This window comes from Streptomyces sp. NPDC058701 (assembly GCF_042715295.1).
Taxonomy (GTDB): Bacteria; Actinomycetota; Actinomycetes; order Streptomycetales; family Streptomycetaceae; genus Streptomyces.
On sequence record NZ_JBHXSY010000026.1, the window covers coordinates 46138 to 100626 of the forward strand.

The following is a 54489-nucleotide window of genomic DNA, read 5'->3' on the forward strand; positions in this document are numbered from 1 at the left end:
CCTCCTCCGCGGCGGCGGGCGCCGCCGTCCCGCCCCACCCCGTCCCCCCCCCGGCCCCCGACCCCCGGCCCCGCGCCACCCCGGGGGGCCGGGGATCGGAGGCCGGGGGCGGGAGGGGCCGTCGCCGCCTAGTCCGGCGGTTCCTGGGCCTTGGCCCGTCCGGAACCTTCTCCCGCGCCCGTGTCCGCCTTCTGCTCCCCGTCGGCGCCGTCGGCCTCGTCTGTACCGTCGCCGTCGTCCTTACCTTCGCCGTCGGCGTCGGCATCGGACCGGGGGGCGTCACCACCGGCGCCCGGCAGGTCGGGGGCACCCGGTCCGACCGGGGGCAGGTCCGGGGTGACCGGGTTGCGCTTCTCCGGGACGGGCGCCGGAAGTTCCGGCTCCGAAGCGTCGGACATGGCATTTCTCCTCGCTCGATTCGTACGGTTGTTCTGGCCTGCGTCTGCCCCGCTCCGCGCGGCGGAACCCTGCGACTCACCGATGAGCCGGACGGGGTCCGGAGTCCTCCCTCACCGCCCGGGCCATCTCCCGCAGCACACCGCACTCCCGGAAGCCGCACCAGGTCAGCCATACGACACGCCCACCAGAACCGTGACGGTACCGAACAGCACGACCGTGCGCCCCAGGGCGATCCAACGGTGCCGGGTCGCATGCAGCCGCTCTCCTCGGTGAACGAACGGGCGGCGCGCCGTTCCCTCCGGCGCCGGGTGAGGAGCACGCCCAGGCCGCCGAGCGACGCCGCTGCGGCGCGCACGAGACCTCCACGACGGACCGTCCGGGGCTGATGACCAGGACCACCGGAGTGGCGAGCCCGATCGACAGCAGGACGTGCGCCCACAGATGCCCGGCAAGCCACTTGTTCAGCGCTCTCACACCCGTCAACTCCGCTACACCTCAAGGACTTTGACGGTCGTGCACCCCTCCCCCACCCCACATGCCACCACCGCCGCCCCGAGCCGGGACGCGGACCGGACCCCCGTGCCGGCTCTTCGCCGGTTTCAGCCTGCGAGCCGGTGTGGACGTCCCGACGCGTCGAGGGTTTCGGTGAGGACGCGCACCGCCTTCGGGCCGACGCCGTGCATCGCCCGCAGCTCGGCCCCCGTCAATCCGGCGACCTGCGCGAGCGTGGTGATGCCGACGCCGGCGAGCGCCCTGGTGGCGGGTCCCCCGATGGCCCTGGGCAGGTCGCCGACCTCGCCCGCGGCCACGGCGTCCCCGGCCTCGGCCCGGGTGGCAAGCCGCATCGGTGCGCGCGCGAGCCATGCACGGCGCACGCAGTGAGCCTCCGCCAACTTGAAGCCGCCGGTCACAGGGCTGGTGCGAACGGCTGTGAGGGTGCTCGTGCTGGGCATGGGCGGGAGTCCGCAGAGTAGATCATCCGCCGGCGGTCGATTTCGAGGTTCGTAAGGATGAGTAAAGCGCCCAGGAGTTGGGTGGCCGGGGCTGGATCGGTGCGGAGCTTGATGAGGGTCCACGAGTTCGACGTGGGCGAAGCAGTGCTCAACCGGTGTAGCTGGTCGCGCCGCGGCGGTTTGCTCCCACATCTCGTCTTCCACGGCTCGGTCAGGGCCCCCACGGCCGATCCTCCAGTCGGATCCGTGACGGTCGAGCGTGCCTTGGGTACGACGGGTGTGGTCATAGTGCGGACACTGGACACTAAGTGACGCTATGTTGCGCGAGTGCAGGTCCAGCCGCCACGAAAGGTCCGCCCTCATGCCCCGTCTCAACGCCGAACACCTGGCCGCTGCTGCCGCCGCTATCCATACCGCCGACCAAGTTCGTCGTGACCCGGTCGTTATCAAGGCGTTCAAACAAGCTACGAAAGACGGTGCCCAGGCCCTCAACTCCGGTGGCGAGTTCATACGCGAGGTTGGCTCCTCGTGGCGTCGCCACAGCAAGCTGAACAGGGAGACCGGAGCCGGTGAGTGATTTCAGCGCGGAGGCGATGGGCCTCGTGATCCGTGAGCACCGCCACGCCCAGGACCCTGTGATCACCCAGGAAGAGCTGGCCGAGCGGGCCGACTACGGAAAAGGCGGCGCGGTCTCGATCTCCCGGATCGAGCGAGGGCTCATCAGCCCCGGGGAGCATCGCCTGGCCGCGATCGCCCTGGCCCTCGCGCTCACGCCCGAGCAGCTCAAGCAGGAGGCGGAGGACCGAACCAAAGCTCTCGCCGGCCAGCGGGGCCAGCGGCCGGGGAAACTCCGCGACCAAGTCGCGGAGACGAAAAGACGTCACGCCCAGATCACCGAGAAGGCTGCCGAGCGGTCGAAGATCACCCGAGGGGACGCGGAAGCCTTCAACCGTGTCCACGACGTCGTCCGCGACGAGTTCTTCCTGAGATTCGTTGAGCTCGCCGAGAGCATCGTCGGGGCGCCCGAGCCGGAGAGGCCGAGTGAGGACGAGATCGAGAGCGTGGACGAGACCCCTACCGCTATGCGTATTCAGGCCATGTCCGCCGGGATCGCCAACGCGATCCGCGGTGCCGCCACGGGAAGCGCGGCCGGTGCAGCAGTGGGCGGCGCCGCTGCCTACGGAGCCTTCACCGCCGCCGCGTTCTTCGGGACGGCCTCCACCGGAGTAGCCATCTCAACGCTGTCCGGCGTCGCCGCGACCAACGCGGCGCTGGCTCTCCTGGGAGGAGGCACACTCGCCGCGGGCGGCGCGGGCATGGCGGGGGGAGTCCTCCTACTCACCGGCATGGTCGCAGCCCCGGCAGCAGCGCTTGCGGGCGCCGGCTTCTACGTCGTGAAGCAGCGCCGTAACAAGAGGGAAGAGGAGCGCCTCCGGAGCGAACTCGAGGCTGCGGAAGCGGCTCTGAACCAGTCCCAGCCAGGCTTCGACGCGATGATCGACGTTATGCATCGTGCCACGGCAACCATGGAGTACGTCCATCTCCATGGCACCCACGCCCTGGAGAAGTGGAGGGTGAGTCTGCCGCCAGAGCCTCGGGACTGGGAGTCGCTCGGGAGTGAGGCGCAAGGACGTTACAGAGAGTTCCTCACCGCAGCGGGATGCTTCCTCGCCGTGGGCAGCATCAACATCAGTGCGCTCCTTACAGCCGAACCCGACACTTTGAGCAAGATGAACAAGGTCAACGACGAGACGCTGCGATACGTGGAGAAGACCATCAAGTCGATCGTCTGAGCGCCGGCGTCCCTGCGGCGCCGGACCGGAGATCTTCGAAGAGGCGGGGAGGCTGGCGGCGAAGCATGAGGGCCTCTTCGGATTCTGTGTAGAGAGGAGGCCGGATAGCGGCGGAGTTCCGCCGGTCCTTGCGGGCCGGACGGCGGCCGCAAGGTCGGATTTCCAGGTGGTCGGGGACCCTGAGCTCAGGGAGCGTGATCTTGCCGGGTGGGTCGGGAGCCCCGCGACAGCACACTCGATACCGGCGGCGGGCACGGCGCAGGCGCCCTGCAGTCTAGGCCAGGCAGCGTGTCGGCTCTGGCGTCAGCGTCCGTCTTCCTGCCAGGGCGGCGGCTGCATCATTCGCTTCGTACGATTGTCAGGGCCGCTCGGATGAGGCGCAGGGCGAGTTCGAGGGCCGCCTCGTCGGCAAGTGGGCAGTTGATCTTGTAGGGGTCGGCGGGTGCGACATTGCGGTACTGGATGTGGACGTTGTTCTTCTCGCCAAGCTTCTCGAGGTCGTCGAGACCGAGCCGCACGCTCATGCCGCCGTTGCTGGGGCGCAGGTAAGCGACGGCACCGTAGCGCTGGGGGCCGTTGTCCCGAATCATCAGGTAGTCGGCCAGGCCGTCAAAGGTCTTCGAGGAGCGGCCGAAGGCCACGACGACGTCTTCCTCGTCCAGCAGCCGCATGATAAATCGCTCGGTCAGATAGGCGCGCAGGTCGTTCTTGCCTGCGCGTCCGTAGATGAACTTCATCAGAGCCACGTGGTCCTCGGGCTCCAGAGAGACTGACCCCTCGGGTTTGGTGGTCTCGCGCGCGGGTTCGGCTTCGTCGTCCGGTAGAGCGGCGCTGTTCTCCCCGGGCACCGCTTCCGCCACGGCACCAGTCAGTCGCTCGTAACTCACTATCTCCTGTGGTGTTCCCTCGATGACACGCATTTTGCGCCCCCTGCAGACAGTTCCAGGCCCCTCGCCTGGTGACGTCACGTTAGCCAAAGTCACGCGCTCATAGTGCTGCTTTAGGTAAAGCGGACGTGCCCGACTCGGGTAGCGCCCCTACGCCATAACAGGAGAGGCGATTGATGCTCTTGGTCCTCGGAAGCGAGGCGATGCGAGATCCGGCGCAGCCCGGCGCGTTGGCCGATCTCGGCTTCCGTGGCCTGAACAACGACATCCGCAATCCCGTACGAACGTCGAAGTCAGCCGCTGACGGACGATCTCCTCCGCGGACTCCCGCCCACGACCAGAGCGCGTACACAATGCATCGGGCACACCAGCCATTTGGCCTGCGACTTCAGGTTGGCGGAGGCTCACTGGTTGAGCTGCCGCCCGTCGATGTCGGCCAGTGGTACGCGTACGCCGATCACTGCCGCGCCCCGCGTCAGACGCTCCGCGGTCGGATTCGCCCCGAGGACCTCGTCCCCCTCCGCCTCGGGGAGGCGGAGCCGTACGCGGCCGGCGTCGTCCGTCGCCGCGAACCAGGTGTCCCGCACCCTGAAGGCGACGAGGCCGGAGGAGGTGACGTGCTCGCCGGTCTCGGGGAGGGAGAGCGCGGTCCTGCGGAGCTGGGCGAAGGTGGTCATGCGCCACTCTGACATGCCGGCCGGGGTCCGCGTTCGAGCGTTCCGCGCCCGGTGCCGCCGCCCGCGTCCGGGGACGACGCCCGCCCCGCCCCGGCCCCGGTCCCGGTCCCGGTCCCGTCAGACCGTGATCACCGTCTTGCCCAGGAGCGTCCGGGACTCGATCGCCTCGTGGGCCGCCGCCGCCCGGGCCAGTGGGAACGTACCGCCGATCACCGGGCGGAGGTCGCCCGCCGCCGCCGACCGGAGGACCTCGGCCGCGAAGGCGGCGTGCTGGGGGACCGTCATCTGGACGTCTCCGATGCCGAGCAGGCGGACGCCCCTGGTTGCCGCGTCCGCCGGGTCGACCGGGGCGAAGCCGCCCGTCGGGGCGCCGTGCGCCGAGAAGCGGCCGCCGTCCGCGACGAGGGCGTACGCGGCGAGGCCGATCTCGCCGCCCACCCCGTCCAGCACGACGTCCGCTCCCCTGCCGCCGAGCGCCGCGCGGGCCTGCCCCGCCCAGTCGGGAGAGGCGCCGTCGATGACGGCGTCCGCACCCAGCTCCCGTACCAGTGCGGTCTTGCGCTCACCCCGTGCCACGCCCACGACCCGCGCGCCCGCGGCCTTGGCCAGCTGGACCAGTACGGTGCCCATGCCGCCCGACGCACCTACGACGAGCACCTGCTCCCCGGGCTTGAGGGCCGTGGTGTCCAGCAGCTTCGTCGCCGTCACGCCGTCGTGCACCAGGGCCGCCGCGTCCGTGAGGGAGACCTCGTCCGGCACCGCGGCCAAGGCCTCGACCGGGGCCACGGCCAGCTCCGCGTAACCGCCGGTGGAGCCGATCGAGGCGACGACCCGGCGGCCGGTCCACCCCGGGTCCACGCCCTCGCCGGTGGCGCGGACGGTACCGGCGATGCCGCCGCCCGGGACGTACGGCGGGGTGATCGGGAAGAACTCCTGGCCCCACCCGCTGCGCACCTGGGTCTCCACGAAAATCGTGTCGACCGCCGCCACGGCGACCAGTACCTGGCCCGGGCCCGCCACGGGGTCCGGAACCTCCACCGGAACCAGTACTTCCGGACCGCCGAACTCGATCGCCTGTGTCGCACGCATAGCGCTTGTCCCTCCGCCCGGGCTTCCGGTCTCTCCGATGCCCGTGCCACGAGTCTCCAACGTCAAGCGCGGTTGAGGTCAAGCGGGCGCGCGACGCACCCGCCACACGGGCAGGGCGGGGGCAGGAGTCGCAGCCGGGGACTTCCTTAACGGGACGTTAGATCTCCGTGCCCGGCCTTGTCCGGGTCCGGAGGCGACCCGATGCTCTGGTAGCCGCACCGCCGCTGACGAGCCGCCGGTGCCCCCACCCACCCGCCCACCGTCCGTCCGTCCGTCCGTCCGTCTGCCTGTCTGTCTGTCTCTCTGACTGTCTGACTGTCTGTCTGGAGCCGCCATGCCCCCGTCCACCGTCACGCCCGCCCTGTCGTCCGCGGAGGAGCGCAAGAAGCGCCGCCTGGCCCTGATCGGCGGGTCCCTCGGCAATCTCGTCGAGTGGTACGACTGGTTCGTCTACGCCAGCTTCGCGATCTACTTCGCCGATTCCTTCTTCCCCGGCGACAATCCGACCACGCAGCTGATGAACACCGCCGGCATCTTCGCCGTCGGCTTCCTCATGCGGCCCGTGGGCGGGTGGATCCTCGGCCGCGCCGCCGACCGGCACGGCCGCAAGAGCGCCCTGACGCTCACCGTCACCATGATGTCGGTGGCCGCCCTGCTGATCGCCGTGGCCCCCACCTACGGCCAGGCCGGGTACTTCGGCGCTCTCGTCCTGCTCCTCGCGCGCCTGCTCCAGGGGTTGAGCATCGGCGGCGAGTACGCGGCCAGCGCCACCTACCTCACCGAGGCGTCGGCCCGCAACCGGCGCGGTCTCGGCTCGTCGTTCCAGTACGTGTCGATGACCTGCGGCCAGCTGCTCGGTCTCGGCATCCTGATCACGATGCAGCACACGCTCACCACGGACCAGCTGGAGAGCTGGGGCTGGCGGATCCCCTTCCTCCTGGGGGCACTGTTCGCGGTGGTCGTCTTCTGGCTGCGGCGCAGGCTCCAGGAGACGGACGCCTTCCGGGAAGAGGCGTCCGCCGAGGCCCACGACACCACCGCGCGCGGCTCGCTGAAGGCGCTGTGGCAGTACCGGCGCCAAGCCGGCCTGGTCATGGCGCTGACCCTCGGCGGCACCGTGGCGTACTACACCTACACCACGTACCTCACCAAGTACCTCGTCGGCAGTGCGGGGATGGAGAAGACGACAGCCACCCTGGTCAGCTTCACCGCACTGGCGCTTTTCGCCGTCCTCCAGCCGTTCGCCGGGATGCTGTCGGACCGCGTCGGTCGGCGCCCGCTGCTCATCACCTTCGCGGTGGGCTGCACCGTCGGCACGTACCCGATCATGACCGCCCTCGGATCGGCGTCCTCGTACTGGTCGGCGCTGGGACTGTCCCTCCTGGCCCTGGTGATCGTCACCGGATACACGTCGATCAACGCGGCGGTCAAGGCGGAGCTGTTCCCGACCCGGGTGCGCGCCCTCGGGGTGGCGCTGCCGTACGCGATCGCCAACGCGCTGTTCGGCGGCACGGCGGAGTACGTGGCGCTCTGGTTCAAGAACAGCGGCCGCGAGTCGATGTTCTTCTGGTACGTCTCCGGCTGCGCTCTGGTGTCCCTCGTGACGTACGTCCTGATGCCGGACACCCGCAACGCCGCGCTCAGCCGCGCCGAAGCCGAGGACCGCGCCGCGGACCAGGCCACCGACCGGCCCGCGGACCGGGCCGCCGCGGAGCCCGCCCGCTGACCGGCCCCGATGACCCGGGGCGGCGGCTCCCCTAAGCTGCTGCCCCGGGATCCAGGGGCACAGGTCCGCACGTCACGAGCCGGGCGTCACGCCGGGCGCCGCGAGGAATTGTCTATGCACGCGCTTCTCGTCGAGGACGACGACCGCATGGCCCAGGCCCTCGGCACGGCGCTCGCCCAGCGCGGGCACACCGTCCGCCGGGTCGGCCGCGCCCTGGACGCCCTGCGCCACGCCCACGAGGCCGAATTCGTCCTGCTCGACCTGGGCCTGCCCGACCTGGACGGCCTTCAGCTGCTCCGCCTCCTGCGCACGGTCTGCGACGCGCCCCTCATCGTGGTGACCGCCCGCTGCGAGGAGCGGGACATCGTGCAGGGTCTGCGGGCGGGAGCCGACGACTACGTCGTCAAGCCGTTCCGCATGGCCGAGCTGATCGCCCGCATCGACACCGTGCGCCGCCGGACGGACGCGCGCACCCCGCGCTCCGGGAAGGGGTCCTCGGGCGGGGAGGGCAGGACGGTGCGCGCCGGCGACGTCGAGGTGGACCTGGCGGGGCGGACGGTCACGGTGGCCGGAGCCGACGTCCGGTTGACCCGCCGGGAGTTCGACGTACTGGCGCATCTGGCCGCCCGGCCGGACGAGGTCCACTCCCGTGCGGAGATCCTGGACCGGATCTGGGGCGACGCGTTCCTCGCCGCCTCCCGCTCGCTGGACGTCCACGTGGCGGGCATCCGGGCCAAGACCGGCCGCTCCGGGCTGGTGCGCACGGTCCGCGGGTTCGGCTACCAGCTCGGCTGCCCGTCCGCCCCCGGCGAGTGGGACGAGCGCGGCGAACGGGACGAGCACCGCGGGCGGGACGAGCGCGGCGGGCGGAGCGGGCGGTGAGGCGCAGGCTCCTCGCCGTGCTGACGGTCCTCATGGGGGTGGCGGCGCTGCTGCTCTGCGTCCCCCTGGCCGACGCCTACGCGCGGGGGCGCACCGAGCACCTGCTCCTGCACCGGCGTTCGGAAGCCGTGCGCTTCGCGGACCTGGCCGACCGGGTGCGCACCGAGGCCGACCGTGCGGAGCTGTCCGCCGAGATCAGCCGGTACGCGCAGCTGTACGGAGCCGGCGTGGTCGTGGTCGACACGCAGGGGGCGACGGTGGCCCGGGCCGGGAGCGGGGACGCACCGGTCGCCTCCTCGGCGGTGTCGGACGCCCGGCGCCGGGCCCTCACCGGCCGCTCCACCGACCTGCTGCCCGTCATCCGGCCCTGGGGGCCGGAGACCGCCGTCCTCGCCGAGCCGGTGGGCCGGGACGAGCGGGTCAGCGGGGCGGTCCTGATGACCGTTCGCACCGACGCAGCGCGCCGGGACGTGACGGTGCGCTGGGCGCTCATCGCGGTGGCGGCGGTGGCTGCCTTCGCGGCGGCGGCCTTGGTGGCGGCCGGGATCTCGCGGTGGCTGATGCGGCCGGTCCTCGACCTGGACCGGGCGGTGGAGGGACTCACCGCCGGCAGCCTGGGGGCGCGGGCCGCCTCGGATACGGGACCACCGGAACTGCGGCGTCTGCGCCGGCACTTCAACACCATGGCGGAGGCCGTGACCGCCTCCATCGGGCGCCAGCGCGACTTCGTCGCGGACGCTTCCCACCAGCTGCGCAATCCGCTGGCCACGCTCGTGCTCCAGCTGGAGAACGTCGAGCCGCACCTCGCGCCCGGCCCCGGCCGGACCGAGCACTCCCGCGCGCTGGACGAGGCGGAGCGGCTGGAGGAGCTGCTCGACGGACTGCTGGCCCTCGCCCGGGTGGAGTCGGGCACGGCGGAGCCGGATGAGCAGGACGTGGCCCGGGCCGTCCGGGAACGGGTGGACGCCTGGGCCCCGGTCTTCCGCGACGCCGGGCTGGAACTGACGATCGCGTGCCCTCCGGCGGGCCTCGCGGCCCGGGCCCTGCCCGACGCGGCCGGCCGGATCCTGGACGCGCTCCTCGACAACGCCGTCAAGTTCGTGCCGCGCGGCGGCCGCGTGTCGGTGTGCGCGGCACGCGGCACGGACGGGGACGCGGTGGTCCGGGTGTCGGACGACGGCCCGGGCGTTCCGGAAGACCAACTGGACTTGCTGGTACGGCGTTTCGCCCGCGCGCCGGAGCACCAGAACATTCGCGGCAGCGGGCTGGGGCTGGCCATCGCCGACGAGATCGCCCGCGCGGGCGGCGGCCGGCTCCACGTCGCCGGCAACGCGCCGCACGGCCTGACCGTGGAGTTCCGGCTCCGGCCCCCGTGATCCGCCCGCTCCCCCCGGCCCCCCGACCCGGCTCCCCCGGCCCCACTCGCGCCGGAGCCGCTCAGCCGTACACGGACCGGTAGTGGGCGACGGCGCCCGGGTGGAGCGGGACCGCCCCGGTGGAGATGGCGAAGCGGGGCTCCAGCCTGGCTCCCGCGGTCACCTCCCGCAGCAGGTCGCGCCACCGGCCGAACAGCACCCGCAGCAGATCGCGTACGACGCCGTCCGGCACGTCCGCGCGGGCCAGGAGGTAGTTGCCGACCCCGATGGTCCCCACCGGTTCGGTCAGCCCGTACGCCCCGGCCGGAAGGGTGACCGCCGAGTACACGGGGCCGTACCGCTCCCGCAGCGCGCCCACGTAGCCGTCGAGCGGCAGCATCCGCACGGGAAGCCCGTGCGCCAGCTCCGACAGCGCCGGCGTGGGTACGCCGCCGGACCAGAACAACGCGTCGGCCGAACCCTCGCGCAGTGCGTCCACCGAGGCGTCGAGGCCCAGGTGCCGTTCGCGGACCGGCGCGCGGCCGGTGCCCGGGCCGGCCGCGCGCAGCACCCGGTCCGCCACCACCTGCACCCCCGATCCCTCGGCCCCCGAGGCGACCGTGCGGCCCGCGAGGTCCGCCACCGCCCGTACGGGTCCCCGCGCCGGAACGACGAGGTGCGTGTGGTTCACGTAGACCCGGGCCAGCGCCGTCAGCGCCACGGGCCGGGAGAACGGCTCGCGTCCCGTCACCGCGCCCTCGGCCACGTCCGCCATGGCCAGGGCAAGGTCCACGGAGCCGTCGTCCAGTTTCCGCAGGTTGTCGACGCTTGCCGCCGTGCCGACCGCGGTGATCTCCAGCGGGCCGCCGTCCGCCGCCACGGCCTCGGCGAGGGCCCTGCCGAACGCGTTGTACGGGCCGCCCTCCGGCCCGGTCGCAAGGCGCAGCCGGCGAGGGGGGCCGGGACGGCCCGCACAGCCGGACAGCGCCGCGGCGGCGCCGAGTCCGGCCCCCACCACCCGTCGGCGGTTCCACTCCGGGCTGGTCACGGCGGAAGCCTAACCACTGTTCCGGACCCTCGGGGACACACGGCCCCCGGACGTACCGACGCCCGCCGCTCGGTCATGCGGACGCCACGCGCCCCGCCGCACACACGCCCCGCGCCCCGCCCCACTGCGACCCGGCACCGGGGCGGGCGCTTGCGCGGGCGCGCAAGACTTCCGGGACTGTTCACCCCCGCGTGGCCCGCACCCTCCCGGGCCGGTCGGGTGCTGCGGTTCGAATGACGTCGGGGCAGAGGTCTGGACCATTCCGGATTCGCCAATTCCGTGTCTCATTCGGCCCGTTGCCCCACTCTCCGACTAGTGGTCTATACCTTTGGCATTAGGGTGGGCCACCTGAAACGGGCACATAGACAGCCGTGGGGGCCTTTATGACCGTGCATCACCTTCCGCAACCACCATCCGACGAGGAGCTCTACTGGTACTTCGGCCCGCAGCGCCGCTGGGTCCTGGTCAGTACCTCGCTCGCCTTCGTGTTCACCGCGGCGACCATGTTCACCTTCGCCCTGCGGACCCCGGCCCTGTGGGCCTTCCTCGCCGTCCTCGGGCTGAACGTCGTCGCCCTCGCGCTCTCCTCCGTCAACAGCCTGCGCCAGCGCCGGCTGACCCGGCAGTCCCACGAGGTGCTCGTCCGTGCCTGGCGGCCCGCCGACCTCCCGTCCGTCGACCTGTACCTCCCCACCTGCGGCGAACCCCTCCCCGTACTGGCCAACGCCTACCGCGCGGTCTCGGCCGTCGACTGGCCCGGCGCGCTCACCGTCTGGGTCCTCGACGACGCCGACCGCCCCGAAGTCGCCGCGCTGGCCGCCTCGTACGGCTACGCGTACGTCGTCCGTCCCGACCGGGGACACCTGAAGAAGGCCGGCAACCTCAACCACGCGCTCGCCCTCAGCAACGCCGAGTTCATCGCCATCCTGGACGCGGACTTCGCGCCGCGGCCGGACTTCCTGCGCCACCTCGTGCCCTACCTGGCCGATCCCGCCGTCGGCATCGTGCAGAGCCCGCAGTGCTTCGACACCGACGAGACGATGGACTGGATCCAGCGGGCGGCCGGGTCCGCCCAGGAGTGGTTCTTCCGCTGGATCCAGCCGTCCCGGGACGCGAGCGACGCCGCCATCTGCTGCGGCAGCAACGCCGTCTACCGGCGCAGCGCGATCGACCTGGCCGGCGGCTTCGCCCGGCTCGACCACAGCGAGGACCTGTACACCGGACTCGCCCTCCACGAGCAGGGGTTCCGTACCCTGTACGTACCGGTGCTGGTGGCCAAGGGCACCTCCCCCGACGAGCTCACCTCCTTCGTCAACCAGCAGTACCGGTGGGCGATGGGCAACCTCCACCTCCTCGGCACGCCCGTCCTGAAGCGGATGCGCGCGCCCTGGCGGATGCGGCTGTGCTTCTACGAGGGCATCATCGGATACCTGACCACGGCGGTGAACACCTTCGCCGCGCCGCTGCCGCCGCTGGTGATGATGTTCTGGTACCCCGACCACATCCGCCCCTGGCACGTGCTGCCCCTGCTGGCCCCGCTGTGGCTCTGGCACGTACTGCTGCCCCGGATCAGCCGTACCCGCTGGCGCGTGGAGGTGATCCGGGCGAACGTCCTGACGAGCGTGGCCGCCGCGACCGCGTTCCTGCACACCCTGCGGGGCCGCAGCGCCGCCTGGGTGCCCACCGGTGCGCGCGGGGCGACGGCTTCCGGCGGGATGGCCCGCCGGGTGGTGGCCGTCTCCCTGGTCTGGCTCGTCGTGTCCAACGGCGCGGCCGCCGCCGGCCTCGCCCTGGCCGTGGCCCGCAACGGCTGGGAGCCCAACTGGGGCCTGCTCCTCTACCTCCTGGTGCAGTGCCAGATCAACGTCCCGCTGATCCGGGACCTGACGGCCGAACTGCGCCCCGCGGCCCGCTCCCGCCGCGCGACGGCCCGCGCGGCCCGGCACCCGGCCGCCGGAACCCTGCGTACCCGCGTACGGGGCACCCTGCGCTCCCGGACCGGCATGCTCCCCCGCCGCTGGCCCGAGACCCTCGCCGCCTCGGCGGTCCTCCTGCTCACCGGCCTGCTGGCATCCGGGTGGGTCAACCCGATGCTTCCCTGGCTGAGTTGAAAGGCGTCACCACCATGTCGTTCCCCGTGGCACCCGGCCTGCGTCACCGCCGGAGGCGCGGCGCGCAGCCGCCCGGACCTCCGGCGTCCGGATCGCGCTCCGGCGGCGAGTCCGGACCCAGCCCGCACCGTTCCGCCTTCCGCCCCGACATCGAGGGGCTGCGCGCCGTCGCGGTCCTGGCGGTGCTCGCCTTCCACGCCGGAGTTCCCGGCACGGCGGGCGGCTTCGTCGGCGTGGACGTGTTCTTCGTCATCTCCGGCTACCTCATCACCGGGCTACTGGTCCGGGAGGCGGTCACCACCGGCCGGATCCGCCTCGGGGACTTCTTCTCCCGGCGCGCCCGCCGGCTGCTGCCCTCCGCCGCCGTGGTGCTCGGCGTCGTGGCGGTGGCCGGAGCCTGGCTGACCGTACCGCTGCGCCGCGCCGACCTGGAATACGACGTCGTCGCGTCCGCGCTGTCCGTGGCGAACTGGCGGTTCGTCGCCCAGCAGACCGACTACCTCGCCGCCGGGCACGGCCAGAGCCCGCTGCTGCACTTCTGGTCCCTCGCCGTCGAGGAGCAGTTCTACCTGTTCTGGGCCCCGCTGCTGGCGGTGATCGTGCTCTGCGCGGCCCGGGCGGTCCGTCGCGGGCGGGCCGTGCGCTCCGCCGTGGCGCTCGTCGCGGCGCCCCTGGTCCTCGGTTCGTTCGCCCTGTCCCTGTACTGGACCGGCTCCTCCGTGTCGCTCGCGTACCTCGGAACACTCTCGCGCGTCTGGCAGTTCGGGGTCGGCGCGCTGCTCGCGCTACTGCCCTGGCACCTGATGCGCGGCCCGCGGCCGCTGCGGCTGCTCTGCGGCTGGGCGGGCGCCGCCGCGATCGGCTGGTGCGTCGTGTCGTACGACGCCTCCACCCCGTACCCCGGCCTCGCGGCGCTCGTGCCGACCCTCGCCACCGCCGCCGTCATCCTCGCCGCGATACCCGGCCGGGGCGAGCGCGACGTCCAGGGCGCGTACGGCGTCGGGCGGCTCCTCGCGGGCCGTGCGCCCCGCGCGGTCGGACGGCTCTCGTACAACCTCTACCTGTGGCACTGGCCGGTGCTGGTCCTGGCCGAGGCCCGGTTCGGGTCCTTCGGCTGGCCCGCCAGGACCGCCCTCACCCTCGCGGCGGTCCTGCCCGCCCTCGCCACCATGCGCTGGGTCGAACAGCCGCTGCGGCGCAGCCGCACGGTCTCCGAACTCCCCCGGCGCGGCCTGTCCGTGGGCGTCTCGGCCATCGTGCTGCCGGTCGTACTGGCGCTGGTCGTGGGCAGCACGACGCTGCACCTGCTGGGCCCGGCCACCCCGGGCGACACGAAGGGCCTGCCCCCGGGCGCGGCCTCCGGCCCCTCGCTGCTGACCCGGACCGCCGGGGCGCCGCCGGCCGGCGGCCCCGTGGTCCCGAGCCCCCTGCAGGCGCGCAAGGACTTCCCGCCGGACGCGCCGTGCGAGGTCGCGCCGGCCGTGACCAGCAGCCCGGAGTGCCTGTTCGGCGCGGTGGACAGCCCCGACCGGATCGTGCTGCTCGGCGACTCGCACGCCGGCCAGTGGTTCTCCCCGATGCTGGCGCTGGCCGCCGAGCGGGGCTGGGCGCTGCAGGAACTGGTGAAGCAGGGCTGCCCGCTGGCCCGGCTGGAGGTGCACAGCCCCCAGCTCGGACGGGCGTACCGGGAGTGCGACCTCTGGCGGGCGGACGCCCTGGAGCGGCTGCGGCAGCAACCGAAGCCGCGGCTCATCGTGATCGCCTCGCTCAACCGGTACACCGCCGACGCGAAGGTCCTGGCCGAGGGCTGGGAGAAGACCCTGGAGCCGCTGCGGGCCCTCGGGGCACCGATCGTCTACATCGAGGACACCCCGGTACCGGGTACGGACGTCCCGGCGTGCGTGTCCGGCAGCCCGGACTCCCCCGGCGCCTGCGCGTTCAGCCGCGCGGACTCCCGGCAGCCCGATCCGCTGGCCCTGCGCATCGCGTCCGGTGCGCTGCCCGGCGTACGGAGCATCAGCGTGAACCCGGTGCTGTGCCCGGGTGACGGCCCGACCTGCCCGGCCGTGGTGGACCGGATCCTGCTCTACCGGGACGACGCCCACCTGACCAACGTGGCCGCCGTCGTGCTGACGCCCCGGCTGGAGCGGCTGCTCACCGAGTCCGGCGCCCTCCCGGCGCGGACCCCGGCGGGGACGCCCCCGTCCGGGTCAGCCGCGGACGGGTGGACCCGGCTGCTGCGCGACGACTTCGACGGCCCCGCGGGCAGCCCCCCGTCCGCCGTCGACTGGATCCACGACGTGGGCACCTGCTACCCGGGCTGCCCCGCACCGCAGTGGGGCACAGGCGAGATCGAGACCATGACCGACTCCACCGACAACGTCCGGCTCGACGGGAAGGGCGCACTGGAGATCGTCCCCACCCGGAAGGACGGCGCGTGGAATTCGGGGCGGATCGAGACGAGGCGCTCGGACTTCGCCGCCCCGCCCGGCGGAACCCTGCGCATCGAGGCCTCGATCGCACTGCCCGATGTCACCGGGGCCGCGGCCGCGGGCTACTGGCCGGCGTTCTGGACCCTCGGGGCGCCGTTGCGCGACGGGTACACCGGCTGGCCGGGTGTCGGGGAGCTCGACGTCATGGAGTCGGTGAACGGGCGGGACACCGTCTTCGGCTCGATGCACTGCGGCGTCGCGGGCGGCGGCCCGTGCGCGGAGCCCGTGGGTCTGACGTCCGGTCCGCAGCCGTGCCCGGACTGCCGCACCGCGTTCCACTCGTACGCCGTGGAGGTCGACCGCACACCCGGCGCGGAGGAAGTGCGCTGGTACCTGGACGGCCGGGTGTACCACCGGGTGAGCGCCGACCGGATGGACGCCGGGACCTGGCGGCGGGCGGTGGACCACGGCGTGTTCCTGATCCTCAACGTGGCCATCGGCGGCAAGCTCCCGGAGGCCGACGGAGCGACCGCGGGCCCCGCGACCGAGCCGGGCCGTCCGATGCGGGTCGACCACGTCACCGTCTCTGCCCGGGCGGGTGCCGGATAGCCGGGCCGGATGGCCGGCCCGCCACGGGCGCAAACGCCGCAGGGCAGCCGACGCGACCGCGTCGGCTGCCCTGCGGTGCTGTCCGTGTCAGACGCGACCGGTGAAGTGACCGTACTCCGCGTGGTCCCGCTCACCCTCGCCCGAGCACGTCGAGGTCCAGACGGGGCCGAACTTCGCCGGGACGGCGGCCGCCGACGAGCAGGTGAACGCGAAGCTCGCGTGCCCGCCGGAGAAGGCCTCGCCCTCGACTCCCTCGTTGGCCAGGGAGGCGCCGGCGCCTCCGAGCAGGATGCCCGCGGCCAGGACGGAGGCGGTGAGGGCAGAGCGCATGCGCATGACTACTCCAATGGATCTTCGGGAAACGCGCCGGGAAGGACGCGTCGGCCGGTTCAACGTCACGGAACGTCACGAGAAACGGCCCGCCACTCCAATGGCGGAGCGCAGCGTACAGGTGGGTTCATCGCACCGGGCGCGCAGGCCCGCACCCTGCCCATCCGACGTCGAGGCCGCCGACCTGCCGTGACGTGCACGTCCGCCCGCGGGGGTTGCGGAGCCGGGACGGTACGGGGCCTCGGGCACGACCGCCCCGACACGTGCGGTGAGGACCGGTTCGGGTGACGCTGTGTCATCCAGGACGAGCCGGATCCTGAGGACGGCGTCCCGCGGCGTCCCCGCGGAGTGGACCGGGGGCCTCTCCCCCCGTACGTGGCCCCGGTTCGACACCGGGGCCACGGGGGCGACGGACGGTTCGGGGCCGTCCGTCGCCGCACAGGCGGTGCTCGCCGACTGGTTCGAGCGGCCGCCGTTCCACGACCGTATCGGCGCCCGCCCCACCGCGACGCCGAACCCTCATGTGGGTGACGGGGCACTACCCGGCGGGGCGCGGTGGTGCGCCGGCCGCGCCGGTCGGCGAGCGGGGCGAGCGGGGTGAGGGAATGCCTGCGGCGGTCCAGCGGGCGAGGACCAGGGCGGGGGAGGCCGGCGTCCGCGCCGTCGAAGAAGGCACTGGCGCGCAGGAGGCTTCCGGAGACGCCCGGGGGGAAGAGCCGGCCCGGGGCGGCCCAGCCCGCGGGGGGCCAGTGGCGGCCGGGGGCGAGGCCGGAGAGGGGTTGCTCAGGAGCATCATCAGTGCGCCGCCGAGGACGAACCCGGCCGTGCCCAGGAGGGCGTGAAGACCGAGCAGGGTCGTCGACAGCCCTGGTGCGGGCACTGTGCAGCGAAGGCGGCACGAAGACGCACAGCATCGCCGGGTCGGACCTGGACGAGGTGCCCCGGGAGCAGACCGGCGCCGAGCCCCGGACCCTGCCCCTCCGGGTCTGGGCCAGCAGCGTCGTAGCCGCTTCCCACGGACGGAGACCGCCCGTCCACACGGACACCGTGGAGTGGGGGGCGGCCGGCCACCCCGCTACGGGGCGTACCGTCACGCTCGTCCCAGCCGCCACAGGGGTGGGGCTTGCCGCGGGGGTGTGGTCGCGCGCAGCCTGTCGAACAGGGTCCGGGCCTGCGGGATCGTCAGGCCGAGCTCCTCGGTGATCCTGCGGGAGGTGACGTAGGCGAGGCCGTCGGCGAGCAGCTCGCGCTCCCAAGCCGCGAACCGGGCCAGGACGGCCTCAGCGGCCTCGGCACCGGCCGCGGCACCGGCTCTGCCACCGGCCTCGGCACCGGACCCGTCTCCGGCCCCGGACGAGCCCGGCGGGCGCACCGCCCCGGGGCCGGAGGCCGCCCGGTGGCGTTCCCGCTCGATCTCCGAGAAGCCGCACACCGCGCGGGAGGCCGCCTCGGCCTCGTCCAGGCTGGTGGAGCCGGCGAGCGAGCGGGCGAGGGGGCTGAGCGCGAGGGCGCGGTTCAGGGTGAGGCGGTGGACCCGGCACGCCGAGTCGTCCAGGAGGACGGGGCGGGGGGCGTCCCGCGTCCCGCAGACCCCGCGCACCCCGCGGGCGGCCGCGACCAGCAGGGCGCTCGCCTCGGACGGATGCCAGTCGAAGACGGGCAGCACCCCTTCGGTGTGCGCGGCCGTGAGGGCGAAGGCGGGCTCGCCGAGCCTGGGCAGCAGTTCGGTCGGGGGAACCTCGTTGTCGAGGCCGGGACCCGCTACGTACACGGTGGTGGGGAGGCCCGTCGCCGCGCAGGCCGCGAGGGCGAGGGCGTCGCCGAGGGGGCTGCGGAGGGTGGGTTCGTCACCCCTCGCCACGATGTCGCCGCCGACGTCCACCAGGTCGATCCGCCCGGCCCGGCACCAGCGGGCGGCCGCGTCGATCTGCCGGGCCAGGCCGCGGGCTCCGTCGTACGGGTCGAGCAGCCCGAGCCGCGGGCCCAGCCCGGCCGCCAGGCGCGGGAGCAGCGAGCCCGCCGGGGCGACCGGCCGGGTCTGCGGCGTGACCAGGACGAGGCCCGGGGCGGCCGGTTCGGTGCCGGTGAAGTCGGCGGCCCGGCGCGGCCCCGGGACGGGGTCGACGACCAGGCGTTCCCAGGCGTAGGTCAGGACCAGCGCGGGGGTGCGCGCTCCGTGCAGAGCCGTGTGGAGCACGGCTGCCGTGATGGCGTCACCGCCACCCCCCGCCGCGACGAGAAGTCGTGTCATGCCGGACACGGAACCTCAACTGCCGCCGCGCCGCCACCTGGACGGCGGCATCGCGAAAAGTGCATATGAACGTCCATGGCGCCAAACCCGATTTATGCGGTTCACACTACTGAAGCGGACCACGACGCCACCCTTGGGTGACGCGGTGTCACATACGGCGATCACGGTCACTTCTGAAAGTGAGTCACGTTCTTCTATGACAACCACCGTTCCGCTTCCCGTGCCCGCGGTTCCCCGCCGTCTCCCCGCCACCGAGCCGGAGACCCCGTACGAGCAGTACGTGTACGCCTACCCGCACCAGAAGGCCTACCGGCTCCTGGAGGACGGGCCGCTGCTGCGCGATCTGTGGTCCGCGGAGCGGCTCGACGCCCTGTCCCTCTATGTGCACGTCCCCTTCTGCGAGATGAGGTGCGGGTTCTGCAACCTCTTCACGCGGACCGGGGCACCCGAGGACGTCACCCGGGACTTCCTCGGCACCCTGGAGCGCCAAGCCCGCGTGACGAGAAGGGCGTTGGAGGCGCAGGACAAACCCATACGGTTCCCGCTCACCGCGTTCGGCGGAGGCACCCCCACCTATCTGACGGCGGCCGAGCTGACGCGGCTGTGCGACATCTGCGAGAACGTCATGGGCGCGGACCTCCGGGCCTCGTCGTGGTCGGTGGAGACCTCGCCGGCCACGGCGACCGCCGACCGGATCGCCGTACTGGCCGAGCGCGGCGCGACGCGGCTGAGCATCGGCGTGCAGAGCTTCGTCGACGAGGAGGCCCGTGCGGCCGTCCGCCCGCAGAAGCGCGACGAGGTCGAGGCCTCGCTCGCCCGGCTGAAGGCGGCCGGATTCCCGATCCTCAACATCGACCTCATCTACGGCATCGAAGGCCAGACCGAGCGTTCGTTCAAGATCTCCCTGGACGCCGCGCTCGCCTGGGAGCCGGAGGAGGTCTACCTGTACCCCCTGTACGTGCGCCCGCTGACCGGACTCAGCGGCCGCCACGCCACGACGCTCCAGGACTGGAACGAGCAGCGGTTGCGGCTGTACCGCTACGGGCGCGACCACCTGCTGTCCGCGGGGTACGAGCAGACCTCGATGCGGGTCTTCCGGCGCGTCGGCACCGCCGCCGTGGAGGACACCGACGGCAGCGGCATCAGCGAGTACAACCAGCAGGCCGGCATGGTCGGACTCGGTGTGGGGGCCCGGTCGTTCACCACCGGCCTGCACTACACCACCGACTACGCGGTCGCGGTTCCCGAGGTCCGCCGCATCATCGACGACTACATCGCGACCCCGACCGAAAAGTTCGAGCGCGCGCAGTGGGCCTTCCGGATGGACGGCGGCGAACGGCGCCGGATGTACGTGCTGCAGCATCTGCTGGAGTCGACCGGCCTGCGGGTGGCCGACTACGAGCGGCGGTTCGCCACGCGCTTCGAGGACGACTTCGCCCGCCAGCTGGAGACCCTGCTCGGGCAGAACTGGCTCCGGGAGCAGGGCGGGACCCTCGCGCTGACCCCGGAGGGAATGGCCTGGGCCGACGCGGTGGGCCCGATGTTCTTCTCGTCCCGGGTGCGCGAGACCATGTCCTCCTACCGGGACCGCTGAGCCGGCTCCACCGTCCGGCCCGGCGCCCGGTACCCGCCGCCCGTCACCCGGGCGCGGGGGCCGGAGCCGGTTCGGCCCCGGTCCGCCCCCTCCGTCCGTACGGCAGGGACACGAGGAGCAGCCCGCCCAGCAGCAGCGCCCCGCCGGCCGCGGCGAGCGGGCCGGGCCGCTCGCCCAGCAGCGCGACGCCGAGCAGGGCGGCGACCAGCGGTTCGGTCAGGCTCAGCGTGCCGGTGGTGGCGGCGCTGAGCCGTCCGACACCGCGTGTGAACAGCAGGTAGCCCAGCGCGGTCGTACCGAGTCCGAGCCAGGCGATCAGTGCGAGCGTGCGCGGGGCGGCCGCGCCCCCGGGGGCCGCGAGCAGGAAGGGGGAGACCAGCAGCCCCGCGCACAGCACGCTCACCGGCGCCGCCGTGCCCAGGTCGGCACCCCGCGCGCCGAGCTCCTTGACCGCCGTGATGTAGACGCCGAAACTCGCCCCCGCCACCACCGCGCAGAGCACGCCCGGCACGTCCGCGCGCGCCCCGCTGCCGGGCAGCAGCAGGAACCCGATGCCGACGACGGCGCAGGCCGTCCCCCACAGCCAGCGGCGGGTCATCCGCTCGCCGGAGAACAGCCGGGCGCACACGCCGCTGACCACGGGTACGGTCCCGAAGGCCACCGCGGTCGCGAGCGCGGCCCCGCACCGCTCGACGGCTTCCAGGAAGCAGACCTGGAAGGCCGCCGTGACCAGGACCGACAGCCCCACCCAGCGGCGAGCACCCGGCCGCACCAGGGTGCGCAGGCCCGCCGGACGCACCGTGAGCGCGCTCAGCACCAGCCCGCCCAGCAGCATCCGGGCGGCGCCGAGCGCCGCCGGAGGCATCCCGGTGTCGCTCCAGATCTGCGCCGGCCCCACGGTTCCCCACAGGACTGCCGCCACCAGCACGGATGCCACAGCGCCCACGATGCCCCCTCCACGGATTCCGGAACGTGGCGAACGTATCCGGGGTCGGCTCCGCGGACCCCCTGGGTGAAACCATGAGATTTCCGGCCGTCGGGGCGGCCGGTCCGTGGGTTCGTACCAAGGGGCGGCGGCGCGGAAAGGGTGCGGCACGGCCGGCCGTACCCCTACCGGGCTGTCAGCCGGCAGGCGGCGTCGTGAGCCGTGCGCACTGCGTGACCACCTCCGCGAGGCTCCCCCCGGTACGCAGCAGCTCGCGCTGGACGCGCGCGCCGTTGCCCCGCTCCAGCAGGCGGGCGATGCCCTCCCGGACGAGGGCGTCGTCGCCGTGGTCGGCCAGGGCCTCGCGCACGTGGGCGTACAGTGCCCCGACGGCGACCGCGGCCGAGGTCTCCCGCATCGTCCGCGGGTGCAGGAGCGGTCCGTCCAGGCCGGAGCGGCCGGCCCGCCACGAGGCCAGGCGCAGCAGGCTCGTGCTGATCCCGGCCGGCGGCTGTCCGTCGCGCCAGGCGCGGGAGGCGGTCTCGACCAGGCCGCGCACCAGGGCGGCCAGCAGGACCGGTGTCGAGGCGTCCAGGCAGACGTCCGCGACCCTGACCTCCACCGTCGGGTACGCGGCGGACAGCCGGGCGTCGAACCAGATCATGCCCTCGTCGCGCAGTACGCCGGTCCCGACCATGGCGCGGACCTGCTCGTGGTAGCGGTCGGCCGACCCGAAGGCGTCGGTGGGCCCGGCCGACGGCAGCCGGTTCCACACCCGGCTGCGGTAGCTGCCGTAGCCGCTGTCCTCGCCCTGCCAGAACGGCGAGTTCGCGCTCATCGCGGTCAGCACGGCCAGCCAGGGGCGGATCCGGTCCAGGACCGCCACGCCCTCCTCGTCCGACTCCACCGACACGTGCACGTGGCAGCCGCACGTCAGCTGCTCCTGCGCGGTCAGGCCGAACTGCTCGCCCACCCATTCGTACCGCCTGCCGGGGCTCATCGACGGCCGGACGGGCAGCGGGGAGGTACCGAGGGCCGCGACCATCGCCCCGGCCGCCGCGGCGTGCCGGGCGGCCTCCGCCCGCCACCCGGTGATCTCCTCCAGGAGCTCGCCCATCTCCGTCACCGGTTTGGTGGCGAACTCCACCTGCTCCTCGTGCAGCTCCTTCTCGAAGGTGTGGCCCGGGTCCTCGCCACTGCCCGGCAGGTGCCCGGCGGACCGGTCCGCTGCCGCCAGTACGGCACCCGAGAGGGCCCGCGGCTCGCCACTGCGGGCGTCCACCAGCAGCAGTTCTTCTTCCACGCCCACGCTTCGCACATCGCCCCAATCGGTCTCACGTCTCGTGCAGTACCGCCCCTGCCCCTGACACGGTCACTCATGCGGCAACGGGGCGGTGCGGCACGAGCCGGTGCCACGAGCGGGCCGGCCCCGGGTGTTCCGCGCGGCGCCGCAGGCCCGGTGGTCGTCGGTGACGGCGCCCGGCACGGTGTAGCGGGAGGGATCGAGGCCGGGCAGGACGTGCATCGGAGCGCTCCCCGAGCCGTCGACGGGGCAGAGCCGGACAACGTCCGCTCCCCCGGGCGGCGGGGATCCGTCCGGGGGCCGTGCGGGAGTCGTCCGGAGCCGCTCAGAGGCCGAACTGCGCGCGGCGAGCCTCGGGCACCAGGTCCGTGTACTCCGGGTGCTTGCCGATCCACCCGCGGATGAAGGGGCAGTGGGGCAGGACGGCCAGTGAGCGCGCCCGGGCGTCGTCGAGGGCGCCGCGGGCGAGGAGCCCGCCCAGGCCCCGGCCGGCGAAGCGGGGGTCGGTTTCGGTGTGGACGAAGGCGATCTCGCCCTCCGAGAGGAGGTAGTCGGCGAAGCCCGCCGTCTCGCTGCCGTCCTCGCCGGCGAGGATCTCGTACCGGGACTTCTCCGGACGGTCCACCACGTGGGGTTCCATGCCTGCTGCTCCTGTGCCGTGATCGAGGGGTCGTGCAGTGGATTGTGCCAGGGGCCGCTCCACTGGCGGCCGCGCAGGGGGCTTTGCCGAGCAGACTTGACCGACCGCGCACCGGTAGCCGAGAGCGCCCGGTCAGGGGCGGCAGCAGGCGTTGCGCCGTTCCCGGATCCATCCCTCGATCAGCGGACCATCCACGGAACCCGGCATGAGTGGGGCCCCGCCCCTTCCGGGCACAGGGCCCGGATGACCGCTTTGCGCATCGCGCGCCACGTGCGCAGGGAGCACACCACCCGGACGCGCAGCTCGATCGGCTGCCGCCCCCCGCTGCTCTGCCCGGGGTGCTCCACCGCCCACTGCTCCGCCAGGAAGTCGTACATCTCAGCGGTCGACAGCCCGCTCCCTGGAAGGTCGTGGGCGACGGTCTCACCGGCGATCCGGGCCCTCCGAGGGCCCGCCGCGTCGGCGACGAGCCCCCTGACCCAGGTCAGCCCGAGCTCGTCGGCGTACAGGCCGAACGTCAGGTCTCGCGTCTTCATGACGCGGAGCCTAGCCAGCCGCGGCGGTCGCCCCAAGGCGAGGAACCGGCGGCGGGGCCGCCGCCGGAACATCAGAGTTCTGCGCGCGTCGCGGACTGGGCGGCGCGCACGGCGACGTTCGCCGCATCCTGCACGAGCGGCGCGGTCGCGCGGCCGCCGTCGGTCAGCGTCCATCCGCACGCGGCCGCCCAGGCCAGGGCGGCCGCGGCCGCCTTGGCGCGCTCGGTGCGCCGGGCCAGGAAGGTGCCGAAGAGGAGTGCGTCCCCCGCGTCGACCGCGACCCGGCACAGTACGGCCGTACGCAGCGCGGCGCCCTCGGGGACCGTCACCATCGCGGCGCCGATGACCGCGTCCCGGACGCCCAGCGCCCGGATCAGCAGCGCGGAGGAGCCGTGCTCGGGGAGTCCGCAGGGGCGGGCGAGTACGCGGGGGCTGCACGCGACCGCCACGCCGTATCCGAGGGTGGCCACGCCCATCGCCCTGGCTGCTGCCGTGCGCATTCAGATCACTCCGTTCCATGGGCCCGGCCCACCGGCGGGGGCTCGTTGCCGGGGCGCGCCTACCCCCGCCAACCGGCTCGAATCCCCGGGTCCGGGCGGGGCGGACCGGCGGTGGCCGGCGCGGTCGAACGCGTCGGCGCCGACGGTCTCACTCGGCGCTGTCCGGGTGGGCCTGCTCCTCACGGCCGATGCCCGGGCGCTGCCGCTTGGCCGAGTGGCCCCCCGCATCGGCGTCTCCCTCACTGGACGGGGACCGCCGCACGACGGCCTCGTCCGCCTCCTTGCGGGCCTCGCGGTCGCCGCTTTCGCCGACTGCCTCGGACGGCGTGGTCCGCGGGGGGCGGGGCTTGTCCTGGTCTGCCATGTCGGTCTCCTTCGCTGGTGGTGTCGTCCAGCGACTACCCCGCCCCGGCGCCCTCAGACGCACCGCTTGTCAGTCGGGGAAGGCGTTCGCCCTGATGTGCGCCATGGGCGCGCTGGAGATCCGGTAACGGGAGCCCGGTTCCAGGTCCGCGGGCCGGAGGCGGACGGCCAGGGGGCCGGCCCATTCGTAGCGACGGTTCTCGCCGTGCCGTACGAGGGCATCGGTGAGCTGCAGCCCGATTTTCCGGGCATGCCGGGCGATCTTTCGGTATACGTCCGGGGGCAGGTCGATCTCGTAGGCGTTGGGTGCGACGACGCGGCAGCGGCTGCACACCACGGCCCGCTCGTCGCACTCGCGCTGCAGCGCCTCCACCAGCTCGACCGGCTCGCGGTGACGGATCCGGTCGAGGAGCGCGTCCTGCCAGCGCTCGACTGCGTCCTCCCAGCGGTTCAAGGCATTCATGGTGCGCGTCTGCCCCCCGTACGCCGCCTTAGCCCGGTCCGTGTCTGGTACGGGACCCGGTCCGCGGGTTCCCCGCGGACCGGCAACTCCCGCCGCGTGCCGGCGTCGTGGCTTCCGTCAGCCGGAGGCGGGCGTGCGGCCGGCGCCCGGCCGCCGCGCGGTGACCCGGGACGTTCGGGCTCCGGGGCGGATGCGGCGGGCCGCCGCGCGCAGGCGCAGTGCCGTCTGGTGGCGCCAGAGGGACGCGACGGTGAGGGACAGCAGGGCGCCGAACACGGCCAGGAGCAACAGGGACACCCACATCCGGCGGCTTCCCGGATGCTGCCCGCCTTCCCAGGCGGCACCCGCCGCCCACACGACGATTCCCGCGGCGTACACGGTGCGGATGCGACGCAGCTGCCGGACGGCGCGCGGGGCAAGGGGGGCGGGCCTCAGGGATTCCATGGCGAGCAACTACCCAGAACACGAGCCGACTACCGGCCGGAACCCGTCGAAACGCACGTCCTTGGCCTCAGAGCATGATGAGCAGGCGCGTCTTCGCCTTGAGCTTGCGGTTCACCGAGCGGCTCTGCACGTAGACCTCCAGCTCGGGGTTGCTCCCCGCCTTGACGGAGACGGTCCCCTGGATGCCCGCGCCGAACAGGAGGCTGCGTGCCGCGTCGCCCGTGTAGGCGCGGTCGGTGTCCTTCTCCACCACGATGACCTCCTTGTCCGGCTGCACCTGGACCCGAGAACCCAACTGGTAGTAGCAGGAGCCGCGTTGATAGGTCACCTCCGGGTGCGCGTCGACGAAGGCCCGGATCGCGACGTCCGTGTCGACCTCCAGCAGCCGGAACGTGTCGGCCGCGACGGGTTCGAGGTTGGCCCGCACCTCGTCGATCGATATGTCCTGGCCCACCGCGAACAGGTTCTTCGTGCCGCGCACGCCCTTCTCGCGTCCGCGGAGGAAGCTCGTGGCGGCGGCGCGAACCGTACCGATCGCCTCCTTCACCCCCTCCTGGGAGTCCGCGTCCCAGATCGCGATGTTCCCGGCCGGGAAGCCGTAGTTCTGGGCGGTTCGCTTCGCCAGGGAGTGGGGAACGAGGATCGCGGACGTCCAGTGATCCGGCAGCCCGTCCATCCTCGCCGAGATCTTTTCGAGCCAGGGGCCGAGGACGGCCATGTCGCCGTCGTGACGCCTGTCCCCGCCGGAGGCGTTCTCCTCGCCGTCCGTGACCACGATCTGGAGGAAGCTGTGTTCCCCGTACTCCTCCCAGATGTGGTCCAGGTCGTCCAGGGACTTCAGAGAGGCTTCGATCAGGGCCGTGGCCCCGTTGTTGACCTTGTACAGACCCCGCATGGACGGCAGGTGCTTCACATCCATGTCCCAGACCAGGTTCTCCACCCTGTGGTCGAAGGAGTAGAGACTGATCCGGGTCTCGTGACCGAGTTTGTCCGACTCCGCCTTCAGTCCCGCCACGAACTCGTCGACGACGCGAATGAGTTGGCTCTCGTGCGGACGCATGGAACCGGAACTGTCCACTACCAGCGCGACGTGATTGACCTTGTGCTGGATTCTTTTCGCAGACATGTTCCCGCTCCTTCTCCACAGCTCCCCGAGTGATGTGTTCACACTAGGGGGAGCCACTGACAACGGAGCCGGCGTCCCATGGCCGTTGCCGCGCGCGGAGAGGAGGGCGCAGAATCCGGCGGCCCCCGACCGGTCCACGGCCGCAGTGCGGCCGCCCGGTCCCCAGGTGGAACAGCGGGGGTCTTACGGCGCTTTCTCGGGGGAGGGGTCGGCGCCCGGCTCCTCCGGGCCGTCGAGCCGCGCCGTGACGGGGGTGGCCGCGACGCCGTGCAGGAGGACCGAGAGCAGCACGGTGAAGGTGACCACCGCCCACAACTCCCGTGCGGGGGCCGCGAACTCCGCCTCGCCCAGCGCGTACGCGAGATAGAAGAAGGAGCCGATGCCGCGGATGCCGAAGACCGCGATGACGACCCGTTCCTTCCCCTTCGCCGCGCCCCGCGCCTGGACCGCCCAGCCCACGGCGGGGCGGATCACCAGGAAGAGCACCAGTCCCAGGAGGGCTCCGCGCCAGGTCAGGGCCGCGAGGCCGCCGTCGGCGATGAAGCCGCCGACGAGGAAGAGCACGACCGCGGTGAGGAGTCGCTCGATCTGGTCGGTGAAGGCGTGCATGACGCGGTGGTAGCGGTGGGCGCGCTCTGCTCCGCGGATCGTGCAGGCGGCGACGAACACGGCGAGGAATCCGTAGCCGTGGAGCAGTTCCGTCAGCCCGTACGCGGTGAAGGTGGCGGCGAGGGCGACGAAGCCCTCACGGTGTTCGGACAGCCGCAGCGCCTTCCACCTCGCCTGGAAGAACATCCAGCCGAGCAGCCGGCCGACACCCACGCCCACCAGCAGCCCCACCGCGCTGCGTACGAGGACGTCGCTCCAGGCCCAGTGCCAGAGCCCGTCCGTGGACCAGCCGGTCGCGGACGACGCCGTGAGGGCGATGGCGGCCAGCACGAAAGGGAAGGCGAGGCCGTCGTTGAGCCCGGCTTCGCTGGTGAGCGCGAAGCGGACCTCGTCCTCGTCGTCCTTCTCGTCGGTCGGCTCCCCCACGCGCACTTCGGCGGCCAGGACCGGGTCGGTGGGCGCGAGGGCGGCCGCCACCAGCAGCGCGACGGCCGGGGGCCATCCGAGCAGCCACCCGGCGGCAGCCGCCGTCAGCAGGATGGTGAGCGGCATGGCCAGTCCCAGCAGCCGCCACGTCGTCGACCAGGCCCGCAGGCCCGGCGGCCGGTTGATGGCCAGGCCCGCGCCCATCAGCGCCACCACGACGCAGACCTCCGTGAGGTGCTCCACCATGCTGCGGTGCCGGACGGGGTCGAGCGCCGGGAGCGCGTCCAACGGCAGCAGGAACACCAGGAAGCCCGCCGCGAGGAACACCATGGGCAGGGACAGGGGCCGTTTCGCCAGGGCCGTCGGCAGCACCGCCGCGCCCAGGGCGCCCAGCCCCGCGCAGGCGTACACCACGTCGATTCCCGTCAGGCTCAATCCGACCACCACTCCTGTAGCTGTGCGTACCGCTCGTCACTCGCCTACCCGGTCCCGGGGGCGGCACCTCACCCTCGCCCACCTCCGGCCCAGGGCACGGGAGCGGGCCCGGACTCGACTCGTCGAGGGCGGGCCCGCTCGTGTGCCGCACCGGGCGGGCGGCCGCCGAAGGGGCGCAGCCCCCGGTGAACTCCGCCTTCGGTACATCGGGGGACAGCCGGGATTTCCCGCCGCCCTTCCCTATTCCTTGTGCGATGCCGTGCACGGCGGGTTTTCGTATTGCGCCCGCGCTCCACCTGCCCCCTTACCGGCGGCCCATTCGCCCGGTCGCGGCATTCCCCGTCCACGCGTACGGATACCTGCGAGGGGGCCGACACACCCGTCCGGGCCGTCACCTGCGCAATTGCGGGAGCGGACCGCGAACGTGCTTTGCTCTCCCTCGCGTGGGCACACTCCACGGGACCCCCGGCAGCACGGCATCCGGGTCCCTGACCGCCACCGGTCGGGACCGGGTGCGTACGAGGAGGAGCATGATGGCAGACGACCGCCGCCCCGCTCAGCGCGGGCCCGCCGACACCACCGACGCCGATACCGACAGCACCGCCGCCGACGCGGACACCGCAGGTCAGCACGGCGACCAGTTCACCGCGAGCGACGAGAACGACCTCTTCGACCAGGACGACAAGGAGATCCTCAAGGGGCGCCGGCCCCCGCTCAGGGACCTGGACCCGGAACAGCTGGGCAAGTAGGAGGGGGAGCGATGAGGAACGCACGACTGTCTCCGGGCGAGCTGGCCCCCCGCCTGTGGGCGTGGACCAGGACGGCCGTCGCCCGCGGCGGGACCCGCGGCCGCTCGGCGGGCGCCGTCGCGGTGTGCGCGACCGCCGGGGAGCACCGGTCGTTCGCGGGACGCGGCGGTGGCGCCGGACCGGCGCACGCCGGCAGACCCGCGTGCGCGGAAGCCCTGCCCGACGGCTCGGGCCAGCGCGAGCGGGCCCGCCAGGCGGTCGCCGCCCACACCGCCGGGCACGACGGCCTGGCCGCGCTCCTGGACATGCTGGCCCTGCACCCCGGACAGGACGGGGACCGGGAACGGCGCGGTCACGACGCCGCCGCAGAAGGCCCCGCCTCCGACGGCGGGTAGGCAGCCTCACCGCGTGAGCCCGGGGCCGTACCCGCCCTCAGGACGTACGGGCCCGCCTGATCGGAGCTCCGGCCGCGTGGAGGCTGGCGAGCGTCTGCCGGTAGGAGCCGACCAGGCTGGTCTCCAGATAGCTGACCCCCAGTTCCCGGCAGTGACTGCGGACGATGACCTGGGCCCTGCGCAGGTGCGGGCTCGGCATGCTCGGGAAGAGGTGGTGCTCGATCTGGTAGTTCAGGCCGCCGAGGACGATGTCGGTGAACCGACCCCCGCGCACGTCGCGGGAGGTCAGCACCTGGCGGCGCAGGAAGTCCGGCCGGTCCGTGCCCCGCAGGACCGGCATGCCCTTGTGGTTCGGCGCGAAGATCGAGCCGAGGTAGAGCCCGAAGAGGCACTGGTTGACGAAGAGGAACGCGATCGCCTTGCCGGGCGGGAGCACGAGGAAGAGCGCGCCCAGATAGGCGGAGAAGTGTGCGAGCAGCAGGAGGCCTTCCCACACCCGGTTCTTGAGGGCGCGGTCGGCCAGTGACCGCACGCCGGATACGTGCAGGTTGAAGCCCTCCAGCGTGAGCAGCGGGAAGAACAGGTACGCCTGGGAGCGGCCCAGGAGGCGCGGCAGCCCCGTGGCGGTGCGGGCTTGGTCCTGGGTCCAGACGAGGACGTCCGGATCGAGGTCGGGGTCGAGGTCCTCGTGGTTGGGGTTGGCGTGGTGACGGGTGTGCTTGTCCTGCCACCAGCCGTAGCCCATGCCGATGCCGAGGTTTCCCGCAATGCGCCCGGCCAGCTCGCTGGCCCTGCGCAGGCGGAAGACCTGCCGGTGTGCGACGTCGTGCGCCAGGAGCGCCACCTGCCCGAAGACGACGGCGAGGAAGGCGGCCACCAGCAGGGTCCACCAGCTGTCACCGACCAGGACGAGGGCCGTCCAGCCGGCGGCGTAGAGGACGGTCACCGCGGTGACGCGGAGCGCGTAGTAGCCGGGGCGGCGCGCCATGAGGCCGGCCGCCTGGATCTTCTTGGACAGCCGGGCGAAGTCACTGCCCGGTCCGGACTGCCCGGGCGGCGGCCGCACCGTCTGAAGGGAATTCATGGTCGGGGTCCTCTTTCCGTGGTCCGCGAGCGGGTCGCGCGGTGTACTGCGGGGCGATCCGTGTGTCCGGTCGCCGTCGGCGCCGGAAGGGCGGGACTCACGCACTCGGCACACGACGTTGCCGTCCCTTTCGCGCATACCCGGAAATCGGGGGGTAACGTGCGAATGGCTCACCCGGTGTCCCCTATGACGTGTGCACGTCGGAGGAATGTGCGCCCGGGCAGTGACGTTGTCGCACACATGGACGAATCGGCCGCCGAGGCGCCTCCTCCGTACGGGCGCGACCACGAGCGCGGGGAGGGGTACGAGTCCGCCCGTGAGCGGCTGGCCGCGGACCGGGCCGACACCCTCGCCCGGACGGCGGCCCTGGTCCGCGACTTCGACGGGATCGTCGCGGCGAACGCCCTGGTCGCGGTCGACGACGAGCACGACCCCGAGGGGTCGAGCACCGCCTTCGAGCGGGCTCACGTCGCCGCGCTCCTGGCCCGGTCCCGCGAGCACCTGGACGCCGTCGACCTGGCGCTGGAACGGCTCGCCCGAGGGGACTACGGGCGCTGCGAGAGGTGCGGCGAACCCATCCCGGCGGAACGCATGGAGGCCCGCCCGACCGCCACCACGTGCGTGCCGTGCGCCACGGCCCGCCCCCGCTGACCCGGGCACCGGGGACCCCGTCGGCAGCACGGTGATCGTCAACCGGCCGAATTTCCGGCCACTTTACGGGCCGCGGTCGACGGTCCCCGGCGCCGTACGGGAGCCGTGGCGCGGCCGGAGCCCGGCGCGTGCCACAGCGCACCCTTTTTGCCCCCCACCCAACGGAACGTAATATCGCCTGGTCATCACCGCGACGGGAGACAGGAAGCCGGTGCGATTCCGGCACGGTCCCGCCACTGTGACCGGGGAGTGCGCCCCTCCTGCGAGCCGCCGCGCCCGTCGCGGGAAGGCCAGGGGGGACGTCGACCCGGGAGTCAGGACACTGGCCTGTCGCGGGCCCGATCCGAGGAGCGCGGACTCCGCAGGAGGCTCTACGTGTACGACGTCATGCCCCGCCCCCCTTCCACTCCCCCGTCCGCCCGGCGCGGCCGTGCCCTGCGCTTCGCCGCCGCGGCCCTGGCCCTGTCCACGGCCGTACTGACCGGCTGCGGCAGCTCGAAGGGCTCCTCCGACAGCGCTAAGCCGTCCGGCACTTCGGGATCCTCCGGTCCGGCCGCGCAGGGGTTCCCCGTCACGATCGACAACTGCGGCACGCGGACCACGTACGACAAGGCGCCCGACCGCGTCGTCACCATCCACCAGCACCCCGCCGAACTGATGCTCTCCCTGGGGCTGAAGGACCGGATGGTCGGCACCGCGTTCCCCGACTCGGCCGTCCTGCCCGAGTTGCGGAAGGACTTCGAGGCCGTACCGGAGCTGGCGAAGAAGGAGCCCTCCTTCGAGGCCGTCCTCGACGCCGGCCCCGACTTCGTGTACGGCGGCTACGGCTCCGCGTTCGCCGAGAAGGAGGGCCGCTCGCGCAAGGCGTTCGGCGACGCCGGCATCAACACCTACCTCAACCGCGAGTACTGCGGGAACAAGCGGGTGACCATGCGGGACACCTACGACGAGATCCGGACCATCGGGCGGGTCTTCGGTGTCGGGGACCGGGCCGACAGGCTCGTCGCCGACCTCGAGGGGCGCGTCACCAGGACCACCGAGGCGGTCAAGGACGCACCCCCCGTACCGGTCTTCGTCTACGACAGCGGCGACAAGTCGGCGTTCACCGCCGGCGGCAAGGGCCTCGGCACAGAGATCATCAAACTCGCCGGCGGCCGGAACGTCTTCGCGGACCTCGACGACGTCTTCGGTGACGTGTCCTGGGAGCAGGTCGTCGAACGCAAGCCGGAGGTGATCGCCATCTACGACTACGCGGGCACCGGAAGCGTCCAGCAGAAGCAGGAGTTCCTCCTCTCGCAGCCCGCCCTCGCCGACGTTCCGGCCATCAGGAACAAGCGGTTCGTCGTCGTACCGCTGACCTCGACCCTGGTCGGCGTCCGGCCGCCGTACGCGGTGGAGGAGCTGGCGCGCGGGCTGCATCCCGAGCGGCTCCGGTGACCGCCCCCTCCCCCGCCCCCTCTCCCTCCGAGGCGACGTCCCCCGCCCTGCCGCCCGGGCGGGTCACCCGCGGCACGGACCGGCCGCGCCGCTGGTCGTTCGCCGTGACCCTCGCGGTCCTCGGCGCCCTCCTGCTGGTCTCCGCGACCGCGGGCATGGCCATCGGATCGGTGCACGTGCCGCCCGGCGACGTGTGGGGCATCGTGACGCACGCACTGGGCGCCGACCGGTCGGAGCCGACCTGGTCGCGGGCGCGGGAGACGATCGTGCTGAACGTACGGGCTCCGCGGGTCCTCCTCGGCGCGGTGACGGGTGCGGGTCTCGCGGTCATCGGAACGGCCATGCAGGCCCTGGTCCGCAACCCGCTCGCGGAGCCGTACCTGCTGGGAGTGTCCTCCGGGGCGTCCCTGGGCGCCGTCGCGGTGATCGTGTTCGGCGTGAACCTGTTCGGCGCGCTGTCACTGTCGGCCGCCGCCTTCGCCGGCGCGCTGCTGACGCTGCTGCTGGTGTACTCGACGGCCCGCGCCGGCGGGCGCATCACCTCGGTGCGGCTGGTGTTGTCGGGGGTCGCCATGGCGGCGGTGCTCACCGCGGTGACGAACATGCTCCTGCTGACCTCCGGCCGGGGCAACGAGGCACGGGCCGTCCTCGCCTGGACCCTCGGGGGACTGGGCGGCGTCCAGTGGGACACGCTGTGGCTGCCGGGCGCGGCCCTGCTGCTGGGCATCGGCGTCCTCCTCGTCCAGGCCAGATCGCTGAACCTGCTGCTGGCCGGTGAGGAGGCCGCGACGAGCATGGGACTGGACGTGGCCCGGTTCCGGGCCCGGATGTTCGTCCTGTTGTCACTGGTGACCGGTGTCCTGGTGGCCGCGGCCGGGCCGATCGGCTTCGTCGGGCTGATGCTGCCGCACATCGTGCGGCTGTTCGTCGGCGGCGACCACCGGCGCGTCCTGCCGGCGGCAGCGCTCGCCGGCGCGGTGTTCCTCGTCTGGGCCGACATCGCGGCGCGGACCGTCGCCGCGCCCGCGGAGATCCCCGTGGGCGTCCTGACGGCGCTCTGCGGCGGACCCTTCTTCCTGTGGATGGTGCGCCGGGACGCCCGCCGCACCACGAGCCGAGGAGCGGCATGAACGCGGCAGAACTGACCGTCGAGACCGTCACCCTCACCGCCGGCGCCCACCACCTGGTGCGCGACGTGTCGTTGAGCGCCCGGCCGGGAGAGGTGGTCGGGCTGGTCGGGCCCAACGGCAGCGGCAAGTCCAGCCTCCTGCGCACCGTCTACCGCGTACTGCGGCCCGACGCGGGCAGCGTGCGCGTGGACGGCGCGGACGCCTGGACGATGCCGGTGCGGCGGCTCTCCCGCACCGTGGCCGCCGTGGTGCAGGAGGCGGGGGCCGATTTCGACCTGACCGTGCGGGAGGTGGTCGCGATGGGCCGGACCCCGCACAAACGGCTGCTCGACGGCGACAGCGCCGAGGACGGCGCGATCGTCACCTGGGCCCTCGACTCGGTAGACGCGTCCGCGCTGGCGGACCGCTCCTTCGGCCGCCTGTCCGGCGGCGAGCGCCAACGCGTCCTCATCGCCCGTGCACTCGCCCAGCAGCCCACACTGCTGGTGCTCGACGAGCCGACCAACCACCTCGACATCCGGCACCAGTTGGAGGTGCTCGGGCTCCTGCGGCAGCTGCCCGCCACGATTCTCGTGGCGCTGCACGACCTGAACCTCGCCGCGTACTACTGCGACCGGCTCTACGTCCTGTGCGACGGGTCGGTGACGGCCTCCGGTCCGCCCGGCGAGGTACTGACCGCGGAGCTCCTGGCCGACGTGTACGGCGTGGCGGCCGAGGTCGCCGTGCACCCGCGGACCGGGGCGGCCCAGGTGTCCTTCCTGCCTCCGATCCCGGCCGCCGGGTCCGGCACGGCGGTACGGGACCGGGGGTAGGACGGGGGCCGCGGGGCCGGGGGCGTCGGCCAGGACGGGTGTGCGGTCTGGCCGGCGAAGCCCTCGCGGCCCCCCGCCTCGACGACGGCACCCTACGGGGCGACCGCCGTGACCACGGCCTCGTACGCGTGGCGGTCGGCGAACACCCGGCCTACGCCTCCGGCCCGGCCGTGCCGACCGCGGTGGCCGCCGCGCAGTCCGGGTGGCCCCAGCGCTTGCCGTTGTTGGTGATCAGCTCGCCGGCCGCGTACGTCTTGCCGCACGGGCAGGTCCCCGGGAACTTGGCCTTGATCGCGCGCTGTTGGCCGCGGCCCGCCGAAGCCCCGGTGGACGGCTTCCCGCGCGACGGCGCCTTGGCCCGGGCGGGGGCGCTGCGGGCCGGTGCGGGTTGCGGCATGTCCGCGTCGCCGAGGGCGCTGCCCGCGGCCTGCTGGGACACGGCGGCGTCGCTCGCGGCCTGGTCGGCGATCGCGTTCAGGTGGTCCCCGTCCGCGCGGTGGGCGGGCACGTACACGAAGGTCACGTCGCGGTCCCCGAGCAACAGGTCGATCGCCTCGACGAGTTCGCGGTTGGCGACCGGCTGGCCCGAGGAGGTCTTCCACCCGTTGCGCTTCCAGGCGGGAAGCCACTGCGTGACGGCCTTCATGGCGTACTGGGAGTCCATGCGCACCTCGACGGACGTGCCGGGGGCCACGGCTTCCAAGAGTCGCTGGAGGGCGGTCAGTTCCCCGACGTTGTTGGTGGCGCGGCCCAGCGGACCGGCCTCCCAGCGCTCGGGCCGGCCCTCGGCGTCGGCGATGACCCAGGCCCACGCGGCGGGCCCGGGGTTCCCCTTGGCCGCTCCGTCACAGGCGGCGATGATGCGATCAGACATCCTCCGATCATGCCCCATCCGCGGCCGGGCGGCTGACCGCCCGCGCGGCGGCCGCGGTCCGCGCCGGTTGTCCGTCCGCGCCGACACCCATGTCCGGCCGCTCCCGCGGGATGACACCATGGACCCGCGCCAGGGCCGGTTCCCGCTCCGCCTGCCGGCCCGGCGCCGCACCACCAAGGCGAACAGAAACAAGAGGGGACCAGAGCTGTGCCCGCTCCACGCATGAGCACCACACCGCTGCCCGGCATCGGTGTCCAGTACGACCTCACCACCCGCGAACACCGGCACCTGTCGGTGGTCGCGCACCGGGACGGGACCCGGACGGTGAACGTCTACCGCTCCGACGACCCCGACGCCTGCGCGCAGTCTCTGCACCTGACGGGCCCGGAGACGGCCTCGCTGATCGACGCGCTGATGCCCGCGCACCACAGCCCCAGCGTCCTGCACACCACCGGCCTCGGGCTCGTCGCCGAGCGGATCGAGCTGTCGGCCCATTCGCACTGGAACGGGCGGGTGCTGGGCGAGACCCGGATGCGCACCGAGACCGGGGTCTCCGTGGTGGCCGTACTGCGCCGTGCCGAAGCCCGGCCCTCGCCCGCCCCGGACTTCCGTCTCGCCGGCGGGGACACGCTCATCGTCATCGGCACCCGCGAAGGCGTCGACGCCGCCGCCGCGATACTCGGACGGGAGTGACCGCCTGTGCACTCCGCTGTCTTCCTGATCGAGTTCGGTGCGATCATCCTCGGCCTGGGCCTGCTCGGCCGGCTCGCCGGCCGTTTCCGCTTCTCCCCGATCCCGCTGTACCTGCTGGCCGGGCTGGCGTTCGGTACGGGCGGACTGCTGCCCCTCGGCGCCAGTGAGGAGTTCGTGGCGATCGGCGCCGAGATCGGCGTCATCCTCCTCCTGCTGATGCTGGGCCTGGAGTACACCGCCAGCGATCTGGTCTCCAACCTCAGGACCCAGTACCCGGCCGGGGTGGTCGACTTCGCCCTCAACGCCGTACCCGGGGCGATCGCCGCACTCCTCATGGGCTGGGGCCCCGTCGCCGCCGTGGTCCTCGCCGGCGTCACCTGGATCTCCTCCTCGGGCGTCATCGCCAAGGTCATGGGGGACCTCGGCCGCGTCGGCAACCGCGAAACCCCGGTCATCCTCAGCATCCTGGTCCTCGAAGACCTGGCCATGGCCGTCTACCTGCCGATCATCACCGCACTGCTCGCCGGCGTCAGCCTCGCCGCGGGCAGCCTCACGCTGGCCATCGCCCTCGGCGTCGCCGGTGCGGTGCTGTTCGTCGCGGTCCGGTACGGACGGCTCATCTCCCGGTTCGTCTCCAGCGACGACCCCGAGAAGCTGCTGCTGGTCGTGCTCGGCCTGACCCTGCTCGTGGCCGGTGTCGCGCAACAGTTGCAGGTGTCCGCGGCCGTCGGCGCCTTCCTGGTGGGCATCGCCCTGTCCGGTGAGGTCGCCGAGGGCACGCACACCCTGCTCAGCCCGCTGCGCGACCTGTTCGCCGCCGTGTTCTTCGTCTTCTTCGGCCTGCACACCGACCCCGCCAGCATCCCGCCCGTCCTGCTGCCCGCCCTCGCACTCGCCGTCGTCACCGCCGGCACGAAGATCGCGACCGGCTACTGGGCCGCCCGACGCGCCGGGATCGGTGTCAAGGGACGCTGGCGGGCCGGCGGCACCCTCGTCGCCCGCGGCGAATTCTCGATCGTCATCGCGGGACTCGCCGTCACGGCGGGCATCGAACCGGCACTCGGGCCGCTCGCGACCGCATACGTCCTCATCCTGGTGGTGATCGGGCCGCTGACCGCCCGCTACACCGAACCCGTGGCCGCCTGGGTCTCCGCACGGCGTGTGCCCGCGGAGCCCCTGCTCGCGGCCGTGCCCTCTCCGGCCATATCCCCCGAGGCGGTGCAGGACCAGGACCCGGCGGGCCGTACCTGACCCGCCGGGTCCGGGTCCGCCGGACCCGGCGCGAGAGCCCGGGGCGGCAGAGCAGGACCAGTGCGCGGCAGGACCGGTGGGGCGTGCGGTGACGACCGTACGCCCCACCGGTACGTCCGGACCCGGGCGGCCGTGCGTCCCTCCGGCACGGGTGTGACGCCCCTCACAGGACTTCTCCGCGTCCGGTGTCAACCGGACGCGGTGCGGCGGGCGTATGCCCACCGAGAGGGATTCATGAATGCGGGAGTGAGTTTTTGACCGTCGAGGAGTTCGAAGAGTTCTACGCACAAGCGGCGGGACGGCTGACCGGACAGCTGTACGTCATGCTCGGCGATCACCACGAGGCACAGGACGTGGTGCAGGAGGCGTTCGTCAAGGGGTGGGGCCGACGGAGGCAGCTGGACGTCGAAGGGCGGCCGGAGGCCTGGATCCGCACCGTCGCCTGGCGTCTCGCGGTGAGCCGGTGGCGCGTGCGCCGGCGTACCGCCGACGCCTGGGAGCGCACCGCCCCCGCGGCGTACGTGGACGGGCCGGGACCGGAGGCGGTAGCCCTCGTGGAAGCGCTGCGGCACCTCCCGCGGGGGCAGCGCCGGACGCTGGCCCTGCACTACGTGTGCGATCTGACCGTCGAACAGATCGCCGCGGAGACCTCCCTGTCCGCGAGCACGGTCAAGACCCACCTGGCGCGGGGCCGGGCCACGCTCTCCCGCCATCTGCAGAACCCCCGTATCGAGGAGGAGCCCGATGCCTGACACCAACGATCCGCTGCGGTCGCTGTTCCAGGAGGCGGCTTCCGCCGGTCAGCCCGGGACGGCGCTGCCTCCCGTCTCGGAGATCGCCCGGCGCGGGGAGCGGGTGCGGCGGCGCCGGATCGCCGGACTGGCGGTCGCGGCCTGCCTCGTCCTGGCGGGTTCGGGCGCCGCACTGGCATCCCTCCCGCCCGAGAACCGGGACGGGAACCTGCCCGCGACCACCCCCTCGCCCCCGGCACCGTCCTTCCCGCCGACACCGGGGGCGACGTCGGCCCCGCCCCCGCAGCCGGCCTCGTCGTCGACCCCGGGACCGCCCCCGGCCACCAGCGCGGGTCCGTCCTCGGCCCGGACCTCGGCGAACCGGCCCGCGTCCGGGACGTCGACCGTGCAGCCTCCCGCCCGCACCACCGAGCCGGCAACGCCCACCGGAACCGCACGGGACAGCGAGCCCTCCTCAAGCCCCTCGGACCACTCCCCCAGGTGACCCGGGAGTCCGGGCTCCCGATGGCCCCGGCACGCCCCCGCCTCCCAGGCGGCCCTGCGAGCCCGGTAGCGCCACGGGCACCCGTACCACCGCCCGCGCACCCCGGCCGCGCACCCCGGCCGGCGGTCCGGCGCGCCCTCAGCCGATCAGGAGATCCCCCATGCCCGTTTCCGCGCCGCCCCGGCCCGTCGAGGTCGCCCCCGCCTCCGCCTCGGGCGGACGGCCCGTCGGTCGCCGACTCCCCCGGTTGGACGCCGCCGACCGCGAGGTGCTGTGGCTGTACGCGCTGACCCGCACCGGACTCTGGATCACCGCCTGGGCCGTGCGCTGGCTGTTCCCCTCCGACGGCGAGCGCCGCGAGCCGGCCGGACTGCTCGCGCCCTGGCAGCAGTGGGACTGGGCGCACTACCTGTCCATAGCCAGGGACGGCTACTTCCCGGGCGGCGCCGGCCCCTGGACGGCGGGCTGGGACAACCGCGAGGCCTTCTTCCCCGGCTTCCCCCTGACCCTGCGCGCCGTGCACACGGTCGTGCCCGACTGGGCCGCCGCCGGGCTGCTCATCTCCTTCGTCGCCGGCGGCGTGGCCGTCCTGGCCCTGGCCCGGGTCGCCCGCCACCAGCTGGGAGACCTGCACGCGGGCCGCCGTACGGTGATGTTCCTCCTGCTCTCGCCCTGCGCGGTGTTCCTCGCCGCCGGGTACACCGAGGCGCTGTTCCTGGCCCTGGCCCTGCCCGCCTGGCTCGCGGCGCTGCGCGGGAACTGGCGGGCCGCCGCAATGCTGACCTGTCTCGCCTGCTCGGTCCGGGTCACCGGGCTCTTCCTGGCCGCCGCGCTCGTCCTGCACTTCGTCCTGACCGCGAAGGGCCGGGACGGCTGGCGCCCGGCACCCTGGCTGCTCCTTCCCGCGCTCGCCCCGGCGCTCTACGGATGGTTCCTGTGGGCCCGTACCGGGAACTGGACGGCTTGGAAACACGCCCAGGAACGCGGCTGGTACCGGGACTTCCACGCCCCCTGGGAGACCTGGTCCCACACTTGGGAGGCCGCCTTCCATCGCACCCAGGCCACCGGCTACGCGGTGATGTGGCAGGCCGAGCTGCTCGCGATGCTGGTCGGCCTCGCGCTGCTGCTCGGGCTGGTGCGCCGGCGCCGGCTGCCGGAGGCGCTCTACACCGCCCTGACACTGTGGGCGCTGGGAACCTCGTACTGGTACACGTCGGTCCCGCGCTCCACCCTCCTGTGGTGGCCGCTGTGGATCGCCCTGGCCGGGTGGAGCCTGCGGCGGCCGGGGGTGCGGACGGCGTACGTGTACGTGGTCGCGCCGGTCGGCGTCGTCGTGGCCGTGACCTTCCTGACCGGTCGCTGGGCCGGCTGACCCCGGCCGCACCCCGACGGAACGCACGGGCGGGACGGGTCCCGGCCGTCCGGTCCCCGCCCCGCGCCCACCGGGCTCCGCGGCCCAGCGGGTGTGCCGCCGTTCTACCTGCCGCGGGGCTTGCCCCGCTTGGCTCCGCCCTTGCCGCCCTTGGCCGCGCCCGCGCCGCCGGAACCGCCGCGGGGGTTCTTGCCGGCCGGCTTGCCCGACCTGCCGCCCGCCGGCTTGCCGGCCGTCGCCTTGCCGCCGGTCCTGCCGCCCGCCGACTTGCCCTGGGCGCCGCCCGCCGCGGCCCGCTTGCCCTTCGGCTGCGGCGGCGTCGGCGGCCGGCCGCGCGTGCTGTTGACGGTCCGCCCGCGGACGATCCCGATGAACTCCTCCACCAGGTCGGTGGTCTCCTCCTGCGGCCAGGACAGTCCGACGCGCGACTCCGGAACGTCCGACACGGGCCGGTAGGTGAGGTCCCGGCGGTGGTGCAGGCGGGCGAGCGACTGCGGGACGACCAGTACGCCCACGCCCGCCGCGACCAGCTCGACGGCGTCCGCCGTCGTCTCCGGACGCTCGATCGCGGGCCGCCCCGGCGGGGCCTCCCAGTCCAGGGTGTCGTCCAAGGGGTGCAGCACCAGCTCGTCGGCCAGGTCCGCGGCGGAGACCTGCTCGACCGCCGCGATGACGTGGTCCTTCGGGATCACCACGACGGTGGTCTCGGTGTAGAGCGGGATCGCGCTGAGGTCCTCGCCGTCGACGGGCAGACGTACGAACCCGGCGTCGGCGCCGCCCGCCCGCAGCACGCCGAAGGCCTCGTCCACCGCCACGGCCACGAGGGCCAGCGGGACGTCGGGCAGCCGCTCGTTCCAGATCCTGACCCACTTGGTGGGTGTCACGCCCGGAACGTAGGCGAGGCGGAACGATGGGGTTGTTTCCGAGCCTGTCACCCGGCCAGATTACCCGGCGTGGTCAGAGGTAGCGCACACGCTCGATACTCTTGACCCCATGACGTCGCACCAGAGCCCCCAGACGATGAAGCCCGCGACCGCGGCGAAGAAGCTGGGCGTGTACCTCGAGGCCACCCCCGCAGAGTTCCAGGAGGGTGTCGTCTCGCGCACCGAGCTGAGTGCGCTGCAGTCCGACCCGCCCCAGTGGCTGCAGGACCTGCGGCGCAACGGGCCGCACCCCCGGCCCGTGGTGGCCGCGAAGCTCGGTGTCTCCATCGCGGGCCTCGCCCGCGGCGGGGTCACCGAGGCCCTCACCACCGAGCAGATCGAGGCCCTGAAGACCGAGGGTCCCGAGTGGCTGGAGAAGGAGCGCGCCACGCAGGCCGATGTCCGCAAGGAGACGGTCCGCATCAAGGAGAAGAACGCGGAGCGCGCGGCGAAGGCCGGCCAGAAGGACGCCTGATCCTCCTCCGAGGACCGGAACGCACAGCACGCCCGGAGGGGCGGCGGGAACCCGTACGGGCGCCTGCCGCCCCTCCTCCGTTTCCGCCGTTCTCAGGAGTGCTCCCCGGCCCCCGCAGGGCCGGGCGGAACCCCGTCGCCGAGAGGGAAGACCGCGCGCTCCTGCCACGTCGTTCCGTCGTGGGCCATCAGGACGACCGACGTGATCCGGGACGCGATGGGCAGCCGGCCGAGGACGCCCGCTTCGATCGCGTCCGCGGTGGCGGCGTCCTGCCCCTGGGCGATGGTCAGGTGGGGGATGATCTCGGTGAACCGGCCTCCGTAGGGCGGGGCTTCGGGCCACCGGGCGGCGACGGACTCCGTGAGCTTCCGCAGCGGTTCGGCCGGTTCGGGGGCGAGGTACAGCACCTCGGGGAGGCGTCCGCACGTCCGGAACCGCAGGTCGAAGGCGCGGTGGCCGGCCACGATCCCCGCGAGTGCGGCGATCACGTCCGCGTCGAGGCGGCTCTCGTCGAGGAAGGGGAAGAGGACGGTGACGTGGGCCGGCACCCCGTCGTGCGCCGAGGGGTCGAGCCGCTCGCGCCACCCGCGGACGGCGGGGTCGGCCTCCGGGACCCGCACGATGAGGCCCGTCTGTCCTGCCTGAAACGTCTGAGAGCTCATCGCCTGCCCGGTGTTCACGTGGAGGGCGACGGCGCGTTGCCGCCGTCGTGCGGACCGGTACCGAGCGTACGACCCCGGACCGCTCCGCACGGGCGGACCGGCGGGTAGGCCGCTCCCTCACTCCCCCGGTGCGGGGGCCCGCAGTGCCCGCCGGGTTCCTGCCGGATGGGGTGGATCTGTTCGGTTCCCGGGCCCGGAGAATCCCACAAGACCGTTCCCCACGGGTGTAGTTGCCGTCATCCCCGGGGAGTACTGGGGCGGGTGGTCCGTGAGAGGGCGACCGCGGCGGTCCGATCCCGGGCCGCTCGATGAGTGATCAGAGGGGCGAGCATGGCCAGTGGCACCGTGAAGTGGTTCAACTCCGAAAAGGGCTTCGGCTTCATCGCCCAGGACGGGGGCGGACCGGACGTCTTCGCCCACTACTCCAACATCTCCGGCAACGGATACCGCGAACTGACCGAGGGCGAAACGGTGTCGTTCGACATCACGCAGGGCCAGAAGGGCCCCCAGGCGGAGAACATCATCCGCGCCTGAGCCCCCGCCCCACCCCGCTCGCCGACGGAGCCCGCACCCCTCCGGTGCGGGCGCCGTCGTGCCGTGCCGCCTTCGGGGCCGGTCACAGGCCTCCGGCGACGCGCAGGATCGCGCCCGTCGTGTAGGAGGCGTCGGCGGACAGGAGCCAGGAAACGGCGCCGGCGATCTCGTCGGGCGCTCCGGCCCGGCCCATCGGGATGCGGGGCGCCACCTGGGCCGGTCGCCGGGGGTCCTGGTGGAAGTCCGTCCACACGGTGCCCGGCGCGACGCAGTTCACGCGGATCCCGTCCACGGCGACCTCCTTGGACAGCCCCACGGTCATGGCGTCGACGGCCGCCTTGGCCGCGGCGTAGTGCACGTACTGGCCGGGGGCGCCGAGCGTGGCCGCGGCCGAGGAGATGTTGACGACGGCCCCGCCGCCGGTGCGCGCCATGTCGCGGACCGCGCGCCGGGCGCAGAGGAGGTAGCCGAGCACGTTGACGTCGAGGGAGCGGCGGATGCCGGCGGCGTCGGCTTCGGCCAGCGGGCCGTTGGGGCCGCTGACGCCGGCGTTGTTGACGAGGCCGGTGACCGGGCCGAGCAGGGCGGCGGTGTCGAAGAGGTGGTCGACCGCGGCCTCGTCCGCGGTGTCGACGCGGACCGGGCGGCAGCGGCGGCCCGCGCCCCGGACGGTTCCGGCGACCTTCTCGGCGGCCCGGTCGTCGGAGTGGTAGCCGAGGACGACGTCGTGGCCGTCGGCCGCGAGGCGCGCGCAGATCGCGGCGCCGATGCCGCGACTGCCGCCCGTGACGACGGTGACGGGCTGCTGGTGCACGGGAGGTCTCCGTCCGCTCGCGCACGGCCCGGCGGGCGTGATCGCCGGCTCATCCTACGACCGGGCCGCGTTCCGGAGCAGGCTCGGGGGACACCCCGGCCGGCACCCGGTCACGGCGTCATGCGCACAGCCCCTCGACCAGTTCGGCGCCCGGCAGGAACGCGAACGGCTTCCCTGGCGCGATGAGCTTGCCGCGCCGCCGGCGGCTGCCCGCCACGACGTACGCCGTGTCCGCGACCGCCGGGGTCGACCGGCAGCGGCCACCCGGTCGGGCGCCCCACGACCCCGCGGGGCGGGCGTCGTCGAAGGGGCCGAGGGGAGCGCGCATGTCCGTACGCTCACAGCGGCCCCGGCCGGGAACGGCCGCCCCCACCCCGGCTGCCGCCCTCACCCCCCGCCACGGCCCACCACGAGGGAGACCGGCGCACGCACCGGCACCGGGGGCAGGCGCAGCGGGCGCAGGCCCGGGGTGAGCGAACCGAGCACGCGCGGGCCGCGCGCTCCGGTGCACTCGGGGGCGTTGCCGGGGAGGCCGTGGAGGGTGAGGAAGCCGAGGACGGCGAAGGCGTACGCCTCCTTCTCGGCGGAGGGCAGTCCGATCGCCCCGGAGTCCAGCAGGGCCGTTCCGGCGGCCAGTTCCTCGCGCAGCATCGCCATGAGGACGGGGTTGCGGGTGCCGCCGCCGGAGGCGACGACCTCGGTGGCGCCGAGCGCGCACAGCGCGTCGGCGACGGTGCGGGCGGTGAGCCGGGTGAGGGTGGCGAGGAGGTCGGGCGCCGTGAGGGAGCCGAAGCCGTCCAGGGCCGTGCGCAGGTAGCCCGGGTGGAACAGTTCCTTGCCCGTCGTCTTGGGGGCGGGCAGCCGGTAGTACGGCTCGTCGAGCAGTCGCCGCAGGAGCGGGGCGTGGACCCGGCCGGAGGCGGCGAGCGCCCCGTCCTCGTCGTAGCGGGCGCGTCCGGCGGTCGCCGCGTGGACGGCGGCGTCCATCAGGGCGTTGCCGGGGCCGGTGTCGAAGGCGACCGGCGGGCCCGCCGCGGGGAGGGCGGTGAGGTTGGCGATGCCGCCGATGTTCAGGGCCGTGGGGACTCCGGGACGGCCGCGCAGCAGCATCGTGTCGATCAGGCTGACGAGCGGGGCGCCCTGGCCTCCGGCGGCGACGTCACCGGGGCGGAAGTCGGAGACGACCGGGCATCCGGTGGCTTCGGCGATCCAGGCGGGCCGGCCGAGCTGGAGGGTGCCGTGAACCCGGCCCCCGGAGGCCCAGTGGTAGACGGTCTGGCCGTGGGATGCGATCAACTCGGCTCCCCCTCCGCACAGTTCGCGGTCGCCGCGGACCGCGAGGGCGGCGAAGGCCTGTCCGATGCGCGTGTCCAGGCGGCACACGTCGGCCAGGGTGGTCGGCGAGGGCGGCAGAGCCGCGGCGAGGTCGCGGCGCAGGGCGTCGTCGTACGGGGCGCTGACCATGCCGAGCGGCTCCAGACGCAGGGCGTCGCCGTCGAGCGTGAGTTCCGCGGCGGCGGCGTCGACGGCGTCGTGGGAGGTGCCCGACATCAGGCCGACGACCTTCACCGCAGCGGCCCGAGGTGGTCGTCGCCGCGCAGGGTCGCCAGGGCCGCCGCGCTGAGGGCGCAGGCGCCGGCGGCGTAGTACGCGGGGATGTCGGTGGATCCGGTGAGGCCGGTCAGGGTGGTGATGACGAGGCCCGCACAGCCGGCGAAGACCGCGTTGGCGAGGGCGTACGCCACTCCCAGCCCGGTGCACCGGACGCGTGCGGGGAACATCTCCGCGAGCATGGCGGGCCCGGGCCCGGCGAGCAGGCCGACCGTCGCACCCGCGCAGACCAGGGCGGCCGCCTTGGCGGGTGTGGAGGTGCCGGGGTCCTGGAGCAGGTGGAGCAGGGGCAGGGCGAACAGGGCGACGGCGAGGGCGCCGCAGAGCATGACGGGGCGGCGGCCGATCCGGTCGCTGAGCGTTCCGGCGGGGAGGATCGACGCGGCGAAGCCGAGGTTGGCGAACGTGGTGGCGATCAGGGCCTCCTGGAAGGACGCGCCGAGCGTGGACTGGAGGTAGGAGGGCAGGACGACGAGGAAGGTGTAGCCGGCCGCCGACCAGCCGGTGATCCGGCCGATGCCGAGGACGACGGCGCGGGCCGTCGCCCCGGCGGTGGGCCGAACCGCGCCGTCGGGGGCGCCGGTACCGGGGGCGGCCGCCGTCGCTCTCCCGGGCGGTTCGACGAGTCCGGTGCGCAGCCACAGGGCGGCCAGCCCGAGCGGCAGGGCGAGCAGGAACGGGACGCGCCAGCCCCAGTCGTGCAGGGCGGCCGGGGAGAGGACCGTGGCCAGCAGCGCGGCCGTTCCGGCACCGGCGAGCAGCCCGAGCGCGACGGTGAACGACTGCCAGGCGCCGTAGCGCCCGCGCCGCCCGGCCGGCGCGGATTCGGTCATCAGGGCCACGGCGCCGCCGAACTCCCCTCCGGCGGACAGGCCCTGGAGGGCGCGGAGCAGGGTGAGCAGCCAGGGCGCGGCGGCACCGGCCGTCGCCTGGGTCGGGAGGAGTCCGATCAGGGTGGTGGCGCACGTCATCAGGCAGATCACGAGGACCAGGACGGGACGGCGGCCGATGCGGTCGCCGAGCCGGCCGAACAGCAGGGCGCCTGCGGGACGGAAGAAGAACGCCAGCGCGAAGGACGCGTACGTGGCGATCAGCGGCCCGGAACCGCCCGTGCCCGCGCCGGCCGCGGGGGTGAAGAAGTGGGCGGCGATGACCGTGGCGAAGCAGCCGTACACGCCGAACTCGTACCACTCGACGAAATTGCCGACCGAGCCCGCGAGCAGCGCCCTGCGCGGGCGGGTGGCGGCGGGCGGCGCGGGGCTCGCTACGGAGGGGGTCACCCGTGCTGGCTGCCCGTTCCGGGCGGCTGGGATGCCGGGCGGCGCCCGGGTTCAGCAGTTCGGCCCCGGTGCACCGGCGCCCGTACCCGGTGGGCCGGTCCGCACCCGGTGGCCGGTCCTCCGGTCCGGGCCGGGCCGCCGCGGCGCGCCGCGCGTACGCGGTCGGCCACCGGTACGCGTTCACCGCCCTCGCCCAGCGCCAGGCCGACCCGGGCCGTGCGGGTGTCGTCCCGGGCCACCGCCCGCGCCGCCAGCCCGTCGGCGCGCAGGGCGTCCAGGATCAGCGGGAGGTCCGCGTCGTGTGCGACGCCCTCGTCGCCCGTCACCACCGCGACCTCGACGGCCCGCACCGCCCGCTCCCCTCCGCGTGCGCCGGACGGCTTCCGACGCGCCCCGCGATCACACGAAGAGCGGACGGCAGCGGTCAGGCGCCCGTCCGCCACACCGTGGTGGCGTTGCAGAACTCGCGGATGCCGTGCCCCGACAGCTCGCGTCCGTACCCGGAGCGCTTGACGCCGCCGAAGGGCAGTGCGGGGTGGGAGGCGGTCATGCCGTTGACGAAGACGCCGCCGGCCTGGATGTCGCGGACGCAGGCCTCCACGTCCGCCTCGCTGGAGGTCCAGACGCTGGAGCTCAGGCCGAAGGGGGTGTGGTTGGCGCGTTCGATCGCCTCCTCCAGGCTGCCCGCGCGGTAGAGCGTGGCGACCGGCCCGAACGCCTCCTCCTGGTCGATGCGCATGGCCGCGGTGACGTCGGCGAGGATCGTGGGCTCGTGGAACCAGCCGGCGTCCCGGCCCCGGGGACGGCCGCCCCCGCACAGGACGGTGGCGCCCCGTCGTACGGCGTCCTCGACCAGCTCCTCCAGGTCGGCGCGGCCCTGCTCGGTGGCGAGCGGTCCGACGTCGGTGGCCTCGTCCATCGGGTCGCCCACGGTGAGCGCGGCCATGGCCGCGGTGAACCCGGCGGCGAACTCGTCGTACACGTCGGTGTGCACGATGAACCGCTTCGAGGCGATGCAGGACTGGCCGTTGTTCTGCACGCGGGCGGTGACGGCGGTCTTGACGGCCCGGGCGACGTCCGCGGACGGCAGCACGACGAAGGGGTCGCTGCCGCCCAGTTCCAGGACGGTCTTCTTGATCTCGTCACCGGCCACGGAGGCGACCGCCCGGCCGGCCGGCTCGCTGCCCGTCAGCGTCGCGGCTGCGACTCGGCCGTCCCGCAGGACCCGCTCCACGCCGTCGGAGCCGATCAGGAGGGTCTGGAAGCAGCCGCGGGGGAATCCGGCCCGGTGGAACAGCTCACCCAGGTAGAGCGCCGTCTGGGGGACGTTGGAGGCGTGCTTGAGGAGGCCCGTGTTCCCCGCCATCAGCGCGGGCGCGGCGAACCGTACGACCTGCCAGAGCGGGAAGTTCCACGGCATGACGGCGAGGACCACCCCGAGCGGCCGGTAGCGGACCAGTACGGAGTCGGCCCCGGAGTCGCGGACGTCGCTCTCGGCGGGGTGCTCGTCGGCGAGCAGCGACTCGGCGTGCGCGGCGTACCAGCGCATGGCCTTCACGCACTTGGCGGCTTCGGCACGGGCCGCCGCGAGGGGTTTGCCCATCTCGGTGGTCATGGTCCGCGCGATGTCCTCGTTGTCCGCCTCCAGGAGGTCGGCGGCCGCGAGCAGGAGTGCGGACCGCTCGGCGAAGCGGGTGGTGCGGTAGTCGGCGAACGCCGCGGCGGCCTCGGCGAGACACTGTTCGACCTCGTCCGGGCCTTGGGCCTGAAAGGTGCGCAGGGTCTCGCCGGTGGCGGGGTTCACGGTGGCGATGGGCATGACTCGGTTCCTCCCTGGGGGCGGGCTCGCCTCCCGACCCTCCCCCGGTGGCCGCACGCCCGCAACGCGAGCGCGGTGCGCCCCCGTGGGGGACTCCCCCGGGTTCGGCGCCGGCGTCCGGTCAGGAGGGGTCGTGCAACAGCTCGGGGCCGTTGTTGCGGACGTCGTTGACGGCGGTGGAGACCGCGCGCACGTCCAGGCGGCCCGCGGCCGGGGTGCCGAGCAGGGCGCGGAGCTCGTCCGGGTCCTGGTGCGTGGGGTCGAGCCAGGCCTCGTAGTCGGCCGGTGCGATGGCGAGCGGCATGCGGGGGTGGACGCGGCCGGCCGCGTCGGCGGCCTCGGTGGTGATGATCGTGCAGGTGGTCCACCAGGCCGCCGGATCGTCGTCGTCCGCCACCGTCTTGTCGCGCCAGAACTCGTAGAGGCCCGCCATGGCCAGCACGGATCCGTCCTCGGGCGCGATGAAGTACGGCTGCTTGTACGCCTTGGCCGTGTCCGTCGCCGGGACGGGCTCCCATTCGTAGAAGCCGTCGGCGGGGAGCAGGCAGCGGCGTTTGGCGAAGGCGCGGCGGTAGGCGGGCTTCTCGTGCACGGTCTCCGCCCGCGCGTTGATCATCTTGGCGCCGGTGTCGGGGCGCTTCGCCCAGGAGGGCACCAGTCCCCAGCGCAGCGGCCGCAGTCCCCGCTCCACGACGCCGCTCTCGCGGTCGGGGCGCCCCAGGACGGCCCACACCGGGTCGGTCGGGGCGACGTTCCAGCTGGGCGCCAGGGTTTCCGAGGGGTCCCGACGGGTGACCCCGAACAGGTCGGCGAGGTCGCCCGGGGCCCGGGTGGAGGCGTATCGGCCGCACATGCCCTCCACTGTCCCACGGGGCGCGGCCCGGGACCGTCGGAACGCGGAAGCCGGGGTCGTATACGCGGCCGTACGGGTTTCCCGCGTGCAGAGCGCTCCGGACGGGGAAGGGGCTCGGTGACCGGTCCGGCCCGATCACCGGGCCGCCGGAGAGAGGACGGACACCGTGACACGACCGAGGATTCTCGTGGTGGGCGCCGGCTTCGCCGGAGTGGAGTGCGTCCGCAGGCTGGAGCGCCGGCTGACACCGGAGGAGGCGGACATCTCCCTGGTCACGCCGACCTCGTACCAGCTGTACCTGCCGCTGCTGCCACAGGTGGCGTCCGGCGTGCTGACGCCGCAGTCCATCGCCGTCTCGCTGCGGCGCAGCAGCCGGCACCGCACCCGGATCGTGCCCGGGGGCGCGATCGGCGTGGATCCGGTGGCGAAGGTCTGTGTCATCCGCACGATCACCGGCGAGGTGACCGAGCGGGGGTACGACCACTTGGTGCTGGCGCCCGGCAGCGTCACCCGTACGTTCGACATCCCCGGGCTCGTCGAGCACGCGCGGGGCATGAAGACCCTCGCCGAAGCCGCCTACCTGCGCGACCACGTCATCGCGCAGCTGGACCTGGCCGACGCCAGTGAGGACGAGGCGGAGCGGGCCGCGCGGCTCCGCTTCATCGTGGTCGGCGGCGGGTACGCCGGCACGGAGACCGCCGCGTGCCTGCAGCGGCTGACCACCCACGCGGTGAAGCGCTACCCGCGCCTCGACCCCCGGCAGATCCGCTGGCACCTGCTGGACCTGGCTCCGAAGCTGATGCCCGAGCTCGGCGACTCGCTCGGGAAAGCCGCCCTGGAGATCCTGCGGCGGCGCGGGATCGAGGTGTCCCTCGGGGTGAGCGTCGCGAAGGCGGGCGCCGACGAGGTGACCCTGACGGACGGGCGGGTGCTGCCGAGCCGGACGCTGATCTGGACGGCCGGAGTCGCCGCGAGCCCGCTGGTGGCGACCCTGGACGCGGAGACCGAGCGGGGGCGCCTGGTGGTGACCCCCGAGCTGACCGTGCCGGGGGCTCCCGGGGTCTTCGCGCTCGGCGACGCGGCCGCAGTACCGGACCTCGCGTCGGGGAAGGACGGCGCGATCTGCCCGCCGACGGCGCAGCACGCGCTGCGGCAGGGGCGCACGCTCGCCGACAACCTGATCGCGACGCTGCGCCGACAGCCGCTGCGGCCGTACTCCCACCGGGACCTGGGGCTCGTCGTCGACCTCGGCGGCACCGACGCGGTGTCCAAGCCGCTCGGCATCCCGCTGCGCGGGCTTCCGGCGCAGGCGGTGGCCCGCGGGTACCACTGGTCGGCGCTGCGGACGAACGTGGCCAAGACCAGGGTCCTGACGAACTGGATGCTGAACGCGGTGGCCGGGGACGACTTCGTCCGTACCGGTTTCCAGCGGACCCGGCCGCCGAGCCTGCGGGAGTTCGAGTACACGGACTCCTACCTCACTCCCGCCGAGGTCCGGGCCCACACGGCGGCTCTTCGGTCGTCCGCGGGATGAGGGTGCGGCCCGGCCCCCCCCGGGGGGGGGGGGGGCCCGGGGGCCCCCGGGGCAGCGGTGAAGCCGGTGTTGCCCACCGCCCGGTTCCAAGGTCATATAAAAAAAAGAACCAGCCGAACGAGGTTGATCGGGATGTGCACCGGGATCTGTACCACGTTGCCCGAGAGGACACCCGGCGAGCCGACGGCGATGCCCTCGGCGACGGAGTCCGCCGAGGCCGCGGACGCACCGCCCAGGACCACGAGGCCGGCTGCCAGGGCGAGACCCGCACTCTTCCAAACACGCGACACGTGACTTCTCCTCGCTACTGCCGTGGCGGTGCCGCAGCACCGCACGGCCCCGGTAGGGGCCGACACCGTACCTTCGGCGGCCGGGGCGGTCCGGGCGGGGACCCGGCGGCCCGTTTCCCCCGAACGAATGCCGACGGCTCCCCTGTTCGGCGGCAGTGGGCGTGCCGGGGACGGTGCCGGGTCCCGTAGGCTCGACGGATGGCGAAGTACTTCGACGTGCACCCCGACAACCCCCAGCAGCGCACCATCGGCGGCGTGGCTGACCTCATCCGATCCGGCGCGCTCATCGCGTACCCGACGGACTCCTGTTTCGCGCTGGGCTGCGGCCTCGGCAACCGGGACGGCATCAACCGGATCCGGTCCATCCGGAACCTCGACGACCGTCACCACTTCACCCTGGTGTGCCAGAACTTCGCGCAGCTGGGCCAGTTCGTGAACTTCGACAACGACGTCTTCCGCGCGATCAAGGCGGCGACGCCCGGGAGCTACACCTTCATCCTCCCGGCGACGAAGGAGGTGCCGCGCCAGCTGCTGCACCCCAAGAAGAAGACGGTCGGCGTCCGGATCCCGGACCACGTCGTCACGCAGGCCCTGCTCGCGGAACTCGGCGAGCCGCTGCTCTCCAGCACCCTGCTGCTGCCCGACGAGGACGAGCCCCTGACCCAGGGATGGGAGATCAAGGAACGGCTCGACCACGTGGTGGACGCCGTCGTCGACTCCGGTGAGTGCGGCACGCAGCCCACCACGGTCGTCGACTTCTCCAGCGGCGAGGCGGAGATCGTGCGGCGCGGAGCCGGCGACCCGTCCCGGTTCGAGTAGCCGGAACCGGGCCCGGACCGGACCCGCTCCATGGCCGGTTCGAGGCCGGTTCAGGGCCGGTTCAGGGCCGGTTCAGGTAGTGGGCAGCAGTCGGGCCGGAGCGGGCGGCGGGTACGCCCGGCGGGCGTCCGCGCCGGCCAGGGCGCTGCCCGCGAGCCAGCTGCGCCAGTCCATGTTCCAGTCCCCGAAGCCGTTGGCGAAGGGGTCCATCTCCTCGCCCCCGCTGTTGACCACCTCGACGATGTCGCCCTCGCGGACCGTGTGGAAGAACCAGGCGGCGTCCTGCGTGCTCATGCCCGTGCAGCCGTGGCTCACGTTCTCCTCGCCCTGTGCCTCGACCGACCAGGGCGCGGCGTGCACGTACTCCCCGCTCCAGGTCACCCGGGTCGCGTAGAGGACGGGGAGGTCGTAGAACTCCTTGGTGCCGCGCTTGATGCCGATGGAGTCCCCGCGCATGCGGACCTTGTACTCCTTGCGCAGCACGACCTTGATGCCGCTGCGGGTCAGGAAGCCGGGCTTGCCCGTCGTGACGGGGATCGTCCGGACGACCCGCCCGTTGCGGCGCACCGTCATCTCGTGGGCCGCGGCGTCCGTGACGGCCTCGATCCGGTCCCCGACGGTGAACGTGAGACCTTCGGAGGGGCCCCCGTGGAGGTCGTCACCGACCCGGACCCCGTCCAGCCCGCTGCGGACGCTGACGACTGCGTGGGCGGGCCAGTACGTACGGGGCCGGAAGTGCAGGGTCGATTCGTCGACCCAGTGCCAGGCCCCTTCGACCTGCGGCTCGGACGTCACCTGGAGCGCCTGTTCCAGCCGGGCACGGGCCGGGACGTCACCGGCGGGCACCGGGTGGCTGAGGGCGGCGGTCACGATCTGCCCGGCGCCGTACGTTCCCGGGCGGGGTCCGAAGGCGGCCGTCAGCCGGCCCCCGTCGGCGGGCGGCGCGGTCCGGAAGTGCAGGGTCGCGGCGACGGGCGTCCCGGCCGCGTCCTGCGCGCCGACCCGCAGGGTGTAGAACTCCCCGGCGCGCAGCGGCTCGGTGTTCAGCCAGCGCCGGCCCTCCTGGGTCAGCTCCCCCGCGAGGTGGCGGCCTCGGCCGTCCCGTACGGTCACGTCGGTGAGCAGCCCCTGGTCCGCGAGGCCGATCTCCAGCGGCGCTCCGGCGTCGGTGGGCAGCGCGTCCGCCCGGGCCGCGCGGGCGGCGTCACCGAGCGGCGGACGGCGCAGCACGGAGGCCGCCCCGGCGGCGGTGGCCAGCACCCGCTGCTCCCGCCAGCGCTTGCACAGCGCGGGCCGGAACGTGTGCACGGTGCACCATCCGTCGGCGTCCCGGCTCCCGTCGTCGAGCGCCCTGCCGACCAGCAGGGTGACCGCCGCCTCCGAATGTGGGGCGCCGGGGGCTCCGTCCGCGGTGTCCGGGCCGGGGGCCCGGCCCGGGGCCGCCGCGACGAGCAGCATGACCCCCGTGGCGGCGGCCGCGCCCCAGGCCCGGGTGCGGCGCGGCCGCGCCGGCCGGCCCGGTTCCTCCGGCCTCCCCGGCTCTTGTGCCCGCCCCGTCCCAGCCCGTTGCGTTCCTTGCGTTCCTTGCGTTCGTGACATGGCCACGCAGCACTCCCAGATCTCACCCGGCCGGATGGCAGCATCAAAACGATCGGGAGCCAAAATGATGATCATGAACTCGGCCTTGCGGCCGAACGGGCCCGCCAAGTGAACTCGTACGGAGCACACCGACACCCGAGCCGTCCGCACGGGCCCCCACAGCGCCAGCCGGACCGACGCGACCCGACCCGCGGGAACCCGATCACCGGCCGACGCGTCGTAAGCGGCGATCGATGCGGATGAACGGAGGCGGACATGCGGGGGGTGCGGGGCACGTGGGGCGGATGGTCCTGGGCGAGGGGGCGGGTGCTCGCCGCGTCCGCCGTGGTGACGGCCGGACTGCTGGCGTTCCACTGCGCCGTGCCGAACGCCGTGGGCCGCCCCGGCAGCCTGCTGGAGGCGTTCCTGCCCTGGCTCGGGGCGGTGGTCGTGGTGCTGGCCGGACTCGCCCTGTGGCGCCGCTCGGCGACCGCGGCCGTGGCCGTGGCGCTGCCGGCGGCCGTGTGGGCGTACCTCTTCGGCGGGCTGCTGCTTCCGGCGGACCGGGCGGAGGGCGACCTCGTCGCGGTCCAGCACAACGTCAGCGACGAGAACCCCGACCCCGCGGGTACGGCGCGGGCCCTGGCCGCGGCGTCGCCCGAGCTGATCGCCCTGGAGGAGCTGACTCCCGCCGCTCTGCCGGTCTACGCCTCGGTTCTGGCGGCCGATTACCCCCACCACGCGGTCGAGGGCACCGTCGGACTCTGGTCGAGGTACCCGCTGACGGACGTACGGCGCCTCGACATCCGGCCGCGGGGCATCGGCGAGGGCTGGAACCGGGGGCTGCGGTCCACGGTCCGCACGCCGCACGGCGACATCGCGGTGTACGTGGCCCACCTCCCGTCGGTCCGCCTCGGGGTGCGCGGCTTCGGCTCCGGGCCCCGGGACGAGAGCGCCGGGCTGCTGGGCGCGGCCGTCGCGGCCGAGAGGCTGGAGACCGTGGTCCTGCTCGGCGACCTGAACGGCACGGTGGACGACCGCGGGCTCGCCCCGGTCACCTCGCGGATGGGCGCCCCGCGCCGGGGTCTCGCCTTCAGCTGGCCCGCCGCGTTCCCCGTCGCGCGCATCGACCAGGTCCTGGCCCGCGCGGCGACCGTGCGCGACGTCCGGACCCTGCCGGCCACGGGCAGCGACCACTTGCCGGTCGCCGCCCGCCTCCGGATCGGCCGCCCGTGACCGCGCTCCGTTCCCGGCGACGCGGCGCATCCGGCGGCGCGGTCACACCGCGCGGCGCATGCAGACGCGCGGCCACCGGTCGAGGCCGTGCGCCGATTCCTGCGCGCGGATCCGCCGCAGCCCCGGGGTGAGCTCGTCCTCAGCCAGTGGCCGGAACCCGCAGCGGGCGTAGTACGGGGCGTTCCAGGGGACGTCCGTGAACGTGGTCGGGGTCAGGGCGGGCACCCCTTCGGCGCGGGCCCGCCCGGCGAGGTCGTCCAGCAGCGAGCGGCCCACGCCCCGGCGGGCGTACGCCGGGTGCACCGACACCTGCTCGACGTGCAGGCACCCGTCCACGCGATCGGCGATCAGGTACGCGGCGGGCAGTCCGCTCCCGCCGACGGCGACCCGGGCCAGGCCGGCCTGCTCGTAGCGGGCGAGTTCCCCGAGGGGCAGCGGGTCGTCGTCGGCGACCTCCGGCATGCCGACGTC

General features: G+C 73.6%; 56 protein-coding genes and 1 riboswitch (1 of these 57 only partly in view). Of the genes, 24 read left to right on the top strand and 32 right to left on the bottom strand.

Annotated features, from left to right (window positions below; genetic code table 11):
* Window positions 1-128 precede the first annotated feature (128 nt).
* On the bottom strand, window positions 129-398 hold the full coding sequence (locus tag ACFWW8_RS25165) for a hypothetical protein (protein WP_386531513.1): 270 nt from the start codon (window positions 396-398) through the stop codon (window positions 129-131).
* Between the two features lie 600 nt (window positions 399-998).
* Window positions 999-1274: a hypothetical protein gene (locus ACFWW8_RS25170; protein ID WP_386531514.1), complete on the bottom strand. Its 276-nt coding sequence runs from the start codon at window positions 1272-1274 to the stop codon at window positions 999-1001.
* A gap of 439 nt (window positions 1275-1713) precedes the next feature.
* On the opposite strand from ACFWW8_RS25170, the gene ACFWW8_RS25175 reads away from it, so the two are divergent.
* Together ACFWW8_RS25175 and ACFWW8_RS25180 are read left to right on the top strand one after the other, a co-directional pair.
* The gene (locus tag ACFWW8_RS25175) at window positions 1714-1929 is read left to right on the top strand and encodes a hypothetical protein (RefSeq protein WP_386531516.1); all 216 of its coding nucleotides are present in this window, start codon (window positions 1714-1716) and stop codon (window positions 1927-1929) included.
* Window positions 1922-3145: a helix-turn-helix domain-containing protein gene (locus ACFWW8_RS25180; protein WP_386531517.1), complete on the top strand. Its 1224-nt coding sequence runs from the start codon at window positions 1922-1924 to the stop codon at window positions 3143-3145. The genes ACFWW8_RS25175 and ACFWW8_RS25180 overlap by 8 nt, the downstream gene beginning before the upstream one ends.
* A gap of 338 nt (window positions 3146-3483) precedes the next feature.
* Here the strand turns inward: ACFWW8_RS25180 and ACFWW8_RS25185 are convergent, their stop codons facing one another.
* From ACFWW8_RS25185 to ACFWW8_RS25195, 3 genes are all read right to left on the bottom strand, one after another.
* The gene (locus tag ACFWW8_RS25185; RefSeq protein ID WP_386531518.1) at window positions 3484-4065 is read right to left on the bottom strand and encodes a hypothetical protein; all 582 of its coding nucleotides are present in this window, start codon (window positions 4063-4065) and stop codon (window positions 3484-3486) included.
* A gap of 371 nt (window positions 4066-4436) precedes the next feature.
* Entirely contained in the window at window positions 4437-4724 is a 288-nt protein-coding gene (locus ACFWW8_RS25190) for a hypothetical protein (protein ID WP_386531519.1), read from the bottom strand.
* Between the two features lie 102 nt (window positions 4725-4826).
* Window positions 4827-5798 (bottom strand): zinc-binding dehydrogenase, encoded by a 972-nt coding sequence (locus ACFWW8_RS25195; RefSeq protein ID WP_386531521.1) that lies wholly within the window; start codon window positions 5796-5798, stop codon window positions 4827-4829.
* Window positions 5799-6132: 334 nt separating this feature from the next.
* Between ACFWW8_RS25195 and ACFWW8_RS25200 the strand changes: the two genes are divergently transcribed.
* The 3 genes from ACFWW8_RS25200 (at window position 6133) to ACFWW8_RS25210 (ending at window position 9782) form a co-directional block, all read left to right on the top strand.
* Window positions 6133-7524 (top strand): MFS transporter, encoded by a 1392-nt coding sequence (locus ACFWW8_RS25200; RefSeq protein WP_386531522.1) that lies wholly within the window; start codon window positions 6133-6135, stop codon window positions 7522-7524.
* Window positions 7525-7638: 114 nt separating this feature from the next.
* The gene (locus ACFWW8_RS25205) at window positions 7639-8406 is read left to right on the top strand and encodes a response regulator transcription factor (protein ID WP_386531524.1); all 768 of its coding nucleotides are present in this window, start codon (window positions 7639-7641) and stop codon (window positions 8404-8406) included.
* Complete coding sequence (locus ACFWW8_RS25210; protein ID WP_386531526.1) at window positions 8403-9782, top strand: ATP-binding protein; 1380 nt, start codon at window positions 8403-8405, stop codon at window positions 9780-9782. The genes ACFWW8_RS25205 and ACFWW8_RS25210 overlap by 4 nt, the downstream gene beginning before the upstream one ends.
* A 61-nt stretch (window positions 9783-9843) precedes the next feature.
* Here ACFWW8_RS25210 and ACFWW8_RS25215 read toward each other — a convergent pair whose 3' ends face one another.
* Window positions 9844-10809 (bottom strand): TAXI family TRAP transporter solute-binding subunit, encoded by a 966-nt coding sequence (locus ACFWW8_RS25215; RefSeq protein WP_386531528.1) that lies wholly within the window; start codon window positions 10807-10809, stop codon window positions 9844-9846.
* A 383-nt stretch (window positions 10810-11192) separates the two neighbouring features.
* Between ACFWW8_RS25215 and ACFWW8_RS25220 the strand changes: the two genes are divergently transcribed.
* Complete coding sequence (locus ACFWW8_RS25220) at window positions 11193-12920, top strand: glycosyltransferase family 2 protein (protein ID WP_386531530.1); 1728 nt, start codon at window positions 11193-11195, stop codon at window positions 12918-12920.
* A 14-nt stretch (window positions 12921-12934) separates the two neighbouring features.
* Entirely contained in the window at window positions 12935-15961 is a 3027-nt protein-coding gene (locus tag ACFWW8_RS25225) for an SGNH hydrolase domain-containing protein (protein ID WP_386531532.1), read from the top strand.
* Between the two features lie 87 nt (window positions 15962-16048).
* Here ACFWW8_RS25225 and ACFWW8_RS25230 read toward each other — a convergent pair whose 3' ends face one another.
* Together ACFWW8_RS25230 and ACFWW8_RS25235 are read right to left on the bottom strand one after the other, a co-directional pair.
* On the bottom strand, window positions 16049-16297 hold the full coding sequence (locus ACFWW8_RS25230) for a hypothetical protein (RefSeq protein ID WP_386531533.1): 249 nt from the start codon (window positions 16295-16297) through the stop codon (window positions 16049-16051).
* 1084 nt (window positions 16298-17381) lie between these two features.
* Window positions 17382-18542: a DUF1152 domain-containing protein gene (locus ACFWW8_RS25235; RefSeq protein ID WP_386531534.1), complete on the bottom strand. Its 1161-nt coding sequence runs from the start codon at window positions 18540-18542 to the stop codon at window positions 17382-17384.
* A 196-nt stretch (window positions 18543-18738) separates the two neighbouring features.
* Here ACFWW8_RS25235 and ACFWW8_RS25240 point away from each other — a divergent pair, with 196 nt between their 5' ends.
* On the top strand, window positions 18739-20136 hold the full coding sequence (locus tag ACFWW8_RS25240) for an STM4012 family radical SAM protein (RefSeq protein WP_386531536.1): 1398 nt from the start codon (window positions 18739-18741) through the stop codon (window positions 20134-20136).
* Between the two features lie 43 nt (window positions 20137-20179).
* Here the strand turns inward: ACFWW8_RS25240 and ACFWW8_RS25245 are convergent, their stop codons facing one another.
* The 10 genes from ACFWW8_RS25245 to ACFWW8_RS25290 all read right to left on the bottom strand — a co-directional run bounded on the left by ACFWW8_RS25245 (window position 20180) and on the right by ACFWW8_RS25290 (window position 27900).
* Window positions 20180-21082: a DMT family transporter gene (locus tag ACFWW8_RS25245; RefSeq protein WP_386531538.1), complete on the bottom strand. Its 903-nt coding sequence runs from the start codon at window positions 21080-21082 to the stop codon at window positions 20180-20182.
* A 175-nt stretch (window positions 21083-21257) separates the two neighbouring features.
* Window positions 21258-22379, bottom strand: coding sequence for a glutamate--cysteine ligase (locus tag ACFWW8_RS25250; RefSeq protein WP_386531539.1), 1122 nt, complete (start codon window positions 22377-22379; stop codon window positions 21258-21260).
* 310 nt (window positions 22380-22689) lie between these two features.
* Window positions 22690-23004, bottom strand: a complete 315-nt coding sequence (locus ACFWW8_RS25255; protein ID WP_386531541.1) for a GNAT family N-acetyltransferase — start codon at window positions 23002-23004, stop codon at window positions 22690-22692.
* Window positions 23005-23183: 179 nt separating this feature from the next.
* On the bottom strand, window positions 23184-23540 hold the full coding sequence (locus tag ACFWW8_RS25260; protein WP_386531543.1) for a hypothetical protein: 357 nt from the start codon (window positions 23538-23540) through the stop codon (window positions 23184-23186).
* Window positions 23541-23611: 71 nt separating this feature from the next.
* On the bottom strand, window positions 23612-24040 hold the full coding sequence (locus ACFWW8_RS25265; protein WP_386531544.1) for a hypothetical protein: 429 nt from the start codon (window positions 24038-24040) through the stop codon (window positions 23612-23614).
* 148 nt (window positions 24041-24188) lie between these two features.
* Window positions 24189-24404, bottom strand: coding sequence for a hypothetical protein (locus ACFWW8_RS25270; protein WP_386531545.1), 216 nt, complete (start codon window positions 24402-24404; stop codon window positions 24189-24191).
* A 69-nt stretch (window positions 24405-24473) separates the two neighbouring features.
* Window positions 24474-24866: a DUF3662 domain-containing protein gene (locus tag ACFWW8_RS25275; protein ID WP_386531547.1), complete on the bottom strand. Its 393-nt coding sequence runs from the start codon at window positions 24864-24866 to the stop codon at window positions 24474-24476.
* Between the two features lie 117 nt (window positions 24867-24983).
* Entirely contained in the window at window positions 24984-25310 is a 327-nt protein-coding gene (locus ACFWW8_RS25280; protein WP_386531549.1) for a hypothetical protein, read from the bottom strand.
* Window positions 25311-25377: 67 nt separating this feature from the next.
* Window positions 25378-26436, bottom strand: a complete 1059-nt coding sequence (locus ACFWW8_RS25285; RefSeq protein WP_386531551.1) for a VWA domain-containing protein — start codon at window positions 26434-26436, stop codon at window positions 25378-25380.
* A 183-nt stretch (window positions 26437-26619) separates the two neighbouring features.
* Window positions 26620-27900 (bottom strand): cation:proton antiporter, encoded by a 1281-nt coding sequence (locus tag ACFWW8_RS25290; protein WP_386531626.1) that lies wholly within the window; start codon window positions 27898-27900, stop codon window positions 26620-26622.
* Between the two features lie 536 nt (window positions 27901-28436).
* Here ACFWW8_RS25290 and ACFWW8_RS25295 point away from each other — a divergent pair.
* Window positions 28437-28655: a hypothetical protein gene (locus tag ACFWW8_RS25295; RefSeq protein WP_386531553.1), complete on the top strand. Its 219-nt coding sequence runs from the start codon at window positions 28437-28439 to the stop codon at window positions 28653-28655.
* Between the two features lie 11 nt (window positions 28656-28666).
* Window positions 28667-29050, top strand: a complete 384-nt coding sequence (locus ACFWW8_RS25300; protein ID WP_386531555.1) for a hypothetical protein — start codon at window positions 28667-28669, stop codon at window positions 29048-29050.
* 37 nt (window positions 29051-29087) lie between these two features.
* Here the strand turns inward: ACFWW8_RS25300 and ACFWW8_RS25305 are convergent, their stop codons facing one another.
* Window positions 29088-30134: a fatty acid desaturase family protein gene (locus tag ACFWW8_RS25305; protein ID WP_386531557.1), complete on the bottom strand. Its 1047-nt coding sequence runs from the start codon at window positions 30132-30134 to the stop codon at window positions 29088-29090.
* Between the two features lie 240 nt (window positions 30135-30374).
* Here ACFWW8_RS25305 and ACFWW8_RS25310 point away from each other — a divergent pair, with 240 nt between their 5' ends.
* From ACFWW8_RS25310 to ACFWW8_RS25325, 4 genes are all read left to right on the top strand, one after another.
* Window positions 30375-30785 carry a TraR/DksA family transcriptional regulator gene (locus tag ACFWW8_RS25310; protein ID WP_386531559.1) on the top strand — a complete coding sequence of 137 codons (411 nt, stop codon included), beginning with the start codon at window positions 30375-30377 and terminating at the stop codon, window positions 30783-30785.
* A 162-nt stretch (window positions 30786-30947) separates the two neighbouring features.
* Window positions 30948-31131, top strand: a riboswitch (cobalamin riboswitch).
* 29 nt (window positions 31132-31160) lie between these two features.
* On the top strand, window positions 31161-32222 hold the full coding sequence (locus ACFWW8_RS25315) for an ABC transporter substrate-binding protein (protein WP_386531561.1): 1062 nt from the start codon (window positions 31161-31163) through the stop codon (window positions 32220-32222).
* Between the two features lie 47 nt (window positions 32223-32269).
* Window positions 32270-33352 (top strand): FecCD family ABC transporter permease, encoded by a 1083-nt coding sequence (locus ACFWW8_RS25320; RefSeq protein WP_386531628.1) that lies wholly within the window; start codon window positions 32270-32272, stop codon window positions 33350-33352.
* The gene (locus ACFWW8_RS25325) at window positions 33349-34164 is read left to right on the top strand and encodes an ABC transporter ATP-binding protein (protein ID WP_386531562.1); all 816 of its coding nucleotides are present in this window, start codon (window positions 33349-33351) and stop codon (window positions 34162-34164) included. Before ACFWW8_RS25320 ends, ACFWW8_RS25325 begins: the two co-directional genes overlap by 4 nt.
* A 151-nt stretch (window positions 34165-34315) precedes the next feature.
* Here ACFWW8_RS25325 and ACFWW8_RS25330 read toward each other — a convergent pair whose 3' ends face one another.
* Window positions 34316-35038 (bottom strand): ribonuclease H, encoded by a 723-nt coding sequence (locus ACFWW8_RS25330; RefSeq protein ID WP_386531564.1) that lies wholly within the window; start codon window positions 35036-35038, stop codon window positions 34316-34318.
* A gap of 222 nt (window positions 35039-35260) precedes the next feature.
* Between ACFWW8_RS25330 and ACFWW8_RS25335 the strand changes: the two genes are divergently transcribed.
* From ACFWW8_RS25335 to ACFWW8_RS25355, 5 genes are all read left to right on the top strand, one after another.
* Window positions 35261-35731, top strand: coding sequence for a cation:proton antiporter regulatory subunit (locus ACFWW8_RS25335; protein WP_386531565.1), 471 nt, complete (start codon window positions 35261-35263; stop codon window positions 35729-35731).
* A gap of 6 nt (window positions 35732-35737) precedes the next feature.
* Complete coding sequence (locus ACFWW8_RS25340; RefSeq protein ID WP_386531567.1) at window positions 35738-36982, top strand: cation:proton antiporter; 1245 nt, start codon at window positions 35738-35740, stop codon at window positions 36980-36982.
* Window positions 36983-37236: 254 nt separating this feature from the next.
* Entirely contained in the window at window positions 37237-37734 is a 498-nt protein-coding gene (locus tag ACFWW8_RS25345; RefSeq protein ID WP_386531569.1) for a SigE family RNA polymerase sigma factor, read from the top strand.
* Window positions 37727-38218: a hypothetical protein gene (locus tag ACFWW8_RS25350; protein ID WP_386531570.1), complete on the top strand. Its 492-nt coding sequence runs from the start codon at window positions 37727-37729 to the stop codon at window positions 38216-38218. The genes ACFWW8_RS25345 and ACFWW8_RS25350 overlap by 8 nt, the downstream gene beginning before the upstream one ends.
* A 160-nt stretch (window positions 38219-38378) precedes the next feature.
* Complete coding sequence (locus ACFWW8_RS25355; protein WP_386531572.1) at window positions 38379-39590, top strand: mannosyltransferase family protein; 1212 nt, start codon at window positions 38379-38381, stop codon at window positions 39588-39590.
* A 104-nt stretch (window positions 39591-39694) separates the two neighbouring features.
* Here ACFWW8_RS25355 and ACFWW8_RS25360 read toward each other — a convergent pair whose 3' ends face one another.
* Complete coding sequence (locus ACFWW8_RS25360; protein ID WP_386531574.1) at window positions 39695-40525, bottom strand: LysR substrate-binding domain-containing protein; 831 nt, start codon at window positions 40523-40525, stop codon at window positions 39695-39697.
* A 58-nt stretch (window positions 40526-40583) separates the two neighbouring features.
* Here ACFWW8_RS25360 and ACFWW8_RS25365 point away from each other — a divergent pair, with 58 nt between their 5' ends.
* Window positions 40584-40988, top strand: a complete 405-nt coding sequence (locus ACFWW8_RS25365) for a DUF5997 family protein (RefSeq protein WP_383933370.1) — start codon at window positions 40584-40586, stop codon at window positions 40986-40988.
* A gap of 92 nt (window positions 40989-41080) precedes the next feature.
* Here the strand turns inward: ACFWW8_RS25365 and ACFWW8_RS25370 are convergent, their stop codons facing one another.
* On the bottom strand, window positions 41081-41650 hold the full coding sequence (locus tag ACFWW8_RS25370) for a 2'-5' RNA ligase family protein (protein ID WP_386531576.1): 570 nt from the start codon (window positions 41648-41650) through the stop codon (window positions 41081-41083).
* Between the two features lie 330 nt (window positions 41651-41980).
* Here ACFWW8_RS25370 and ACFWW8_RS25375 point away from each other — a divergent pair, with 330 nt between their 5' ends.
* Window positions 41981-42184, top strand: coding sequence for a cold-shock protein (locus tag ACFWW8_RS25375; protein WP_267719484.1), 204 nt, complete (start codon window positions 41981-41983; stop codon window positions 42182-42184).
* A gap of 82 nt (window positions 42185-42266) precedes the next feature.
* On the opposite strand, the gene ACFWW8_RS25380 is transcribed toward ACFWW8_RS25375, so the two are convergent.
* The 7 genes from ACFWW8_RS25380 to ACFWW8_RS25410 form a co-directional block, all read right to left on the bottom strand.
* The gene (locus ACFWW8_RS25380; protein WP_386531578.1) at window positions 42267-42998 is read right to left on the bottom strand and encodes an SDR family NAD(P)-dependent oxidoreductase; all 732 of its coding nucleotides are present in this window, start codon (window positions 42996-42998) and stop codon (window positions 42267-42269) included.
* Window positions 42999-43116: 118 nt separating this feature from the next.
* Window positions 43117-43326, bottom strand: coding sequence for a hypothetical protein (locus ACFWW8_RS25385; protein WP_386531580.1), 210 nt, complete (start codon window positions 43324-43326; stop codon window positions 43117-43119).
* 59 nt (window positions 43327-43385) lie between these two features.
* Window positions 43386-44567 (bottom strand): anhydro-N-acetylmuramic acid kinase, encoded by a 1182-nt coding sequence (locus ACFWW8_RS25390; protein ID WP_386531582.1) that lies wholly within the window; start codon window positions 44565-44567, stop codon window positions 43386-43388.
* Window positions 44564-45889, bottom strand: coding sequence for an MFS transporter (locus tag ACFWW8_RS25395; protein ID WP_386531584.1), 1326 nt, complete (start codon window positions 45887-45889; stop codon window positions 44564-44566). Before ACFWW8_RS25395 ends, ACFWW8_RS25390 begins: the two co-directional genes overlap by 4 nt.
* On the bottom strand, window positions 45886-46239 hold the full coding sequence (locus ACFWW8_RS25400) for a hypothetical protein (RefSeq protein ID WP_386531586.1): 354 nt from the start codon (window positions 46237-46239) through the stop codon (window positions 45886-45888). Before ACFWW8_RS25400 ends, ACFWW8_RS25395 begins: the two co-directional genes overlap by 4 nt.
* Before the next feature lie 74 nt (window positions 46240-46313).
* Entirely contained in the window at window positions 46314-47708 is a 1395-nt protein-coding gene (locus ACFWW8_RS25405) for an NADP-dependent succinic semialdehyde dehydrogenase (RefSeq protein ID WP_386531588.1), read from the bottom strand.
* A 121-nt stretch (window positions 47709-47829) separates the two neighbouring features.
* On the bottom strand, window positions 47830-48561 hold the full coding sequence (locus ACFWW8_RS25410; RefSeq protein ID WP_386531590.1) for an SOS response-associated peptidase: 732 nt from the start codon (window positions 48559-48561) through the stop codon (window positions 47830-47832).
* Window positions 48562-48727: 166 nt separating this feature from the next.
* On the opposite strand from ACFWW8_RS25410, the gene ACFWW8_RS25415 reads away from it, so the two are divergent.
* On the top strand, window positions 48728-50095 hold the full coding sequence (locus tag ACFWW8_RS25415; protein WP_386531592.1) for an NAD(P)/FAD-dependent oxidoreductase: 1368 nt from the start codon (window positions 48728-48730) through the stop codon (window positions 50093-50095).
* Between the two features lie 92 nt (window positions 50096-50187).
* Here the strand turns inward: ACFWW8_RS25415 and ACFWW8_RS25420 are convergent, their stop codons facing one another.
* On the bottom strand, window positions 50188-50385 hold the full coding sequence (locus ACFWW8_RS25420; protein WP_386531594.1) for a chaplin: 198 nt from the start codon (window positions 50383-50385) through the stop codon (window positions 50188-50190).
* Between the two features lie 198 nt (window positions 50386-50583).
* Here ACFWW8_RS25420 and ACFWW8_RS25425 point away from each other — a divergent pair, with 198 nt between their 5' ends.
* On the top strand, window positions 50584-51204 hold the full coding sequence (locus ACFWW8_RS25425; RefSeq protein ID WP_386531596.1) for an L-threonylcarbamoyladenylate synthase: 621 nt from the start codon (window positions 50584-50586) through the stop codon (window positions 51202-51204).
* A gap of 72 nt (window positions 51205-51276) precedes the next feature.
* Here the strand turns inward: ACFWW8_RS25425 and ACFWW8_RS25430 are convergent, their stop codons facing one another.
* Window positions 51277-52662, bottom strand: a complete 1386-nt coding sequence (locus tag ACFWW8_RS25430; RefSeq protein WP_386531598.1) for an Ig-like domain-containing protein — start codon at window positions 52660-52662, stop codon at window positions 51277-51279.
* Window positions 52663-53058: 396 nt separating this feature from the next.
* Between ACFWW8_RS25430 and ACFWW8_RS25435 the strand changes: the two genes are divergently transcribed.
* Window positions 53059-54018: an endonuclease/exonuclease/phosphatase family protein gene (locus ACFWW8_RS25435; RefSeq protein ID WP_386531600.1), complete on the top strand. Its 960-nt coding sequence runs from the start codon at window positions 53059-53061 to the stop codon at window positions 54016-54018.
* Between the two features lie 42 nt (window positions 54019-54060).
* On the opposite strand, the gene ACFWW8_RS25440 is transcribed toward ACFWW8_RS25435, so the two are convergent.
* On the bottom strand, window positions 54061-54489 hold the 3' portion of the coding sequence (locus ACFWW8_RS25440; RefSeq protein WP_386531602.1) for a GNAT family N-acetyltransferase. The gene runs 78 nt beyond the window's last position; only the last 429 of its 507 coding nucleotides appear in the window; its start codon lies beyond the right edge, outside the window; its stop codon occupies window positions 54061-54063.

Coding starts and splice junctions, on each gene's coding strand:
- ACFWW8_RS25165 (WP_386531513.1), bottom strand. CDS start 398: ATGTCCGACGCTTCGGAGCCGGAACTTCCGGCGCCCGTCCCGGAGAAG.
- ACFWW8_RS25175 (WP_386531516.1), top strand. CDS start 1,714: ATGCCCCGTCTCAACGCCGAACACCTGGCCGCTGCTGCCGCCGCTATC.
- ACFWW8_RS25185 (WP_386531518.1), bottom strand. CDS start 4,065: ATGCGTGTCATCGAGGGAACACCACAGGAGATAGTGAGTTACGAGCGA.
- ACFWW8_RS25190 (WP_386531519.1), bottom strand. CDS start 4,724: ATGTCAGAGTGGCGCATGACCACCTTCGCCCAGCTCCGCAGGACCGCG.
- ACFWW8_RS25195 (WP_386531521.1), bottom strand. CDS start 5,798: ATGCGTGCGACACAGGCGATCGAGTTCGGCGGTCCGGAAGTACTGGTT.
- ACFWW8_RS25200 (WP_386531522.1), top strand. CDS start 6,133: ATGCCCCCGTCCACCGTCACGCCCGCCCTGTCGTCCGCGGAGGAGCGC.
- ACFWW8_RS25205 (WP_386531524.1), top strand. CDS start 7,639: ATGCACGCGCTTCTCGTCGAGGACGACGACCGCATGGCCCAGGCCCTC.
- ACFWW8_RS25220 (WP_386531530.1), top strand. CDS start 11,193: ATGACCGTGCATCACCTTCCGCAACCACCATCCGACGAGGAGCTCTAC.
- ACFWW8_RS25225 (WP_386531532.1), top strand. CDS start 12,935: ATGTCGTTCCCCGTGGCACCCGGCCTGCGTCACCGCCGGAGGCGCGGC.
- ACFWW8_RS25230 (WP_386531533.1), bottom strand. CDS start 16,297: ATGCGCATGCGCTCTGCCCTCACCGCCTCCGTCCTGGCCGCGGGCATC.
- ACFWW8_RS25235 (WP_386531534.1), bottom strand. CDS start 18,542: ATGACACGACTTCTCGTCGCGGCGGGGGGTGGCGGTGACGCCATCACG.
- ACFWW8_RS25240 (WP_386531536.1), top strand. CDS start 18,739: ATGACAACCACCGTTCCGCTTCCCGTGCCCGCGGTTCCCCGCCGTCTC.
- ACFWW8_RS25255 (WP_386531541.1), bottom strand. CDS start 23,004: ATGGAACCCCACGTGGTGGACCGTCCGGAGAAGTCCCGGTACGAGATC.
- ACFWW8_RS25260 (WP_386531543.1), bottom strand. CDS start 23,540: ATGAAGACGCGAGACCTGACGTTCGGCCTGTACGCCGACGAGCTCGGG.
- ACFWW8_RS25265 (WP_386531544.1), bottom strand. CDS start 24,040: ATGCGCACGGCAGCAGCCAGGGCGATGGGCGTGGCCACCCTCGGATAC.
- ACFWW8_RS25270 (WP_386531545.1), bottom strand. CDS start 24,404: ATGGCAGACCAGGACAAGCCCCGCCCCCCGCGGACCACGCCGTCCGAG.
- ACFWW8_RS25275 (WP_386531547.1), bottom strand. CDS start 24,866: ATGAATGCCTTGAACCGCTGGGAGGACGCAGTCGAGCGCTGGCAGGAC.
- ACFWW8_RS25280 (WP_386531549.1), bottom strand. CDS start 25,310: ATGGAATCCCTGAGGCCCGCCCCCCTTGCCCCGCGCGCCGTCCGGCAG.
- ACFWW8_RS25285 (WP_386531551.1), bottom strand. CDS start 26,436: ATGTCTGCGAAAAGAATCCAGCACAAGGTCAATCACGTCGCGCTGGTA.
- ACFWW8_RS25295 (WP_386531553.1), top strand. CDS start 28,437: ATGATGGCAGACGACCGCCGCCCCGCTCAGCGCGGGCCCGCCGACACC.
- ACFWW8_RS25300 (WP_386531555.1), top strand. CDS start 28,667: ATGAGGAACGCACGACTGTCTCCGGGCGAGCTGGCCCCCCGCCTGTGG.
- ACFWW8_RS25305 (WP_386531557.1), bottom strand. CDS start 30,134: ATGAATTCCCTTCAGACGGTGCGGCCGCCGCCCGGGCAGTCCGGACCG.
- ACFWW8_RS25310 (WP_386531559.1), top strand. CDS start 30,375: ATGGACGAATCGGCCGCCGAGGCGCCTCCTCCGTACGGGCGCGACCAC.
- ACFWW8_RS25325 (WP_386531562.1), top strand. CDS start 33,349: ATGAACGCGGCAGAACTGACCGTCGAGACCGTCACCCTCACCGCCGGC.
- ACFWW8_RS25330 (WP_386531564.1), bottom strand. CDS start 35,038: ATGTCTGATCGCATCATCGCCGCCTGTGACGGAGCGGCCAAGGGGAAC.
- ACFWW8_RS25335 (WP_386531565.1), top strand. CDS start 35,261: ATGAGCACCACACCGCTGCCCGGCATCGGTGTCCAGTACGACCTCACC.
- ACFWW8_RS25350 (WP_386531570.1), top strand. CDS start 37,727: ATGCCTGACACCAACGATCCGCTGCGGTCGCTGTTCCAGGAGGCGGCT.
- ACFWW8_RS25355 (WP_386531572.1), top strand. CDS start 38,379: ATGCCCGTTTCCGCGCCGCCCCGGCCCGTCGAGGTCGCCCCCGCCTCC.
- ACFWW8_RS25365 (WP_383933370.1), top strand. CDS start 40,584: ATGACGTCGCACCAGAGCCCCCAGACGATGAAGCCCGCGACCGCGGCG.
- ACFWW8_RS25370 (WP_386531576.1), bottom strand. CDS start 41,650: ATGAGCTCTCAGACGTTTCAGGCAGGACAGACGGGCCTCATCGTGCGG.
- ACFWW8_RS25375 (WP_267719484.1), top strand. CDS start 41,981: ATGGCCAGTGGCACCGTGAAGTGGTTCAACTCCGAAAAGGGCTTCGGC.
- ACFWW8_RS25385 (WP_386531580.1), bottom strand. CDS start 43,326: ATGCGCGCTCCCCTCGGCCCCTTCGACGACGCCCGCCCCGCGGGGTCG.
- ACFWW8_RS25405 (WP_386531588.1), bottom strand. CDS start 47,708: ATGCCCATCGCCACCGTGAACCCCGCCACCGGCGAGACCCTGCGCACC.
- ACFWW8_RS25410 (WP_386531590.1), bottom strand. CDS start 48,561: ATGTGCGGCCGATACGCCTCCACCCGGGCCCCGGGCGACCTCGCCGAC.
- ACFWW8_RS25425 (WP_386531596.1), top strand. CDS start 50,584: ATGGCGAAGTACTTCGACGTGCACCCCGACAACCCCCAGCAGCGCACC.
- ACFWW8_RS25430 (WP_386531598.1), bottom strand. CDS start 52,662: ATGCTGCTCGTCGCGGCGGCCCCGGGCCGGGCCCCCGGCCCGGACACC.
- ACFWW8_RS25435 (WP_386531600.1), top strand. CDS start 53,059: ATGCGGGGGGTGCGGGGCACGTGGGGCGGATGGTCCTGGGCGAGGGGG.